Here is a 54,889-nt window from a genome sequence, read left to right as displayed (position 1 = left end):
GGTCCGGTCTCCGGTGGTCCGGTAAGTCAGGACTCGGCCGGCTGCCAGGTCCAAGGCGAAGATCGGGCCGCCGGTGAGGTGCCTGCCGCCCGCCCGGCGCCCGACGTACAGCTGGTGCACCGCTTCCCTGGGCTGATCCAGGACTGAATTGAGGTACTCGGCGCTGGCGCTTTCGTCGAACGGGTCCGGCGCCTCGTCCGATGTCACCGACACCGAGCGCACCGGCGCACCGGGGATCGGCGGAAGCGTGTCGAAAAGCGCGGTGGCCAGCCTGTTCGGGGCAGTCGGCCGGATCTCGGCCACGTCGTCCTGTACGGACACCAGCACTGCTTCCGCCGCGCGCCGTGCGACTAGTGCTCTGCGATCGACCCCGGTGCTGAATTGCGAGTGCGCGAAATATTCGCTCTCGGCGTAGGCGATCAGCTGCAAGGTCGCCCGGAAGGACGGTGTTGGCGCCTCGTTGCGCGCGAGCCCGAGTTCCGCGAGGTACTCGATGGTGTCGGCGTGCAGCCGACGGTCCGCGCCGTCTTTCACCCAAAGCCGCTTGCCCCCGAGCATCGGGTGCATTTCGCCGAGGTCGAGCATGCCCCACACCGTGGACAGCACCGCGGTCGGCAGCCGCACCGCCGGATCCAGTCCGGTCATGCGCCGAGAGTGGGCGGCGTCGACCGGAGGCCGGTGACGGGATCGATGGTCGCTTCCTCGTCGGCGAAGATGTCGTCGGTGTCCAGGACGTACTTGCGGTTGTGCTCGGCGTCGTCTTCTTTCTTGCCGCCACGACCGCCGCTCATCCCCGCCCCGGGCATGCCGCGCTCGCCGGCCGCGCCCCCGCGTGCGGCGCCCGTCCCGGCGCCGCTGCCTCGCGGACCGAATTCTCCGGCGCCGGCACGGGAACCCGCGCCCGGACTACCGCCCGGCCCGCGGAGTGTCGTCGCACCGCCTTGGCTCCCGCCGCCGGCCGGGCCGAAACCGATGCCCGGGGTGTAGCCGAGGCCGGACCCGCTGGAGCCGCCGGAATTCGGGCCGGACCCGCCGGGCTGGTACCCGGCGTACCCAGGCGGGACGAAGCCGGATTGACCGGGACCGCCCGGACCGGGGTAGCCGGAGGCGCTGGTCGCGTCGGACGGATTCGGCACCCGCGGGTGGCCGCCGCTGCCCGGGTTGCCACTGCCGGGGTTGCCGTCGCCGGGGTAAAGACCGCTGCCGCCCGCCCCGTTCACGCCGGGGCTCTGGCTGTCCGGACCAGTCACGCCAGGACCGGTGCTTCCCGTCCACCGCTCCCCGCCGCCGGGGCCCGGCTTGCCGACCTCGCCGACCTTCCCGCTTTTGCCGACCGCCGGACGGCCCGCGTCAGGGCCGCCCGGCTGCCGGTTGACCGTGACGCCGCCGCCGTCGTACGCGCCGATCTTGCCGTAGTCGTACTTGAGCTGCCCCGAATTCGCCTGGGTCTGGTGAGTGAATTCCTGGTACAGCTGGAGATTCTTGTCCGAGGCCGCGTTGTGGTTCCGCATCTCGGCCATGACGTCGGAGTCGAACAGGTTTTTCCCGCTCCGCAACGCGTTCGTGAGCGGTTCCGCCGACATGGGCGCCATCTGATTGCGCAGATTGTCGAGCATCGACGCCGCGGAGGTGTGCGTGCCGCTGTTGTCGTGGAACGTCTGCTGCGCATCGGTCATCGAGGAACGGACCGTCTGCAACCGCTGCGAGACTTTGTCCGCCGCGGTGCCGCTCCAGACGGATTCGAGACCGCCGAGAATCTGGGAGATGTCCTGGCTGACAGCTTCCTGATCACGCGCCAGCCCCTTGGCGATGTCGCTTCCCTCATGCCAGATGCCGGGCTGACCTGCCTGGACCTGCGGGACGATCTCCTCGATCGGCACCGTCATCTGCTGGTACTTGTCGAGCAGCGCCTTGGTGGACTCCACCCAGCCCATGTCACCGGCCTGCTTTCTTCTTGAGCGTGGTGACCGCGTGGTCGGTGATGACGGCGGCGATACGGCAGGAGTCGGTCTTGCCGCTGTTGGCCAAGCCGAGGTCGACCCCGACCTCGAATTCGAGAGTGTCGGAGAGCCCCACCGCGATCTGGCATCCGTTCGTCCTCGGGCCTGGCTTCAGATCGTAGGCCACGGCGGGGAAGCCTTGGATCGGCGGAAGCACGTCGAAGCGTTTCATCTGCGGCTTGACCTGCTTGTAGATGATGCTCAAGCCTTCTCGCTGCTTGGTCGTGTAGAAGATCGTCAGCAGCGAGCCGTCCTGGTGGTCAGACCAGGTGCACTTCGGGCCGAGAGGGCCGTCTTCGGGTTTGCCGGTGACGCCGTCCCCGACGTCCTGATGGATCTGCTGGGGGCTGAGCGCGTCGCACGCGCTTCCGGAGAGCACGGAGTCCGGCAGCGGGTTCTCGACCTTCGGAGCACCGCCGTATGGCGGCACTTCTCCGCTTGGCGACGACGCGCTGCTCGGCACCGGCATGGGGTTGCCGCCCGTGGTGCCGGAGCAGCCGGTGAGCAGCATTGCCAAGCTGAACAGGACGATTGGCGTGCGGAGTTTCATTCCGTCGTTTCCTGGGGGTCGAGGCTTTTCATGGTGGCGGCTTGCTGCTGATCGATTGATTTTGTCATGCCGAGCGCCTCCGCGATGCGCTGGATGAATTCATCGACGTAGGCGATCTGAAGGTCGATGTGACCTCCGCCGTATGAGTAGGCTCCCAGTTTGTCTTTGCCGTCCCCGACCATTGCCACATGTGCGGCGAGCGTTGACGGATCCTGCGCAGGTGCCTGCATTCCGCACAGGTTGATCGCCTTCCGGCGCATCTCCGCCAGCTTCTCTTTGACGCCAATTAGCTTGCTGAGCAGCTGTTTTGCCTCATTGGGCTCCAGGACGAAGCCGTCTGGCGCGGTCGTCTTGGCCTGTCCGCTCGCGACCGTGAACGCCGTGTCCTCCCACACCTGTGCCCCCTCAGCGCTGGTGTCGGCAATTGGTTACAGGTAGCACGGTAGCCGATCAATCACCCGCGGTGGATGCGATTCGGAAAGGCGCTCGAAGACTAGACATATGTGCTCTAGACACAACTGCTCTAGCTATTTGTGCTCTGGTTTTGGCGGCGCTAGACGTGTGTGATTACTTGACCATGGCCAAGCCTCCGATCTCCGCTGCCGCGCGCATTGTCGGCGAGCGCGTGCGCGAGTTTCGGAACACGGCCGGGCTCAATCAGGAGCAGTTGGCCGAGGCGGCCGGCGTGCACTGGACGTTCGTGAGCCAGGTCGAACGCGGCCTGCGCAACATCAACCTGCACAATTTGCTCAAGTTCGCCGCCGGGCTCGGCGTGAACCCGGCGAAGCTCGTGGACGGCTTGCGTCCACCGCCGGATTCGGACTAGCTCTCGCTCGATGGCAAGTCCACTGTGGACGGCCGCAGCACCTGGCGCAGCGTGCCCTCGCGAATCAGCAGAATCTGCGTGATCACCTGCAGTCCCACGAAGAACGCGATCGACAGCCCGGCGTCGAGTGCGGGAACGTCGTCGACCGGCAGGGTGTAGGCCATCCCGATGCTCAGTCCACTGTGGACCAAACTGCCGACGCCCCACACCACCGTCAGCGCTCGCCACACCCGGCGAAACGACGGCTGCTCTTCCCAGGCCGAGTCCAGTCGAGAGCCACGGCCGGGCAACAGGGCGCGGGCGGCTTGATACGTCGTCGGGTACTGGCCGACGACCATGCTCGCGAGGAGCCAAACACCGGCCAGCGTGCTGAACCAGGCTCCGCGCACGAGCATCAGCCGGGCGTCGCCGGTCATCAGGGTGGTGGCCAAACCGACGGCCAGGAACATCAGGACGAGCAGGCCGATCCCGTCCACGCGACGCCGGGTGACCAGCGTGTACAGCACGCGCAGCGCGGGTGGCAGGCCGCTGAGCAGCAGCGCCCACACCGGCGGGACGTCGAAGGCGCGAAGCAGGTAATAGCCGCCGACTGGCGCGCCGAGGTCGATCAGCAGCGCGGCCAGCGACGAGCGGAATTCGTTCCCCATGCCCCGAGTTTCGGCGCGCGGGCACCCTCAGGACATCGTCGAGCCGGTCAGCCCGGCATCCACCGATCGGTGGATGCCCGGCCGCGAAAACGTCAGACCGGGAGCTTGCGGAAGATCGGCCGCGGCACGTGCCGCAGGATCGACATCACCAGCCGGAACTCCGACGGCGACCAGACGAGCTCCTTGCCCTTGCGCGCCGCCTCGACCGCCACGTCGGCGACCTGTTCGGCGGTCCGGGTCAGCGGAGCGTCCTTCATCCCGGCGGTCATCTTGGTCTTGACCTGGCCCGACCGGACGACGGTCACCTGCACGCCGTGCGGCGCGAGCGCCTCGCCGAGACCGAGGTAGAAGCCGTCGAAACCGGCCTTGGTCGAGCCGTACACGAAGTTCGACCGGCGGACCCGCTCGCCCGCGACCGACGACAGCGCGATGACCTTGCCGTGGCCTTGGGTCTTCAGCTTCTCCGACAGCGCCACGCCGACCGACACCGCCGCGGTGTAGTTGACCGTCGCCAGCTCAACGGCCTTGCCGTGGTCCTGCCACAGCTCCTCGGCCTCGCCGAGCAGACCGAACGCGACCACCGCGACGTCGATGTCGCCGCCGGCGAACGCCTCGTCCAGCACCTTCGGGTGCGACGCCAGGTCCTTCGCGTCAAAGGCCACAGTGGACACTTCGGCGCCGAGATCCTTCAGGCGCTGCGCGGCTTCCTCCAGCCGCGGCGAAGGACGGGCGGCCAGCACGACCCGCAGCGGCTTCTCCGCGAGGTACTTCTCCGCGATCGCCAGCGCGATGTCGGACGTGCCGCCGAGCAGCAGCAGGGACTGGGGGTTACCGACCGCGTCGATCACAGTGCGAGCCTCCGGCTCATGTCAGAGGCGAAAACGCCTTCGGGGTCAACGGAAGCGCGCACCTTGCGCCACTCCTCCAGCCGCGGGTACATCTTCGCGAACGTCTCGGGCGAGGTGCGCGAGTCCTTCGCGGTGTACAGGCGGCCGTTCGCGTCCAGGACCATCTCGTCCATTTCCTCGCAGAACCGGCTGAGCCCGTTCTTGATCGGGAAATCGACGCTCAGCATCCAGCCCGGCGCGGGCCAGGACATCGGAGCCGGGTTCGAGTCGCCCATCCGCTTGAACACGTTCAGGAACGAGTAGTGCCCGGACCGCGAGATCGCCCGGCAGATGCCCTTGAGCTGGTCTTCCGCGCCGAACGGCACGGAGAACTGGTACTGCAGGAAGCCCTTGTTGCCGTACGCGCGGTTCCACTCGCTCAGCATGTCGAGGGGGTGGTAGAACTGCGTGAGGTTCTGGATCTTGCCGCGCGCGCCCTTCTTGGGCACCGTCTTCTGCCACAGCTCGTTGATCAAGCCGAAGGTGAGCTTGTTGCCGAGCCCGTTGGGGAACACGTCCGGCAGCGTCAGCAGCTGCGGCGCGTCGAACTTCAGCGGGTTGCTGCGGAGCTTCGGCGGCAGCTGGTCGAGCTTCGCGAGCGAGCCGCGGGAGAACGTCGCGCGGCCGAGGCGGCTGTCGGACGAGATCAGGTCCGGCACCGACATCGAGTAGTCGTAGTTGAGGTCTGAACCATCGGTGAAGAGCCCGAGGGTCTCGTCGAGGTTCGAGGTGCGGTCGGCGTCCACGTAGAAGTACGCCGTTTCCGTCTTCTTCATCCGCACGGTGGCGCGGACGATGATCCCGGTGAGCCCGATTCCCGCCACCGTCGCCCAGAACAGCTCCGAATCCGGGCCTTCCGGGGTGAGCGTGCGCACGGATCCGTCGGCGGTGAGCAGGTCCATCGACACCACGTGGTTGCCGAAGCTGCCCGCCGAGTGGTGGTTCTTGCCGTGGATGTCGTTGGCGATCGCGCCGCCGATCGTCACCTGGCGGGTGCCCGGCAGGACCGGGACCCACAGGCCGTACGGCAGCGCCTCGCGCATCAGCTTGTCGAGGCTGACGCCGGCGTCGAGGTCGACGAGGCCGGAGTCCGGGTCGATCGAGTGGATGCGGTCGAGCGCGGTCATGTCGACGACCAGGCCGCCCGCGTTCTGCGCCGGGTCGCCGTAGGACCGGCCGAGGCCGCGGGCGATGACCCCGCGCGGGCCTGCGGAGGCGACGGCTCGGGCGATAGCCTCGACGTCGCGCGTGCTCAGCACGTCGGCGACGGTCCCGGCGGTGCGGCCCCAGCCGGTGAGCGTGCGGCGCTGTGTCTCGGGTGCTTGGGTCACGCGGACCAGGGTAGCCACGCCGAACACCGCCCGGAACGTGACCCTGAAGTGCCCGCTTCTACACTTTGCGCATCAAGGCACAAGCGTCCGAGCGTCGAAGTGGGTAATACGGACACTGACGCAATAGGCCGAGAAGGTATTCCAAGTGGTGGCTACAGAACCGCAGAGTGACCAAGCGCAGCAGGCGCCCGGGGGCCCCGGACTGCTGGGCCAGCTGATCCGCTTCGCGGCGATCGGCGGCTTCTGCGCCCTGCTCGACCTGGGCACGTACTCGCTGCTGCGTGCGGTCGGCATGGACGCCACGCCGTGGGTGGACATCGCGCGCGCGATCAGTTTCATCGTGGGCACGACCACCGCGTTCTTCTTGAACCGCCGCTTCACCTTCGCCGCGGGCAAGCGCGACGGGAACGCCCAGATCGGCGGGTTCGTTCTGCTGTACGCGGTGACCTTCCTCGTGACGATCGGCGTGAATCGGCTCATGCTGAACGTGCTGCCGGAGATGGCGTGGAAGGCCACGCTCGCCTGGGTCGTGTCCCAGGGGACGGCCACCGTGATCAATTTCGTGATGCTCAAGTGGGTCGTGTTCCGTGTACGGCCGGTAAAGGAGAACTGAGTTCGATGCCCGGTAAAGCAGCCCCGGTCGCGGAGGCGGCCCCCGCAGGCCAGACGCGGTTCGCCGAACACGCCCCCGAAGGCAGGCTCACGGCCCAGCGCGGGCTGTACGCCGGGCCGGCTCCCATCGTCAGCAAGGACATGTACGCCGAGGTCCTGCAGGGCAACGCCCAGCGCGATCGCGGCAGCGTGACGCTGGAGCCGTCCGCGAAGGTCACCGGCAACACCTACTTCGGCCGCTTCCCGGCGAGCTACTGGCAGCGCTGGACCACCGCGACCGAGGTGAAGCTCGAAGCCGTCGTCACCGGCGAGGGGCTGCTGTCGCTCGGCGCTTCCGACATGCTCGGCGACCCGCGCGTGGTCGACGCGCAGCAGGTCTCCGGCGCGAAGAGCGCCAAGGTCGAGCTGACCGGCAAGCTGGACAAGTTCTACGACGGCGGCGCGCTGTGGCTCGACCTCGAGACCGAGGGCGGCCAGACGCTGCGGGTCGAGCAGGTCCGCTGGACCGTCGACGCGCCGGAGACGATCCGCCCGACCGCGGTCACCATCTGCACGATGAACCGCGCCGACGACTGCCTCAAGAACCTCCAGGCGCTCGCCGCGGACGTGTCCTCGCTGGACACCCTCGACGCCATCTACGTCGCCGACCAGGGCAGCGACCTGGTCGAGTCGCGCGAGGGCTTCGAGCAGGTCGCGAAGGACCTCGGCGAGAAGCTGCACTACATCAAGCAGCCGAACCTCGGCGGCGCGGGCGGCTTCACCCGCGGCCTGTACGAGGTGGCCGGGCACACCGCCACCGAGCACGCGAACGTGCTGTTCATGGACGACGACGTGCTGCTCGAGCCGGACCTCGTCGTGCGCATGACGGCGTTCTCCAACCGCTCGGCCAACCCGATCATCGTCGGCGGCCAGATGCTCAACCTGCTGCACCCGAACCAGCTGCACGTCGGCGCCGAGTACGCCCGGCTGAACACGCTGGAGCCGGGGCAGCCGGTGCAGCACTCGCTGTCCACCGCGGACCTGCTCGGCGTCGACGAGGAGGGCAACCCGAACCGCCAGGAACGCCGCCTCGACGCCGGGTACAACGGCTGGTGGTCGTGCCTGATCCCGTACGAGGTCGTCAAGGCCATCGGCTACCCGCTGCCGTTCTTCTTCCAGTGGGACGACGCGGAGTACTCCTACCGCGCCCGCGAGTACGGCTTCCCCACGGTGACCCTGCCGGGTGCCGGCGTGTGGCACGCGGACTTCCACTGGAAGGACTGGGACGAGTGGCACCGGTACTTCAACCTGCGCAACTCGATCATCACCGCCGCGCTGCACTCGCCGTTCAACCTGAACCTGCTCTCGCGCGTGCTGATGGCGCAGCTGGTGCGCTACCTGCTCGGCATGCAGTACGGCCTGTCCGCGACGCTGATCAAGGCGGTCGAGGACTTCCTGGAGGGCCCGGAGGTCCTGCGCGACGGCGGCGTCGAGGCGATGAAGGAGATCCGCCGGATCCGCGACGCCTACCCGGAGACCAAGCGGCACAAGGCCACTGACGTGCCGGGCATCGCGTCCAACGACATCGGCATCATCAACAGCGCGCCGCGGCCGAGCATGCAGCGGCTCGTGCTGATCAAGCGCATCCTCGACAAGGCGCTCGGCCGCAGCCGCTTCGGGCTCGGCGCGGTGCCGATCGACGAGGCGCACTGGTGGCACATCGCGCTGTTCGACACCGCCGTGGTCACCGACGCGTCGCAGGAAGGCGTGCGCGTGCGCACCTACGACAAGGTCAAGATGTTCGACCTGGCCAAGCGCGGCGCGAAGGTGATCAACCGGCTGCGCAAGGAAGGCGCGGGCGTGCAGGAGCAGTACAAGCGCGCCATGCCGGAACTGACCTCGCGCGACAACTGGAAGCGGCTCTACGAGCTGTGACGGGCTGAGCTGGTCTGAAAAGGGCGTCTCGCGTTCGGCGAGACGCCCTTTTTGTCTTTTTGGGTAGCTTGGTTTCATGGCCGACCTGGTTTCCCGTGCGCGCGCTCTCGCCGACGACCTGTTGTTTCCCGCGGCCGCCGAGGTGGACCGGCTGGGCGTGGTGCCGCGGTCGCATTTCGACGCGCTCGCCGAGGAAGGTTTCTACGGTCTCGCCGCACCTGATTCCGGGGTGGACCTCGACCAGTTGGTCGGGGTGCTCGAAGCGCTGGCCGGCGGGTGCCTGAGCACCGCGTTCACCTGGCTGCAGCACCACGGTCTCGTCGCCGGGCTGGCCGTAACGGACCGGGAGGACCTGCGCGAGCGGTATCTGCCGGACCTGATCAGCGGACGGCTGCGCGCGGGAGTCGCGCGCGCGGGCGTGATCCCGACGCCGCCGCGAGTCCGGGTACAGCGGGTCGACGGCGGCTATCGATTCGACGGTGAAGCGCCGTTCGTGAGCGGCTGGGACGCGATTGACCTGCTGCATTTGTCCGGGCGCGACGGCGACACGGTGGTCAATGCCTTGGTGTCGCCGATCGTCGGGCACAGCCTGGTCGCCGAACCGTTGACGCTCATGGCCGCGCAAGGCACCGCGACGGTACGGCTGAAGCTCGACAATCACTTCATTCCGGACGAATCGGTTTTCTCCCAGGTCAGCTACGACAAGTTCGTGGCGGACAGCATCTTCGCGTCCCGGCTCAACGGATGCGCGCCGCTTGGATTGGCCGAGCGTTGCGCCAGTCTGATCGAGGCCGCTGGCGAGGCGGAAACGGCGACGGCGTTGCGTTCCGAACAGGACGAAATCCGGCGTCGCCTCAACGCTGGCCTCGCCGACCCGGCCACGCTCCCGGCAGCCCGCGCGGCCGGTGCCGACCTGGCGTACCGGTCAGCGGGTGCGCTCGCGGCCGCGACGGGCAGTCGCGCGGTGCTGCCCGGGGCGCACGCCGGCCGTCTGGTGCGCGAGGCGACGTTCCTGCTCGTCGCCGCGAGCAGACCGGAGATCCGCGCCGGGCTGCTCGAACTCGCCCGTCGCTAAACGGACAGGCCGAATTTGCCCTTTCGGCTCAGATCGTCGACATAGGCGGCTGCCACGTGGACGAAATTCACCGAAACAGTGTTGCCGTCCCGGGTTTCGAGCGAGTGGACGCCGCCGTGTTTGAGTAGGTCGGGGAGCTTTTCCTGGACTGTCTCGGAACTGTCGGCGGTGAGCGGGAAGATCAGCGGCTCTCCGCCTGCCGAGAGGTGCAGGACCAGTGCTGGTTTGGGATCTGCCATGAGCCCATGGCAGCAGTGGGTGATCATCGGCGGCAAGAGCGGTTCGCCGACAGCGGATCCGCTCACAGCGGAAGCGCGCTAGCCGGTTTCGGCGAGGCGGTCCGCGACAGTGCGGGGCTCGCGCCCGAGAAGCTCGCCCAGAAGCGGGCCTGATTCGGCGAAATAGTCGGCCCGAGTGGCCTGGTACCAGGTGAGCATGAACCGGGCCGCCTGCTCCGGGACACCGTTCGCGATCTGTTCGGCAACCCATTGTTCGTCGGCCAGGACGACGCGATTGATAGTGCGACCGGTGAGGCCGGAAGCGATTTTGGCGAAATCGTCGAAAGTGACGGCGGTCGGAGCGGCCAGGGTGACGGGGCCGTCGACGGAGCGGTCACCGGCGAGGAGGGCCGCGGTCGCCTCGGCGATGTCCGCACGGTCGGTGTACGGGACGGGGCCGTCTGCCGGCTGAGCGATCTCGCCGGTCCGCTGCCACGGGCCGAGCACCTGGTCGAGCGGGCCGTAAGCACCGTTGCGCAGTGCGGTCCAGGCAATTCCGGAGTCGCCGAGGGTCGCCTCGGTGGCGAGGTGGAGGTCCGACGGCCCATACGGGTTGCCGGGGGCGGCACCGTGCTGGCTCGTGTAGAGAATCCGCCGGGCACCGGCCGCGACGGCCGCGTCGATGGCGCGTCGGTGCAGGCTGACCAGGTCGGCGGCGGGGTCGTTGCCGGAGATCAGCAGAACCTGCCCGGCATCGGCGAAAGAGTCGCCCGGATCCTCGTAGGAGCCCTGCCGCACGCGGACGCCGCGGTCGGCGAAGTGCCGCGCCTTGGCCGGATCGCGGACGCTGACGCCGATCTGGTCGGCCGGTACGCGCTTGAGGAGGTGCTTGACGGTGGCACTGCCCAGCCCGCCGGTAGCACCGGTGACAACGATCATTTTTCCTGGTCTCTTCCTCGGGAGCATAAGTTGACCACGTGGGTCAACTTCTTCCGTCGTCGACTTTAGGTAAGCTGACCGGGCTAGTCAACTTACGCTGAGAGACGAGGAACGCGGTGCCTGCGGAATCCCGGCTGCGCGCCGACGCCAAGCGCAATTCCGAGCAGATCCGAACCGCTGCGATCGGCGCCTTCCAGGGACGGGGCCTGACGGTCCCGCTGGAGGAGGTCGCCAAGGCGGCTGGGGTCAGCAAAGCCACGATCTTCAACCGGTTCGGCGGCCGGATCGGACTCATCGAGGCGGTCATCGAAGAGGTCGTCGCGACGGAGCTGTTCGCGGTCATCGACCGCATGCGGACCGCCGACGACATCGGCGAGCGGGTCGACTGCTACGTCACCTCGCTGCGCGATCTCCAGTATCGCCAGCCCTCCGTCAACGACGTCCTGCTGCAGACCTATCCGAACTCGCCGCAGCTCATGGAGATCTGCCGGGTCGGGAGCGAGGCCAACGAAGAACTCGTCGCGGCGGCGCGGGCCGCCGGTGCGGTGCGGCCGGAGTTCACGGCGGGTGACCTCCACGCCTTCGTCGTCGAGACCGCCCTCGCCCTCAAACACGGCGAACGACCTCCGCGTGACTCCTACGACCGTCGCACCGCTTACTTCCTGAACGGAATCCGAACACCGCGCTCCGGATGACGCGCTCTTGGCGCCGATGGCCGCGACGGTGCGGAGTGGACTACGGTTTCGCCGGGGAGAGACCGGATTTAGGGGTGGGTCGTGCCGTACACGTTGACGCTGTCACCGGCAGCGGTGGATCTCCTGCTGGCGGAACTCGGCCTCGGCCGCGCGCCGGCGCCGTTCGTGGTGCCGCACATCGGCATCACCGGCGAGGAACGCGCCGCAGTGCGCGACGCCGTCTTCCGCGACCTCGACAGCCGCGGCCTGCTGCGGCGCGGGACCGTCGACGACGACGTCCAGATCGCGCTCGCCACGTTCGCCCGGCCCGGCCTCGCGGTGTCCGCGGCGGCCAAGATCGGCGACGAGCAGCTGTTTGCGCGGGTCGCGTCCAACGGCCAGTTCGCGGTGCTCGTCTGCCAGCGGGACGGGATGTTCGCCTTCGAGGAGGTCCGCCCGACCGGCATCGTCCCGGCGATCGTCGACCTGCTGCCGCTCACGCCCGCCGCGGCGGGGCAGTCGGTGACCGTCGCGCGGCCGGCGAAGCAGCCGGTGCGGGGCGACGCGTACGACCCGTTCGCCGGGGTCAGCGGCCCGCGCACGCACAATCCGCAGCTCAGGGCCGTCCAGCGGATCTTCGAGAAGCCGCGGCTGGCGGTCGGCCAGTTCACGCCGTACGTGAGCGACGGCAACGGCCACGAGCGGGCGCTGCCGTCGCTCGCGTGGTTCGACACCGAACTCGGCCGCTACCTGCTCAGCACGCGCGATTCCAGCGACGGCAACCGCTGGCTCACCTACGCGCCGGCAGACAATGCCCGTCTGGCCCAACAACTGTTCACCCAGCTTGAAGGCTATTCGGCAAACGCCTGACCGGAGCGGCTCGCGTCGGTAAACTCCGGCGCATGAGCACTGATCCGCTGGCGGCAGGCGGGCTGAACGCCAAGGGCATCGCCGAAGCCGCGGCCGAAACGCACAAGCTGGCCGGGACCGCGAAAGCCGGCGGGTTCAGCATCGACGGCGACGCACTCGGTGACCTGCGCAAAGCGCTCACCGACATGGTCACGCGCCTCGAACGGCTCAAGCCGCAGACCCAGGCGCTGACGACCGCGCCGAAGCTCGGCAGCCACCCGTACGGGCACACCGTGGCCGAGCACGACCGCAAGAGCGGCTCCGACGCGCCCGGGGCGGCCCTCGACGTGCTGGACCAGTTCGGCCGGATCCTGAAGGAGGCCGACGAGGCCCTCGCGCGGGCCGGCGGGGTCTACACCGAGAACGAGAGCCAGGCCATCGACTCCCACCGCACCGTGAAGGGCAGCACCGAATGAGCACGCCGCAGCCGGGGCTCGCGCCGTCGGACGCCGACTACCTCGGGCACCCGCACCAGCAGCTGAAGTCGTACGTCGAGACGAATCTCGACGTGGAGCAGGTTTCGTCGGTGTCGCACGCGTACACCGAGGTGCAGAAAGCGTTCGAGGACTTCACGACGCAGCTGGGCGAGGCCGTGAAGAAGGCCGCGCACGCCTGGAGCGGCGAGGCCGCGGCCGGTGCGCAGGCGTATTTCGTGAGCCTCGCCGAATGGGCCGAGGCGAATGGCCAGAATGCGAAACTGGCCGCGCGGATCGTCGAAGAGCAGGCGTCCGCCGCGCAGGCGGCGAAGCACTCGATGCCGGACGCGGTCCCGTTCGACTGGTCCGAGGAATTCGACAAATGGTCGCACGCGAGTCCGCTCGAAATGAGCAATGAGATCGACGCGACGCTGAAGAAGCAGCAGGACAGCCGTTCCGCGCACGAACAGGCAGCGGAAACGATGTCGAAGTACGACGCTTCGCTGCACGAGACAGGGTCGAAGCAGCCGGCTTTCGCGCACCCGCCGAAGTTCGGCGTCGCTTCTGGCGGCGGTGCCGCGGTGGCTATGCCGACTGGTCCGGAGCACCACGACGCGGCTTCTGCTCCCGCTCCCGCTGCTCCGGCCAGCCCTGCTCCTGCTGCGGCTGATGCTGGCTCGGCCTCGGCAGGTGCCGCGGCTGGCGGCGGCGGTGCCGTGGCTGGGCACGCGAGCGCCCCGACCGTCAGCGGCCCGAGCCAGTTCACCGGCGCGGTGCACCAGGCGATGCCGGACAGCGCGACCACCGCGGCCGGCTACGCCCCGCCCGCCGCGCAGTCGGCCCCGGGCGGCGGCAACGCCGGAGCGGCCGGAATGGGCATGGGCGCGATGCCCATGGGCGGCATGATGGGCGGTGGCGGCGGAGGTTTCGGCGCCGACGAGGAACACCAGAGCAAGGTCGGCCGAGGCGGCGGCTCATTCGGCCCCGGCGACGGCGCGATGGAACCAGGAGCGGCCGATGTCGCGGCCGGCGGCATGGGCGGCGCCCCGGCCCGCCCGGGCATGGGCTTCGGAGCCCGCCCGTACGACGACAGCCTCAACCAGCCCGCGTTCGTGATGGAGATCGAGGACGACGACGAGGTGTTCGGCAGCGGGCATCGCTCCGCGCCGCCGGTTATCGGGGAGTAGCTTGAATGTCCGTTGTGGACGGTGGGGTTAGCGCACTGTCCACAACGGACTGGCTGGGTCAGTCCACGATGGTGCCCCAGCCCCGCATCATCCGGAGTGCGCTGCTCACTGCTTTGGTACCGTCCCGGAACCCTCGGATCGAGTTGCGCAGCGGTGCGCTCATGGCTTCCAACGGCTTCATTTGAAGCAGAAACGTGCTCAAGATTGTTTCGGCGTCGGCTAGCGGTGCGGTGACTTCCTCCACCGGCCCGATCGCCTGACGTTCTTTTTCGAGCTGTTCCTGCATATCGTTCTCTTTGAGATACGTAACGTAAGACCGCATGACCTGATCGGTTTCGAGGACCGTCGTCTCGAACTTTCGTGCCCGGTTCTGGAAGTCGATGCCGAGCGGCTGCAGTTCGGCGGCTATTTCCAGGAGCAGCCGCCGAGCCTCCGGAGGCGACGCTTCTGTGACCGGTTGGGTGGAGCTGGACAAGATGGCCGAGAACCGTTCGATGGTGTCCTTCATGTCCGGCATGGCCTGGTCGAGTTCTTGCTGGAAAAGTTCAAGAGCCTCGCTGACTTCCGCGACTCCTGGCGCGTCGTCGCCGGTACGCTCGCCGGGAGCCGGCGAGCCGGCGGGGGCGGTTGAAAGCGCCTGCTCGGCGCTTGTGACGGCTTCGACCAGTTGCGCGGCGAGGCTGACCATCGTTCGGCGCCAGATCGCGGACTGAGGACCTTCGGTCCACGTCTCTTTGAGATCTTTGTACTGCCGTTCCGCGATAATCCTGGACGCGATGTCAGTGCTCTCGGTAGAAATGTACGAATGGCCCAGCAGGACGACCGGAAGCACGAGTCCGGTGGCGCGAAGCCGGTCCGCCGCGCTGTAGAACGCCAGCAGCTCGTCTCGGCACCAAGGGCGCTCGAAGTATTGCCGAGTCACGATAGGCATGAAGATCGCTGCGCTTTCGATCCCTTGCCGGATTCCTTCGCGCCAGTCCTCGCCCCAGCCGATCGTTTCCCGGTCAACGAATATCTCGAGCGTTCGTCCCTGGTCGGTAAACGCCATGTGTTTCAGCGACTGCGTAAACGGCTCGATGAAATCGAGCACGACGTCATCCGCCTGCGCGTAGCTGAGAAAGATTCGGATAGGAGGTTCATTCGTGTCGGTCACCAGGGGAACGTATTCCGGGGTGCGATGACAGACAATGACGCGCGGTTACTGTCCAGGTTCTGTCAATTGGACAGCAACCGCGCAAGGCCGCCGGGGCCTCAGTACCGGTAAAACTTCTCCGCCCGCCCCTGCCGGACCAGCTTCAGCCACTGCAGGAAGGCCTTCGGGTCCCGCTTCACGCCCACGAAATACAGGCCGAAGCGCAAAACCTCCAGCGCCCCGATCTTCCGCATTCCCGGCTGCGACAGCAAATACCCGCGGTTGCGGTACGTGTAATACCGCTTGACCTCGTTCTCCGGGTCCTGCGCGTGGAATTTCCCGCCCAGCATCGGCTTGAACTCGTCCGAGCCGTCGGGGTGCAGGTAGGTCGTGCGCAGCGACGTGCCGAACGGCAGGCCGGACCGGACGAGGCGGCGGTGCAGTTCGACCTCGTCGCCGCGGAAGAACAGGCGCAGGTCGGGCACGCCGGTGACGTCCAAAGTGGACGAACGGAACAGTGCGCCGTTCATCAAAGACGCGATGCCGGGCAGGAAGTCCGTGCCCAGTTCGGCCGACGAGCGCTTCCAGGTGAGGCCGCGGCGCAGCGGGAACGCCAGCTTCGCCGGGGCGTCGATGTTGGCGACCACCGGGGAGATCTCGGCGAGACCGCGCTTTTCGGCTTCCTCGAGCAGGATCTCGAGCACGTGCTCGTCCGCGGGGCGGCCGTCGTCGTCGGCGAGCCACACCCAGTCCGCGCCGAGCGACAGGGCGTGCAGCATGCCGAGCGCGAAACCGCCCGCGCCGCCGAGGTTCCGGTGCGACGGCAGGTACGTGTACGGCAGCGGGTAGGCCTCGACCACGTCCCGCGCGGACTTGTCCGGTCCGTTGTCCACCACCACGAGGTGGTCGACCGGCCGGGTCTGGGCGGCGATGATTTTCAGCGAGTCCGCGAGCAGCTCGCGCCGGTGTCGCGTGACCACCACGCCGACGACGGCGCCCTCGGGCAGCTCTCGCGTCTCGCCGGTCATCATTCCCCGCCGTTCGTGGTGGTCGCGGGCTCGATGCCGAGGCGCTCGAGACCTTCCTGGCTCATGTTCTCGAACGGGTCGCGGCCCTTGTACTCGGTGAGCACCTCGCGCAGCGAACCCTGCTTCTTGACGTGCCCCTCGTCCATCCAGATCGCGGTGTCGCACAGCTCCATCAGGAACTCGTCGGAGTGGTTCGCGAACACCAGGATGCCGGAGCGCTTGACCAGGTCCTTGAGCCGGTCGCGGGCCTTGTTGAGGAACGCCGCGTCGACCGCGCCGATGCCCTCGTCGAGGATCAGGATCTCCGGGTCGATCGAGGTCACCACGCCGAGCGCGAGCCGCACCCGCATGCCGGTGGAGTACGTCCGCAGCGGCATCTGCAGGTAGTCGCCGAGTTCGGTGAACTCCGCGATGTCGTCGACCCGCTTCTCCATTTCCTTGGCGCTCATGCCGAGGAAAAGGCCGCGGATCAGGATGTTCTCGACGCCGGAGATCTCCGGGTCCATGCCGATGCCGAGGTCGAACACCGGCGCGATCCGGCCGACGATCCGCGACGAGCCGCGGGTCGGCTCGTAGATCCCGGCGAGCAGCCGCAGCAGCGTGGACTTGCCCGCGCCGTTGTGCCCGACGAGACCGACCCGGTCGCCCTCGCGGAGGCTGATCGACACGTCGTGCAGCGCCTCGATGATCGGCACCTTCTGGTCGGAGCTGATCTTGCCGCCGACCTTGCCGAGCACGCGCTTTTTCATCGAACGCGTCTTCGCGTCGAAAATCGGGAAGTCCACGTACGCGTTGTGGACGTCAATGCTGACCATCTGTCACACCCAATACGAGACGCGAGACCGGTAATTGCGCATGGCGACGAGGGCGAGCGCCCACCCGACCACGGTGAGCCCGCCGACCACGACCCAGCTGGTCCAGCTCACCGCCTGTCCGATGAGCGGCGACCGCACCACCTGCATGTAGTGGTAAAGCGGGTTCAGTTTGATGATCGGCAGCGCCCACGACGCACCGTCCCGCGCGCCGCCGGACAGCAGCTGGTCGACCGGCCAGACGATCGGGGTGCCGTAGAACATCAGCTGGATCAGCGAGTTGATCAGCTGCGGAATGTCGCGGAACCGCGTCGAGATGATGCCGAGCAGCAGCGCGGCCCAGCCCGCGGTGAGCGCGAGCAGCACGAACCCGGGAATGGCGAGGAAAATGTTCCAGCTCAGGCCGGGGTGACAGAACTTGTCCGGTACGCACACGCCGTCTTTCGACCCGAGCGAATACGGGGAATCGAGCGCCGAGAAGAAAATGATCAGCAGCACGACGTAGACGATCATGTTGTGCGCCAGCAGCAGCGTCTGCCGCCAGATCGTGCGCAGCACGTACACGCTGATCGGCGCGGGGACCTGTTTGATCAGCCCCTCGTTCGCGATGAACGTTTCCATGCCTTCGGTGAGGCAGCCCTGGATGAAGCCCCAGATGATGAAGCCGGTGGAGAGGTAGGGCAGGAACACCTCGATCGGCGTGCGGAACAGCTGCGAGTACAGCAGGCCGAGGCCGAGCGCGATGACGCCCTGGCTGATGGTGATCCAGAACGGCCCGATGATGGACCGCCGGTACCGCTGCTTGATGTCCTGCCAGCCGAGATGGGTCCAGAGCTCGCGGGCGGCGAAACCGGTCTTGATGTCGTCGATCGCACGCGCGAACGTCTTGCTGTCCGACGACGGTGGAACCGGAGTCGAGACATCGGGTTCGGCTGCGTGAACCGTGCTGGTGGCATGCACGTGGACGAGGGTACCGATGGGACGCACCGGCCTCGGCTCGCCCCGGCCCGACCGCACGGCGGCCCCGGTGCGGATACCGGCGACACGAGCGGGTGTCTCCTGGTGTCCTGGTAGTTTCTTCCCTTATGACTGCTGCTCTCGGTGCGGCGAGCCTCATGGTCGACCTCCTCTCGGCGTACGCGGACCGGCCGGACCCGCGTTCGGTCGCCGTGGTCGGCAACCAGCCGCTGGAGCCGGACCCGGCCCGCGCGAAGGCTGTTGACGACTGTGACCTGGTCATTCGGGTCAACGGGTTCGTCACCGACGAACCGGACGGACCGGACATCACCGGCCGCAAGGTGCACACGGTCGTCTTCAACCGCGCCGTGCGCGCCACCCGGCACGTGTTCCGCGACTACCGCTCCCGGCTGTATCTGCTGGTCGAGCCCGGTCGCCTGCACTGGGAGCCGGAGGCGCTGCCCGGCTGGTGGCCCTCCGACCTCGGGTTCGTCCCGGTGTCGAACCGCGACGTCGTGCTGCCCCTGTCGGACGCGCTCGGCCTGCCGACGCGCACCGAACCCACCTGGTCGACCACGGGTACGCTCGCGGCCTGGATCGCCCGCACCGCGTTCCCCGAGGCGCAACTGGTGCTGACCGGGTTCTCGTTCATCGACAACCCGGAACAGACCTCGTGGGAGCACGCTGCCGGGGATTCGTGCATCGTGGGACCGGAGCACCAGATCGCCGCCGAGGGCAGGCTGCTGGAGTCGTGGACCCGCACCGGCACCACCACCTTGCTCCGCTGAAGCCCGCTGGCACTCGTCGAAGGAACTCCCGTCATGCCCTTCCAGATGTTCAGAAACCTGTTCGGCTCCCGGATCGCCCGCATCGTCGATTACCGCCTCGATGAGCGGACGCGCGGCGTGCTCCAGGACTTCGAGACTCGCATCGACGAGCTCGAGCACTGCACGGTCGACCACCGCCGCCGGCTCGCCGAGACCGACGAGAAGCTGGACACCGCGCTCGGCGACCTCCGCTGGATCCGCGGCGAGCTGGACCGGATGATCCCGCACGTCGCCGCGCAGGAGGAGCAGCTGGAGACGCTCCGGGAGAAGCTCGCGATGACGCCGCGCACGGACGACGCCGGGGCTCTCGAAGCGCGTTCGCTGGTCGAGGAGATCCAGCGGCAGCACGCGCAGATCCGCGTCCGGCTGGCCGGGATGGCCCGGTACGAGGAGCGGTTGAGCCGTCTCGAGGACGCGAAACTCACGCCTGCGCAGTGACGTCCGTCATCGCCCGCGACGCGACCGAGGCCGACGCTGAGCTGTTGCTGGCCTGGCGCAACGACGCGGCGACGCGGCAGGCGTCGCGGTCGACCGGAGTGATCGATCTGGACAGCCACCTGCGCTGGTTGCGCGGTGTGCTCGCGGCGTCCGGCCGGATCCTGCTCGTGCTGGAGGAGGCCGGGAAACCGGTGGGCACGGTGCGGTTCGACGACGAGGGCGGCCGCGAGTGGGAGGTAAGCATCACGCTCGCGCCGGAAAGCCGCGGCCGCGGGTTGGCGCGGCCGGTGCTCGAAGCGGGGGAGCGGGCGTTGGCGGGCCGGACGGACGCGGTGGCCGTGCTGGCTGCGGTGCACGAGGAGAACGCGGCGTCGGCGGCGTTGTTCGCGCGGGCTGGTTACCTGGAGGTCGCGCCCCCTGCCGACGGCTTCCGCCGGCTGCGCAAGACTCTGCACTGACCCCCACCGGAAGGACGCCACCCATGTCCGAAGTCCGCATCGGCAAGCACCTGCTCGGCCCGGCGCGGCCGCCGTTCGTGATCGCGGAGATGTCCGGCAACCACAACGGCGACCTGGACCGCGCGCTGGCCATCGTGGACGCGATCGCCGACTCCGGCGCGCACGCGGTGAAACTGCAGACCTACCGTCCGGACACGATCACCGTCGACGTCGACGGCCCGGCGTTCCGGATCGGCGACGGGCATTCCCTGTGGGGCGGGGAAAATCTGTACAAACTGTACGAAAAGGCGCACACCCCTTGGGAATGGCACGAGCCGATCTTCGCCCGCGCCCGCGAACGCGGCCTGGAAGTGTTCTCCAGCCCGTTCGACCCGACTGCGGTGGAACTGCTGGAATCGCTGGACGCGCCCGCGTACAAGATCGCCTCGTCGGAGATCGTCGACCTGCCGCTGATCGAACTGTGCGCGCGCACCGGCAAACCGCTGGTGATTTCGACCGGAATGGCGAACGTCGCGGAGATCGACGCGGCCGTGCGCACCGCTCGTTCGGCTGGCAATGACCAGCTGATCGTGCTCGGCTGCACGGCGAGCTACCCCGCGTCGCCGACGGAAAGCAATCTGCGCGGGTTGCCGTTGCTGGCTGGGCTCACCGGGACGCTGGTCGGATTGTCGGACCACACGCCGGGGCTCGGCGCACCGGTCGCCGCGGTCGCGTTGGGCGCGGTGGCGATCGAGAAGCACGTGACGCTCGCGCGCAGCGACGGCGGGGTCGACTCGGAGTTTTCGCTGGAGCCAGCGGAATTGGCCGCGTTGGTGACGGAGACCCACCGGGCGTGGGAAGCGCTCGGTTCGCCGGTGCTCGGCCCGCGCGAGAGCGAGAAGGAAGGGCTGCGGCTGCGACGTTCGCTGTACGTGGTGGAGGACGTTCGGGCCGGGGATCCGGTGACGGCGCAGAATGTTCGCTCGATCCGTCCTGCTGGCGGGCTCGCTCCGGAGGAGATCGTGAACGTGCTGGGGCGGACGTTCCGGGTGGACGCGGTCAAGGGCACCGCATTGACTTGGGATTTAATCTAGGCTCGTTCGTATGGCAGGCGAGAAGTCCCGCAAGGCGTTGCTGGCCACGCTCGGAGTGCTCGGCGCGATCCCGGTAGCTTCCGGGCTGACCGGCATCCTCGGCGGCCCGGAACGCGCTCCGGGCGGTGCCGCGACGACGCCCAGCGTGGACAGCGAGTACCGGTTCGTGAACACGTTCTGGACGGCAGCCGGGTTCGCGTTGTGGTGGTCGATCCGCCGCCCGGAGAAACGCGCGGCGACTACGCGGCTTGTACTGGGGACGGCTGCCGCGGGAGGTTTGCCGCGGCTTCTGTCGGCGCGGAGGGCTGGGGCGCCGCATCCGGTGTTCCAGGCTGCGACGGTGTTGGAGCTGGCTGTGTTGCCGGGGGTGTTGTTGTGGCACGCGAAGGTGATTCGGGACGGTCGGCGCGCGGAAAGCTCGAACGCTGAGCTGGCGGCCGCGCCGGACCGGAGCTAGGCCGCTTCGGCGGTGGACTGAACGTCACCTGCCTAAAACCGGGTACTGACCCCGAATCGGAGTCAGGCGGCGGGGGCCATCGCGAGCTAGCGTGAACCTTGCTGACCTGCGCTTACTGTCTCCGCAGGGCAAATTTTTCGGCCTCTGGCCTTCTGATCCGTAGTCAGCTGCCGAAAAACCCGCGCACCCCGTCGATGACCCGGTCCACATCGGCGTCACTCAGCGACGGGAACAACGGCAGCGAAAGCTCCTGCTCGTAATACGCCTCAGCATTCGGGCACAACCCCCGCCGGTAGCCGAGATCCTCGAACACCGGATGCCAGTAAGCCGGGATGTAGTTCACCTGCACCCCGATTCCCAGCCCCCGCAAGTGGTCGAACAGCGCGCGCCGACGGCCGTCCAATACCCGCAGCGGGTACAGATGCCACACCGGATCCGCGCCCTCGCGGCGAGGCGGCGTCAGAACCCCCTCGACATCCGCGAGCGCCGCGTTGTACCGCGCGTGGATCTCAGCGCGCCGCAGCTTGAACTCCGCAAGCCGCGTGAGTTGGCTGCTTCCCAAGGCGCACAGGACATCCGGCAGCCGGTAGTTCAGGCCGAACTCGTGCACTTCCTGGTGCCACGCGCCTTCGTCGGGATACCGCTGGCGCGATTTGTCCCGGACCAAGCCGTGGTTGCGGAACGCTTGCGCGCGCTGCAGCAACTCTTCGGACCCGGTGACGAACGCGCCACCCTCAGCGGTGGTCAGGTTTTTGGTGGGGAAGAAGGAAAACGTGGTCAGGTCGGCAAGAGAGCCGACCGGTCGACCCTGCCAGGAACCGCCGACGGAGTGTGCGGCGTCTTCCAGCAACAGGGCGTCGGCGTCGTGCGCGACCTTCGCCAGGGCGTCCAGTTCGGCAGGGTGTCCGGCGTAGTCGACGGCGGCCACCACCTTGGTGCGGCTGGTGATCGCGGCCGCGGCGGCGTCGACGGACAGGTTGCCGGTGTCCGGCTCGACGTCCGCGAACACGACTTTCGCGCCGTGCAAAGCCGCAGTCGCCGCGGTGGCGACGAAGGTCATCGGCGAAGCCACGACCTCGTCACCCGCACCGATTCCGGCTGCGGCGTATGCGACGTGCAAGGCCGCGGTACCGGACGTGACGGCCACGGCGGGCGTGCCGCCAGTGTGTTCCGCGAGGTCAGCTTCGAACTTCGCGACTGCGGGACCCGTCGTGAGCCAGTCGCCGCGCAGGACCGAGACGACAGCCTCGATGTCTTCTTCGCTGACGGACTGGCGCCCGTACGGGAGAAACTCAGGCATATTGCTCGACCAGTTCGCGGAGTTCGTCGGCCTCGAGCCAGAGGTCGTTGGTGTCCGAGCGGTACGCGAAGCCTTCGGGCACCTGCTCCCCGGCGGTGGGCGATTCGTAGCCCCAGCCGGCGAGGTGCGGCTGCACGACGTAGCGGTCGGTCAGCCGGAGAGTCCGCCGCGCGTCGTCGGGGGCGATCATCTCCTCGTGCAGCTTCTCGCCCGGCCGCACGCCGACCTCGTGCATCGGCGAACCCGGCGCGATCGCCTGCGCGAGGTCGACCAGCCGCATGCTCGGGATCCGCGGCACGTACAGCTCGCCGCCGGACATCTGGTCGAACGAGTCGACCACGAACTGCACGGCCTGCGGGAGCGTGATCCAGAACCGGGTCATCTCCTTGTGCGTGATGGGCAGCGACTCGCCCTGCTCGGCGAGCTTGCGGAAGAACGGGATGACGCTGCCGCGCGAGCCCATGACGTTGCCGTAGCGCACCACGGAGAACCGCGTCGGGTGCGCGGCCGCGTAGTGGTTGCCGCTGATGAACATCCGGTCCGCGCACAGCTTCGTCGCGCCGTAGAGGTTGATCGGGCTGGACGCCTTGTCGGTCGACAGCGCGACGACCTTCTTCACGCCGGTGTCGATCGCCGCTTCGATCACGTTCTGCGAGCCCGTGACGTTCGTCTGGACGAACTCGAACGGGTTGTACTCGCCGGTGTCGACCTGCTTGAGCGCCGCGGCGTGCACCACGTAGTCGACGCCGTGCATGGCGCGTTCGAGGCGGCGGCGGTCGCGCACGTCGCCGATGAACCAGCGCAGCCGCGGGTCGTCGTTGAACAGTTGCCGGGCCTCGTACTGCTTCAGCTCGTCGCGGGAAAGCACCACGAGCCGGCTGGGGTTGAGCTCGGCCAGCGCATAGGCGATGAACGCCTTGCCGAAGGAGCCGGTCCCGCCGGTGAGCAGGATGCTGGAGCCATCCAGCTCGGACATCGATGACCTCCGCGATTGGGGTTCGTGGATCGGCGCGGGGCGCCGCAGGCCATCATGTCACCCATGCGTGCAGGCCCCGGCGTCAACGCCGTGATACAGGCCCGGTCGTCGTCCACCCGGCTGCCGGGGAAGGTGCTGCGGCCGCTCGCCGGGCGGAGTGTGCTGGGCTGGGTCGTCCGTGCCGCGACGGCCGCTCCTGGCGTTGCCCAGGTAGTGGTCGCGACCTCGGACGATGTGTCCGACGACGCGGTCGCCGCCGAAGCGGAGCGGTGCGGCGCGCACGTCGTCCGGGGGCCGCTGGACGACGTCGTGGCCCGGTTCGGGCTCGCGTTGACGCAGCATCCGGCGGACGCAGTGATCCGTCTCACGGCGGACTGCCCGCTGCTCGATCCGGCCCTGATCGGCCGGCTGGTCGCGGTGTGGCGGGCCGAACCGTCGCTGGACTACGTCTCGACCACGCTCGTCCGCACCCTGCCGCGCGGCTTCGACGCGGAGCTGGTGCGCGCCTCGGTGCTGGCCGAGCAGGTGGCGACCGCGACCGGGGCAGACCGCGAGCACGTGACGTCGGCGATCTACCGGCAGCCCGACCGGTACTCCTGCACCGGTGTCGTGGTCAGCCCGGCGGCCGACGACCTCCGCGTCACTTTGGACACGGCGGAGGACTGGGAGCTGATCTCGGCTCTCGTGGCCGAGCTGGGCGACGCGCCGGGCTCGTGGCGTTCAGTGGTGTCGCTGCTGAGGTCGCGCCCGGACCTGGTGGCGTTGAACGCGCACGTCGAGCAGAAGAAGGTCGGCCGGTGAAGCTGCTGCTCCGGGCGGACGCTTCGCCGACCATCGGGGCCGGGCACATCTCCCGGGTGGTCGCCTACGCCGAGCGCGCGGTCGCGCGGGGCTGGGACGTGCACTTCGCCGGCTCCACGGCCAACGCGGAGTGGCTGGCCGCCCGCTTCGACGAGCTGTCGGTACCGCGGTTGCCGGTTTCTCCCTTGGCTGACCTGGTTTCCGGCTTCGACGCGGTGCTCGTGGACCACTACGGGATCGGCGACGTCCGCGCCGAGGTCAACGCCGCTGGAGCTCGTCTGGTGTCCATTGAGGACGATGTGTTCGGCCGCCGCCCGGCGGATGTGGTGGTGGATTCGGGCTTCGCGCCGGGTCCACGGCCCGAGGACGGTTCGGGCTTGCTGCTGCGGGGAGTGGAGTACACGCCGCTTCGAGACGTCGTGCTGCGCGCGCGTTCTCGGCGGAGCACTTCGTCGCCGTTGCGGGTGACGGTGGTTTTGGGCGGCGGCGCCGAGTGGGCTTCGACGGTTTCGCTGCTGCTCCAGGCGCTTGCCGACACGGGATTGCCGTTCGTGGCAGACGCTTTGGTCCGCGGCACGCCGACCTTGCCGTCCACTGTGGATGGCCAGGCAATTCGGGTCGCCGCGCCGCACGCCGGGTTGCTGGATCTGCTCGCCGGGACGGATGTCGCGATCAGCGCTTCTGGAGTGACGTTCCTGGAGCTGTGCTGCCTCGGGGTGCCGACGGCCGCGGTGCGACTGGTGGACAACCAGGCAGCCGGGTACCAGGCGGCGCTGGAGCGAGGCCTGGCGCGCGGCTTGGGTTCGGCGGATACCTTGGGCGAGCGGCTGTCGGAGGCGACGGAGACGCTGCGACAGCTGTTGTCGGACGCTTCGCTGCGGTCACGGCTCGCGGCGGCTGGCCGGTCTGCTGTGGACGGTCGGGGAGTGGACCGGGTGCTGGACGTTCTGGCCGGGTTCTGACCGAGGACCGGATCTGTCCTCAATTCCCCATAGCTTTCTCCCCATGACCGAGACCCCGTTCCGGATCCACATCCCGCAGTCCGACCTCGACGACCTCGCCCGTCGCCTCGCCGACACCCGCTGGCCCGACCCCTTCGCCGACCCGGCCTGGGACCTCGGCATCCCCGTCGACGCCGTCCAGGACCTCGTCGAGTACTGGCGGCTCGGGTTCGACTGGCGGGCGCAGGAAGAACGCATCAACGGCTTCCCCCAGTTCACCACCACCATCGACGGCGCCAACGTCCACTTCCTGCACCTCAAATCCCCAGAACCGGACGCCGTCCCGCTCCTTCTCACGCACGGCTGGCCAGGCTCGATCGTCGAATTCCTCGACCTCATCGGCCCCCTCGCCGACCCCCGCTCGTACGGCGGCGACCCGGCCGTCGCGTTTCACGTCGTCGTTCCGTCCGTACCCGGGTTCGCCTTCTCCGGGCCGACACCCGACCGCGGCTGGGGACCGGCGCGGACGGCGCGTGCTTGGGCGGAGTTGATGACCCGCCTCGGGTACGAAAGGTTCGGCACACACGGCGGCGACTGGGGCGCGTTGATCTCCCGCGAACTCGGCCTCCAGTTCCCCGACCGGATCATCGGCGCGCACGTGACGATGCTGCCGTCCGCGGTGGCGCGCGACGAGTCCGACCTCGACGGGCTCAGCGGGGCGGAGCTGGCGAAAGGGCAGCGGTCGCTGGAGAAAGCGCGGGCCTTCCAGCAGACGGGCATCGGCTACGCGATGATCCAGTCCACCAAGCCGCAAACGCTTGCGTACGGCCTCACCGACTCCCCGGCCGGGCAATTGGCCTGGATCGCCGAGAAGTTCCGTGCCTTTTCGAACACCGACCACGACCTGATCGACCGCGACGATCTGCTCGCCAACGTCTCGATCTACTGGTTCACCCGCACCGCCGCGTCGTCCTCGCGGATCTACGCCGACCAGGACGTCCAGTGGGGCGCGGCGCTGCCGTCGTCGACCGTGCCGACCGCGGTCGCGGTGTTCCCGGACGACATCGGGCTTCCGCTGCGGTCCCTGGCCGAGCGCACCGACCGGATCGCGCGGTGGACGGAATTCCCGCGCGGCGGGCACTTCCCGGCGCTCGAAGAACCCGACCTGCTGATCGGAGATCTTCGAGCGTTCTTCTCCGCGGAGAACCAGGGATGAGGTAGAAGTGGCTCCGTCGTAGGACGTGCGGAGTGGGGAGGGGTGGTCAGCGTGCAAGCTGCTGGTCGGCTGGCTGAATTTCTGAACTGGACGGGAAGCGTGGCCGGCGAACTGTCCTGGGCCGAAGCCGAGGAGGCGATGGGGTTTGCCTTTCCCGAAGACTTCAAAGCCGTGGCCGCCACGTTCCCGACCGGTGAATTCGGTGAGTGCATCTACTTCATCTCGCCGATCCAGAGCGCTGAGTCCCTGGGGATGTTCAAGGATCGGCTGGAGATTACGATTTCGTCCTTCCACGAAGGCAGAGAGGTGCTCCCGGACTACTTTCCACACCGGTTCCACCCGGAGTACCCCGGTCTTATTCCGTGGGCGGTGGACGACGAGCACGCGTACTTCTGGAATGCCGTCAGCCCGGCTGAACCCGACGGGAAGATCTTCTTCTTGGAGAACACGGGTCCAGACTGGGGTGCGTACGAAGGAAGCATCGAAGATTTCTTCATCGATATTCTCTCCGGCACCTTCACTCACCAGGGGCTTTACTCGGACCTCGGTGAATGCCCGCGAAGGTACGACGAGTACTGATGAGAAGAGACGGTCCGTCACCATCGCGAAGGCGATGGTGACGGACCGCAGTCGCCCTAGAGGTACTGCCCAGTCCCAGTAATGCCGTGCCCGTGCCCCTCACCCGGCTGCCCAACGGACCCGGACGAGCCAGCAGGCAGCCCACGCCGCATCTGCTCCAGTTGCACCCGCGCGGCCATCTGCTGCGCGAACAGCGCCGTCTGGATGCCGTGGAACAGCCCCTCCAGCCAGCCGACCAGCTGGGCCTGCGCGATCCGCAGTTCGGCGTCCGAGGGGGTCTCGTCCTCGGTGAACGGCCGCACGAGCCGTTCCAGTTCCTCGCGCAGTTCGGGCGCCAGGGCCTGCTCCAGTTCGCGCACCGACGTCTGGTGGATCTCGCGGACGCGGTTGCGGCTGGCGTCGTCCAGCGGCGCGGCGCGGACCTCTTCCAGCAGCTGTTTGATCATGGTGCCGATGCGCATCACCTTGGCCGGTTCCTCGACCAGGTCCCCGACGGTCTCGTTGTCCTCGCCGTCGGGGGCGATCTGCGCGGTGCCGACCGGGACCCCGTCCGGTCCGACGACCACCACGTGCGGCGCGTCCGTTCCGTCCCCGGTCGCGCCCGTTCCCCCGAAGTTCGGCTCGCTCATGTGCTCCATCCCCGTCGCTGTTGGCGGTCCTGACCCGAGCCTAGCGGCCGTTCGGGCAGTTCTGCCCAACCCCGCGGCAACCGCGAAACCGCACGTCCGTACGGTGTCCCCATGGCGTTCGACGTCGCTCGTATCCGTGGGCTGTTCCCCGCGCTTGGCGACGGCTGGATTCACTTCGACGGCGCCGCCGGAATGCTCGTGCCCGAACAGGTCGCTTCGGCCGTTTCGACGGCGATGCGGGCGCCGGTGTCCGGGCCGGGCGGAGCCTTTCCGGCCTCCCAGCGGGCGGAAAGCATCGTCACCGCGGCCCGCCGGGCCGTGGCCGATCTGGTCGGGGCGGACCCGGCTACCGTCGTGCTCGGACCGAGCGCGCCGGTACTGCTGCGCAGGCTCGTGGACGCGCTCGCCGAACGCTGGACGATCGGCGACGAGGTCGTCGTGTCCCGGCTCGACGAAGAGGCCAACATCGCGCCCTGGCGGCGTGCCGCGAAACGCGTCGGCGCGGTCGTGCGCTGGAGCGAGATCGACATCGAGACCTGCGAACTGCCCGCGTGGCAGTACGAGAACCTCGTGTCCGCGCGGACAAAAGCGGTGTCGGTGACGCTGGCGTCCGGGTCCGTCGGGACTCGGCCGGACGTGCCGACGGTGATCGAATTCGCCAAGCGCGTCGGCGCGCTCGTGGTGGTCGACGCGACCTACGCCGCCCCGTTCGTGCCCCTTGACCTGCAAGAACTCGGTGCCGACGTCATGGTCGTCTCCGCTCCCTCGTGGGGCGGACCGGCGGTCGGCGCGCTCGTGTTCCGCGATCCGGAGCTGCTGGAGCGCATCTCGTCGGTGTCGCTCGACCCGGCCGCCACCGGTCCCGCGCGGCTCGAACTCGGCCCGCACGCGTACCCGTTGCTGGCCGGTCTCATCGCCTCGATCGACTACCTCGCCGGCCTGGACGACGCCGCGACCGGCTCCCGTCGCGAACGCCTGGTGACGTCGCTCGGCTCGGCCAAGTCGTATCACGCGGGCCTGCTCGCGCAGCTGTCCACGGAACTGCGCTCGCTGCGGCACATCATGGTGATCGGCGACGCGATGCGCCGGATCCCCGCGCTCGCCTTCGCCGTGGCCGGGGCGAAATCGTCCCAGGTCGCCGAATACCTGGCGTCGCAAGGCCTGTGCGCCTTCGCCGACGACGGCACCAGCGGCGTTTTCGCGTCGCTGGGCGTCGGCGAGGTCGGCGGAGCGGTGCGGATCGGGCTCGCGCACTACTCCAACGTGTTCGAGATCAACCAGCTGGTGCGGGTGCTCGAAGAACTCCGCTGACCCTCGTGCGCGTTAATCCCGGTGAGAACCGCGATAAACGCGCACGAGACCCACCTCAGGACTTCGCGGCCAGCAGGACCTTCCCGAAGATGGCACCTTCCTCGAGCAGCCGGTGCGCGGACGCGGCCTCGGCCATCGGCACCACGTCGCCGACGATCGGCTGCACCGAACCCTGTTCCACCAAGGGCCACAACCGATTCCGGACATCCGCGACGATCGCCGCTTTCTGGTCCAGCGGACGCGACCGCAGCCCGGCCGCGTAGACGCTCGCGCGTTTTCCGAGCAGCTTGCCGATGTTCAGCTCGCCCTTGATCCCGCCCTGCATGCCGATGACGACCAGGCGGCCGTCGGCGGCGAGCGCGTCGACGTTGCGGTCCAGGTACTTCGCGCCCATGTTGTCGAGGATGACGTCGGCGCCCTTCGTCTCGGCGCGCAGCACCTCGACGAAATCCTGTTCCTTGTAGTTGATCGTGAGGTCGGCGCCGAGCTGGCGGCAGCGTTCGAGCCGTTCGGGCGAACCCGCGGTGACCGCGACGGTCGCGCCGAGTGCCTTGCCCACCTGGATCGCGTGCGTGCCGATGCCGCCCGCGCCGCCGTGCACCAGCAGCACCTGGCCCTCGCCGAGACCGGCGTGCATCACGACGTTCGCCCACACCGTGCAGGCCACCTCGGGCAGCCCGGCCGCGGAGACCGTCTCGACCTCGGCGGGCACCGGCAGCAGTTGCCCGGCCGGGACCGCGACGCGCTCGGCGTACCCGCCGCCGGCGAGCAGCGCGCACACCTCATCGCCGACCTGCCAGCCCTCGACACCTTCGCCGAGTTCGGCGATCGTGCCGGAGCATTCCAGGCCGAGGATGTCGCTCGCCCCGGGCGGCGGCGGATAGTTGCCTTGCCGCTGCAGCAGGTCGGCTCGGTTGACCGCGCTGGCCGTGACGTCCAGCAGGACCTCTCCGGGGCCGGGTTCCGGATCGGGGACCTCGGTCCATTCGAGCACGTCAGGGGCACCGGGTTCGCGGATAGTGATCGCGTGCATGCGCCCGACTGTATCCCGGGTCAGCCGAGATCGTTGGTGCTGAAGGTGTTGCAGCGCGCGGGCTGGCCGGTCTGGTAGCCGGTGGTGAACCACTTCTCGCGCTGCGCCGACGTGCCGTGCGAGAAGCTCGACTTGTCGACGTGGCCGTTGCCGAGGTTCTTCTGGATGTAGTCGTCGCCGATCCGGGACGCGGTGTCCAGCGCGCGCGAGATGTCGTCCTTCGTGACGTCCTGGACGAGCGGTTTCCCGGAGCTGGTCGGGGTCGTGCTGGCGTGGTTGGCCCAGACGCCGGCGTAGCAGTCGGCCTGCAGTTCCAGCCGGACCGAGCCGGACGTCGGCCCGGTGCCGGTGCCGCGTTTGGACGTGCCGGTGAGGTTCTGCACGTGGTGGCCGTATTCGTGCGCCAGCACGTACGCCTCGGTGAACAGCCCGCCCTGCGCGCCGAAGCGGGTCTTCAGCTCGTTGAAGAACGACAGGTCGATGTACACGTAGGAGTCGGCCGGGCAGTAGAACGGACCGGTGTCCGACGTCGCGCCGCCGCAGCCGGTGCGCACGCCGCCGGTGAAGAAGCGCGTGGTCGCCTTGCGGTAGGTCTGGCCGGAACGGGAGAACTCCTGCGTCCAGTAGTCCTGGATGGAGTTGACGATCGCGACGATCGAGCAGTCGTGGTCCCGGTTCGCGTCGGCGCCGGTTTTGCACTTCTTCGCGAGCGTGCCGGAGTCCAGCTGCTGCCCGGACTGGACGTCGCCGAGCCCGACCCCGCCCACCGCGGGCGACGTGCCGGTGCTGGGACCGCCGCCGAACTGGGAGAACAGGAAGTAGATGACCAGGCCGACGATGCCGAGCCCGCCGCCGCCGATGGCCACCCGGCCGCCGATGCCGCCACCGCCGCCTCCGCCGCTGCCGCGCATGTCCTGGATCTCGGAGGAGTCCAGATCCGCGTTGTCGTCGAATCGCACGCGGAAAGGGTAGCCGCAAAGCCGGGAACGAGGCTGGGTGCGGCCCCTGCGCTGGGGGCCGCACCCAGGTACTACCGAGGTTTCGTTGACAGCGGTTGGCCACCGGCGGGCAGGCGTCCGGCGCTGCCTTCGCGGTGCCGAGGCCGCGAAGTGAAGCAGCGGCATACCGACGCCGGGTGCGCGTGGCCGATGCCGGAGCGCACGGGGTGCTCGTGCTGTTCGCAATCGCGACCGAACCGGAACGGGGCCGTGCCGATCGCGGGGTCACAGCGGGCGGTCAACCGCGGGAACTACCTGCCATGCCACCACCTGGCCTTTCCCGGTGGGAAACGGGGCCCGGCGTGCCCTTCGGCGCGCTCCGCGGATCCTCGTCGTCCCTCCGCTGCCCCCGAGGATGCGCTTCTTCGCGCCGAGTCTCAACCTTTTCGTAACCCTCCATTGGGGGAAGTTCGCCCGGAAATTTCACGCCGGGCCGAAACGGCGGGGGCAAAACCGGCCTTCTACGCTTCCGGACATGAGCGATGACCAGGACGTGCGCTGGCTCGACCCGGCCGAACAGCACGCCTGGCGGGCCTACATCGTCGCGTCGCTGCGGCTGCGCCAGCGGCTGCACCGCGAACTGACCGAAAGCCACGGCATCTCGCTGGCCGACTACGAGGTCCTGGTCTGCCTCAACCTGGCTCCGGACCGGTGCACGCGGATGACGGAGCTGGCCGCGCAGCTGGGCTCGACGAAGAGCAGGCTGTCGCACCAGATCGGCAAACTGGAGGTGGCCGGGCTGGTCGCGCGCCGCCCGGACCCGGAAGACAAACGAGGCGTGCTGACCGAACTGACCGACGTCGGCCAGCGCGTACTGAACGAAGCCGCGCCGACGCACGTGCGCGGCGCCCGCGAGCACCTGATCGACCTGCTGACGCCCGCCGAGCAGACCGCGGTGGGCATGGCGTTCACCCGGGTCCTCGAACACCTGGACGACGTCGAAGGACGGCGCGATACCCTGACCTAGAAGGAAGCGTGGCAGAGCGGCCGAATGCAGACGCCTTGAAAGCGTCCGTAGGGAAACCTACCGGGGGTTCAAATCCCTCCGCTTCCGCTTGACGCCTCGAGTGTCTGGCCCCGGGTTCCGCGTTCGTGCAGGAGACCGGGGCTGTTTTCTTTGGTGGGGCGGGTCTGCCGAAGGTCAGCGAGCCGGGCCTGATCCGCGGTGTCGGTTCCGTCGTGATTCGGCTACCGGTATCCGGCGGTCGCGCGGGTACCCTGGCCGTGCTGTGCGCCGGGTTCCCGTGGAGTCCTCCGTCATTCGCGACGTCGGCTACGACGCCGCGAAGTCGGTGCTGGAAATCGGGTTCCGCAACGGCGGCGTCTACCGCTACCATCTCGTGCCCGCGCGGGTGCATCGCGCGCTGATGGCCGCCGACAGCCCGGGGCGCTACCTCAACCGGGAGATCAAGCCGAAGTTCCCTGGGCAAGCCGTGGAGTGATTGCGGCGTCAGGCTTTCTTGGCCTCGCGCAGGGCGATCCTCGCCTGGACCTCCGGGCGGCGCAGCGGCGGCACGGTCGCCGGCGGCTGGCGGCGTTGCGGGAGTTCTTCCAGCAGCCGCGCGGTGATTTCGGTGATTTCGGCGACCGCCGCTTCGAACGGTTCGCGCGTCGCGTCCGAAAGGGACTGCACCCCGGTCACTTTGCGCACGTACTGGCGTGCCGCGGCTTCGATCTCGTCCGTGGTGGCGGCGGGCTGCAGGCCGCGGAGCGTCGTGATGTTTCGGCACATGTGCCTCAGGGTACGTCTCTGCGGCTCACCGCATCACACTCTAGGGCCAACCTCGTTGACGGGGTCCGAGATCGCCCGGCAACCTTGATGAAGTGCCCCTCAGACCGCGTGCCCCCCGGCTCAGCCGCCCCGTCCCGGAAGTTCCCGCCGACACCCCGATTCCCGAGCAGGCCTGGCAGCGCGTCCCCGCCGACGAACTGGTCACGCTCGTTTCCGTTGTCCTGATGGCACAAGGCTTTCCCGAGGAACGCGCGCGTCCGGCGGCGGAGGCGTTGTGCCACGGCGATCTCACTGGCGCGCCGGAGACTGGCGTCGGGGAGTTGACCCGGGTGCATCTGCCCGCGATCGAAAGCGGATTCGTCAGTCCTGGTGCACAGCCGTTGCTGATCGCGGATCGCGGGGCCGCGGCGCTTGTCGACTACCGGCGCGCGTCCGGGCTGTGGGCGGTTGGTGACGCGATGGATCGGGCCGTGCAGCGGGCTGGGCGGTTCGGGGTCGGGTTGCTGTCGTTGCGTGGGGTCGGGCCGTTTGGGCGGGTTGGGCATCATGCCGCGCGGGCGTTGCCGCACGGGATGATCGGGATTGTCATGGCTGCTGGGGGGTATGCCGATCAGCCGGTTCATCCGTTGGGGATGGCTGCTCCCGCTGGGGCTTATCCGGAGTTCGTTTTCGACGTCGACCTTGCTGATACTGCTCGTAATCCGCAGTTTGCCGGGTTTGCGTTGATGGTCGATGTGCTGGCCGGGGTGTTGTCCGGGGTTGCTGATCACGAGCATGACACCGGGTTGCTGGTGCTCGCGATCGCGCCTACGACGTTGCGCAGTGCTGATGGGTTTTATCGGGCGGCCAGTGCGGTGTTCGGGAGCATGCTCGGGTGGGAGGGCGGGACTCCGGTTCGGTATCCCGGGTGGCGGGAGGCTCAGTATTTGGAGCAGTGCCGGGCGTTGGGGGTGCCGTTGTCTGGGGCGGTGCGGAGGCAGTTGGATTCTTTGGCGTTGAAGGTGGGGTTGCCGCCGTTGACCACTGTGGGGTGAGTTGCTCGTCGCCTGGCGGCGACATCGGTGGTGGTTGCGTGGGGCACCCCGAAGGTTGATTGTGCTGACGGTCTGGGGGTGCTTGTCAAGGCGGGAAAGATGCCTTGACAAGCACCTCCGCGCCGTGTTTTTGGCTTCGTATCGGGGTGCGGGGGGTGTGGGTGCCTTGATTGGGTGCATCGGCTGCGGTTCGCGGTGGGGCGGGGCTTGCGCCCCAATGTGGCGTTGGGTGCATGTGACGCACCGAATGTGGCGTTGGGTGCGTTGCGGCGGTGGGTGGTCCGTGAGGGGAACCCTGAGGGACTCTGAGTCCCTCAGGGTTCCCCTCACGTACTTTTCTGGCAGTCCACAGTGGACGCGTTGGGCTGTTCGGGGGTGCGTCGATGGCCCCGCCGTGCGTGCGGCTCTAGGCTTTGCGGCTATGGGAACTCGCCAGGTTTCGCGCAGTGCGGTGGTCGCTGCCGCGCCGGAACGGATTTTCGCGTTGCTTGCTGATCCGGCTCAGCATCCGCTCATCGACGGGTCCGGCACGGTGCGCGCCAGTCGTGGGGCGGCGCCGGATCGGTTGTCGTTGGGGGCCGAGTTCGGCATGGAGATGCGGATGGGGGCGCCGTACCGGATTCAGAACACCGTGGTCGAGTTCGAGGAGAATCGGCTGATTGCCTGGCGGCACTTCTCCGGGCATCGGTGGCGCTGGCTGCTCGAGCCGACGGGGGACGGGCGCACCGAGGTCACCGAGACCTTCGACTGGTCTACTGCCCGGTCGCCGCTCGCGATTCGGTTGCTGGGGTTTCCCAAGCGCAACGCCGAGGCCATCGAGAAGACTCTCGCCCGGTTGGGCGGGATGTTTCCCGGGTGACCCCGGCGTGCCTTGAGATCAGCGGAAGCTGATTTGCAGTACTGGTTCGCTGGTTTCGGAGAAGAAGTCGTTGCCCTTGTCGTCGATGACGATGAACGCGGGGAACTCTTCGACCTCGATTTTCCAGACTGCTTCCATTCCGAGTTCGGCGTACTCGAGGACGTCGACCTTCTTGATGCAGTCCTTCGCCAGCCGTGCGGCCGGGCCGCCGATCGAGCCAAGGTAGAAGCCGCCGTGTTCCTTGCACGCGGCGGTGACCTGCTTCGAGCGGTTGCCCTTCGCCAGCATCACCAGCGAGCCGCCCGCGGCCTGGAACTGGGCGACGTACGAGTCCATCCGGCCGGCGGTCGTCGGGCCGAACGAGCCGGACGCGTAGCCGTCGGGGGTCTTCGCCGGGCCTGCGTAGTAGACCGGGTGGTCGCGGAGGTACTGCGGCATCTCCTCGCCGGCGTCCAGGCGCTCGGCGATCTTGGCGTGCGCGATGTCGCGCGCCACGACCAGCGGGCCGGTCAGCGACAGGCGCGTCTTCACCGGCAGTTGCGCCAGCTGCGCGCGGATCTGGTCCATCGGCTGGTTCAGATCGACCGACACGACCTCGTCGGACAGGTCGTCCTCGGTGACGTCCGGGAGGAAGCGGGCCGGGTCGCGTTCGAGTTGTTCGATGAACACGCCCTCTTCGGTGATCTTCGCCTTCGCCTGGCGGTCGGCCGAGCAGGACACCGCGACGCCGACCGGGCAGCTCGCGCCGTGGCGGGGCAGGCGGATCACCCGGACGTCGTGGCAGAAGTACTTGCCGCCGAACTGGGCGCCGATGCCGAACTGACGCGTCATCTCCAGCACCTGCTGCTCGAGGTCGCGGTCGCGGAACGCGTGGCCCAATTCGGAACCCTCGGCGGGCAGGTTGTCCAGGTAGCGCGCGGAGGCGAGCTTCGCGACCTTGAGGTTGAACTCGGCCGACATGCCGCCGACGACGATCGCCAGGTGGTACGGCGGACACGCGGCGGTGCCCAGGCTGCGCAGCTTCTCGTCCAGGAACCGGGCAAGGCGCTTCGGGTTCAGGACCGCCTTGGTTTCCTGGTACAGGAAGGTTTTGTTGGCGCTGCCGCCGCCCTTGGCCATGAACAGGAACTCGTACGACGGGTCCGTCGCGTCGCTGTCCTTGTGGTAGAGCTCGACCTGCGCGGGCAGGTTCGTGCCGGTGTTGCGCTCTTCCCAGAAGTTGATCGGGGCCATCTGCGAGTACCGCAGGTTGAGCTGCTGGTAGGCGTCGAAAATGCCCTGCGAGAGCGCGCGCTCGTCGCCGCCGCCGGACAGCACGCCCTCGGTGCGCTTGCCGATGACGATCGCGGTGCCGGTGTCCTGGCACATCGGCAGCACGCCGCCTGCCGAAATGGCCGCGTTGCGGAGCAGGTCCATCGCGACGAACCGGTCGTTGCCGCTGGCTTCGGGGTCGTCGACGATCGCGCGCAGCTGCTGCAGGTGTGACGTACGCAACAGGTGCTGGATGTCGGTGATCGCCGTGCGCGCGAGCGTCGTCAGCGCTTCCGGATCGACCTTCAGAAACTTCCGCCCGGCGGCTTCGACGGTCTCGACGCCGTCGGCGGTGACCAGCCGGTATTCGGTGGTGGTGTCCTTGCCGAGCGGCAGGACTTCGGTGTGCTGGAACGTGGTGGGCGGCACAGCGAGGCTCCTTTGCCCTGATCGGGATTGGCTCACGGTACTCAGCGGGTTCCGCCCGGTCGCACGGGCGCGGGGACGCTGTGGGATAGCGCACGCCAGCGGCGCTCCCCGCGGGTTTCGGGCAGGCATGGTCGGGAGGCCGGGCCCACCCCGACGGACCCGACCTCCCGGGGAAAGCGGACCGGATGCGCACACACCCGCCCCGCGTGACTAACGGGACCCCCGCCGGCGCGTTGACCGGACGCCGCACAGCGGGGGTCGCGAACGCTTGCTACCCAGCGCCCGGAACCGCCAAACGCGAACGAGACGCGAATTCCACCATCGGGTGCACAGAGTGGTGACGGGATTGCGGTGGGTATCAGCGGAAACGGGATCAACGGGAGAAATCGGGGGACGGAAGGAGGACGGTGCGCGTTAGTGGGGCTAAAGGGGCTGGTGGGGCTCAAGTGGCTTATGTGGCTGGTGGTGTTGGTGAGGCGATTTGTCGGCAAATGCTCGGCGATCGCCGAGACGGCTAATGAAGCGGATGCCGAGACGGCCGAGACGGGCGAAATCCGGGCCTGGGCATGACAAAACCCCCGGTCCGGGGATCGAACCGAGGGTTCTCTGCAACCGGCGGCACCGTCGGCTGCTGACTGAGATCGCTACCGGCGGCGCCGTCCGCTGCTCGCCGAAATCGCAACTGCGGGCACCACCTGCTGTCCGCCGGGATGGCGGCTAGCGGCACCATTCGCTGCCGACTGAGGTCGCTACTGGCAGCACTGCCCGCTGCCTGCCGAGATCGCAACCAGCGGCTCCACCCGCTGCCCACTGACATCGCTGCCAGCGGCATCACCGCTGCCCACCGAAAAGATGGATCTGGCCAGAGGATTCCGCCCCGCCCGACCAGGCCCCACCCGGTCCCCAGCGGAAACCCCGGCCTGCCTGCCCGCGTGCTTGCCGCGAACCGCGCTCACCGGACCCCACGCCCGGTCAGCCCGCCGCGGCAGCCCGAATCAGCTCGCCGGTCGGCTTCTCCGCCCTCTCCGGGACCCGGGCCCCGAACCCTGGCCCCGGAGAGGGAAGAAACTCAGCTGGCGTACGCCCGCAGCCGGTCGGCGCGCTCGCCCTGGCGCAGCTTCGCCATGACCTCGCGCTCGATCTGCCGCACGCGCTCGCGGGACAGGCCGAAGTGCTTGCCGATCTGGTCGAGCGTGCGCGGCTGGCCGTCGTCGAGGCCGTAGCGCAGCCGGATGACGTGCTGTTCGCGGTCGTCCAGCGTCGCCAGGACACGACGAAGGTCGTCCTGCAGCAGACCGGAGATCACGGCGCTCTCGGCGTCGGTCGCCTCCGAGTCCTCGATGAAGTCGCCCAGCGGGGCGTCTTCCTCGGTGCCCACCGGCATGTCGAGGCTCACCGGGTCGCGCGACTGGTCGAGCAGGTCGGAGATCTTGTGCACCGGAATGCCCGATTCGGAGCTCAGTTCCTCGTGCGTCGCGTCGCGGCCCAGCTGCTGGTGCAGGTCGCGGCGGATCCGGGCCAGCTTGTTCACCTGCTCGACCAGGTGGACCGGCAGCCGGATCGTGCGGCCCTGGTCCGCCATGCCGCGGGTGATGGCCTGGCGGATCCACCACGTGGCGTACGTGGAGAACTTGAATCCCTTGGAGTAGTCGAACTTCTCCACCGCGCGGATCAGGCCCAGGTTCCCCTCCTGGATCAGGTCGAGCAGCGGCATGCCCCGGCCGGTGTAGCGCTTCGCGAGCGACACCACGAGCCGGAGGTTCGCCTCCAGCAGGTGGTTCTTCGCGGTGTGGCCGTCGCGGATCAGCGCGCGCAGCTCCTTGCGGCGCTGGGCCGTGAGGTCCTCGACGGTGTCGAGCATGTGCTGGGCGAAGACCCCGGCTTCGATCCGCTTCGCCAGCTCGACCTCGTCGGCCGCGGTGAGCAGCGCGGTCTTGCCGATGCCGTTCAGGTACACGCGCACCAGGTCGGCGGCGGGGCTCTGGGCGTCGAGGTCGGCGTCGGTGAGCGCCCCCACGCTCGGACGCTCCTCGGTCTGCTGTGCTGGAATCCGGCGCTCGCGAATCCCGCGCGCTTCGCGTTCGAGAGTCTGGACTGACATTCTGCCTCCCCGGTCACGGGCTGAACGTGTCTCGCCGGCGCCTGCGGGACGGGGCCTGTGGAATCCCGTGTCCGCGGGCCCAGCCGGCTTGGCTGGACACTGGTCTCAACGCCCCGGGAAGCTGAAACGTTCCCGGCTCGCTGAAATGAGGACGGGCGTACCCGCCTCGCGGTTGCTCCACCAAAACTGAGGTTTTGCTGAGAACCGCACCGCCCCGGGAAATGCGTGCGAATCGCGCGCTGTGCCTTCGATGTTACGCGCCCCGTTCCAATGTGGTCTAGACCTCAACGAGAACGGTGAACGGGCCGTCGTTCACGCTTTCCACCGCCATCTCCGCGCCGAACCGTCCGGTCGAGACGGTCGCGCCGCGGCCGCGCAGTTCCGCGACCACGGCGTCCACCAGGGGTTCGGCGATTTCCGGCCGGGCGGCGGCGGTCCACGACGGGCGACGGCCCTTGCGGGTGTCGCCGTAGAGCGTGAACTGCGACACCACAAGCAGCGGCGCACCGGTCGTCGCGCAGGATTCTTCGTCGCGCAGCAACCGGAGTTCGTGAAGTTTGCGGGCCATCGTTTCGGCTTTTCCGAGATCGTCGTCACGGTGCACGCCCAGCAGCACGAGCAGCCCCGGTTCCTTGATCTCTCCAGTGATCTCCCCCGCGACGGTCACGCTCGCGCGGGTGACCCGCGCCGCCACCGCCCTCACTGCGGCGAACCGGGCACGAGCATCCCGTGCCGCACGAGTTCGCGGACAATCGGCAACGCCGAGGCGGTCAGTTCGGCCGAATCGAGGCCCTGCGCGGCGGACAGCAGGTCCAGCAGATCCGACAGCGGCAACGCGCCGCGGCAACCCGCGAGAAGCCGCGTCGTGAGTTCGTCGACCTCGTGCTGCCAACCCGGTCCGTCAGTGCGGTGCAGCCGGCGCACGGTCGTTTCCCAGCCTTCGTCGCCGGGTGAATCGACGCGTTCGAGCAGCACTGTTTCGGGTACCCGAAACGCTACGTCCAACACATTGTCGCCGTGCGTACGCAGCCACTCGACGCGGTCGAGCCAGTTCGCTGCTTCGGGGCCCAGCGGGTCGTCGTAAGCCTGTCGCAGGTCTTCGCAGACAACAGTCGGCGTCTGACCGTTCGCGCGCCGCAGCGTCACGAAGCCGAAACCGATGCCCTGTACGTCGTTTTCGGTGAACCAGTCGAGCCACGCTGCGGCTTTCGCGCGTCCTTCGGGCGAGCGCGGGTCGATGCCTTCGTCGCGCAGCCAGGTGCCGACGTACAGGCCTGGGTCGGCGACGTCGCGCTGTACGAACCAGGCGTCGGTCTCAGGCGGCAGCCAGCGCGCGACGCGGTCGCCCCAGTCTTCGCCGCGTCGGTGCAGCCACGACGCGAGCAGCTGACCGGTGCCGCCGTCGTTGAGGAAGCTCGGCAGCTGACGGACGACCAGCGCACTCGCGTCGTCGCCGGCCAGACCGGAGTCGCGGTAGGTGTAGTCGACGCGCGGCGGGCCGACCACGAATGGCGGATTGCACACCACCTGGTCGAACCGGCGGCGCGCGACCGGCGCGAACCACTCGCCGCGCAGCAGTTCGACGTCCAGCTCGTTCAGCCGGAACGTGCCCGCGGCGAGGGCGAGCGCGCGGGCCGACACGTCGGTCGCGGTCACCCGCTGCGCGTGCCGGGTCGCGTGCAGCGCCTGGACGCCGTTGCCGGTGCCCAGGTCGAGCAGGGTGCCGACGGGGCGGCGGCTGGTCGCGCGGATCAGGCTCAGCGACGCGTGCCCGACGCCGAGCACGTGGTCCTCGGGCACGACGTGGCCGAGCATGTCGGCGTCGAGGTCGGAGACGACCCACCACGAGCCGTCCTCGTCGCCGTGCGGGCGGATGTCGAGCGCGGCGCGGAACTCGTCCCCGACGGTCCGGAGGATGCCCGCGGCCACCGCGTCGTCCGCGCTGAGCGGCGCGAACGCCGACGAGACAGTCTTCTCCGGCTCGGCGAGACCGAGCAGGAACAGCCGGATGAAGACGCCGAGGTCCCCAGCGTCGAGGCTCGCGCGACGGGCGGGTTCGGGCTCGCCGCGGCCGAGCGCCGTGTGCGCCGCGCCGCCGAGCGCGTCGACGACGCCGTCAGCGTCGTAGCCGGTGCGTCGGAACGCTTCGCGCAGACGCGCGCAGACGTCGTCGGAAAGGTCAGGAAGAGGCGTGTTCGTGCTCACGGTGGGTAAGCCTGCCACGATGAGCATCGTGACCACCGAGACCACCGAGCGTGTCCTGGCTCCGCTTGAAGCGGCACTGCCGGAGCTTGAAGCGCTGTACGTCGATCTGCACCGTCATCCCGAGCTGGCGTTCACCGAAACCCGGACGGCGGCGGAGCTGGCCCGACGGCTGACTGAAGACGGCTTCGAGGTGCACACCGGCATCGGTCGCACCGGCGTCGTAGGCGTCCTGCGCAACGGCGAAGGACCGACTGTGCTGCTTCGCGCGGACATCGACGCGTTGCCGGTCGAGGAGCAGACGGGGCTGTCGTACGCGAGCACTGCGCGCGGCGTCGACTCCGAGGGTCGCGAGGTGCCGCTGATGCATGCCTGCGGGCACGACATGCACGCGACGTGGCTCTCGGGCGCCGCGCATGTCCTCTCGGCTTCGCGGGACGAGTGGTCCGGCACGTTGCTCGCGGTGTTCCAGCCTGGTGAGGAGGTCGGGGACGGTGCGGCCGGGATGGTCCAGGATGGTCTTTTCGAGCGGGTCGGCCGTCCTGACGTGGTCTTCGGGCAGCACATCGTGCCTGGTCCGGCCGGGTGGGTGCTGACTCGTCCCGGGGTGATCATGGCTGCGACGGAGAACCTGCGAATCACCCTGCACGGTCGCGGCGGGCATGGGTCGCGGCCGGAAACCACGGTTGACCCGGCGGTGCTGGCGGCGTCTGTGGTGCTGAAGCTGCAGACGATCGTGTCGCGGGAGATCGCGGCGACTGAGCCCGCGGTGGTGACCGTTGGCTCGATGCATGTCGGGACTGCAGCGAATGTGATCGCTGACCATGCCGTGCTGGAGGTCAATACTCGCGCCTTCGACGACGCTGTGTTGCTGCGGCTGCGAAAGGCGATCGAGCGGATTGTGAACGGGGAGGCCGCGGCCGCGGGGGCGCCTCAGCCGCCGACCGTGGAGGTCGTTGCGTCTTATCCGGTCACGGCGAACGACGCTGCCGCGTCGGATGAGCTGACTGAGGTGTTTCGCGGGCACTTCGGTGCGGAGGCGACGATGCCCGCGCCGTTGGTCACCGGCAGTGAGGACTTCAGCGAGTTCGGCCGGGCGGCTGGGGTGCCGTCGGTGTTTTGGCTGGTCGGCGGGTTTGACGCGCAACAGGTGATCACCGCGATGACGGAAGGGCGGTTTGAGACTGACGTGCCCTCGAATCACTCGTCCAAATTCGCGCCGGTGCTGCATCCGACGTTGCGGACCGGGGTCGAGACGCTGGTCGTCGCTGCTTTGTCCCGGTTCGCTCGCCCGGGTGTCGCGGAAGGGCGGTGAGTGAGACGATGGAACACGGAGGTGGTGCTGTGAACGCACCCCACGGACCGGATCCCCGCCCCGAGCCTGTGCTGATCACCGAGGCCGAGCCGTCGCTGGACGATCAGCTGGCGGCGCGGAAGCGGAAGTACGTCATTATGATGGTGTGTCGTATTCCTTGCCTTGTGCTGGCCGGGTTGACTTATCACACGTGGTGGCTGGCTATTCTGTTTTTGGTGATTTCTATTCCGTTGCCTTGGATTGCCGTGTTGATCGCTAATGACCGGCCGCCTCGGAAGTCCGAGAAGGTTAATCGGTATGCGGCGGATGCTCGGCAGATCGAGGGGCGGAAGCATCGGGTGATTGACGGGTAGCTCGTCGCCTGGCGGCGACATTGCGCCCATCGTTGCGTGGGGCACCCCGAAGCTTGATTGTGCTGACGGACGGCGGGTGCTTGTCAAGGCGGGAAAGATGCCTTGACGAGCACCCGCCGTCCGCGTTTTTGGCTTCGTATCGGGGTGCGGGGGTGGTGTGGGTGCCTCGCTCGTTGGGTGCGTCGGCTGCGGTTTGGGTGGTGGCGGGGGCTAGCGCCCCAATGTGGCGTTGGGTGCATGTGACGCACCGAATGCCACATTGGGTGCGCGGGATGCACCCAACGCCACATTGGGGCGTTGCGGTGCGAGGGGTGGGTCGTGAGGGGGACCCTGAGGGAATCAGGGTCCGTGAGGGTTCCCCTCACGGAATGCGCGTCAGGGTTGGGGGCCGATTCGGCTTACTGCCAGTGCGCCTAGTCGGGTGCCTGCGCGTAATACGTCCACTGTGGACTTTCCGGCCAGCCAGGTGGTGAGGACGCCTGCGTCGAAGGCGTCGCCCGCGCCGGTCGAATCCACGCAGGTTGTTTCTACTGCGGGGACTGAGGCGACGCCGGTTGCGTCGATCCAGCTCGCGCCGTCCAGGCCTGCGGTGACTACTACTGCGCCGACCGCGGCTAGCAGTTCGGTGGCGGAGGACGGGTCTGCGGAGCCGGTCAGGGCGACTAGTTCCTCGGTGTTCGGCATGAGGAGGTCGGTGCCGCGTACGTCGTCCAGGAAGGCTGCGGGGTCGTGGATGTGGGCGGCTGCTTGGGGGTCCACGGAGGTGGTTAGGCCCGCTTCCTTCGCGGCGGCCAGTGCGGCTAGGCCTGCGGGGCGGGACGACGGGTCCAGCAGGACGTAGCCGGACAGGTGCAGGTGGGTGGAGCCGGTCAGCGACTCGGGCGTGACGTCTTCGGGGGCGAAGCGTTTGTTCGCGCCTCGGTCGGCGAGCATGCTGCGTTGGCCTTCGCCGTCTACCAGCACGACTACGCAGCAGGTCGGGGCTTCGGGGTCCGTGGCGAAGGCGCAGCGGACTCCGGCGGCTTCCAGCTCCGCCTTGATCAGGCGGCCGCCGGAATCGTTGCCGATTCGGGCTACCAGGGTGGTTTCCGCGCCCAGGGAACGCAGCCACAGGGCGGTGTTCGCTCCCGCACCGCCGCCGGTGAAGCGGATTGCCGCTCTTGCGTCGCCGCCGTGGGGGAGGGGCTGGTCGTGTCGGGCTACTACGTCCAGGCCTGCGTCGCCTACTACTACGATTCCGGTCACGACAGGGCCACCGCTACTTCGGTCGCCAGTTTGGCGTTGGAGAGCACCAGCGCTTCGTTCGCGTCGATGCTGACGCCTTCGCTGGCGGTGTGGAAGTGCTCCAGCAGCACGGGAGTCACGTCTGCGCCGTGCACGTCGGCGTCGGCCAGTTTTGCCAAACCCTCCCGCAAGAGGCGGTCGTGCTGGGCACGGTCCATTTCGGACTCCGCGGGGATCGGGTTTGTCAGCAGTACGCCGGAATTCGAGTAGCGCCGGTGGGCGGAGATTACCGCGGCGGCTTGTTCCGCGTCCTCGACGCGCCAGCCGACGGGGTGGCCGGAGGAGCGGAGGTAGAAGGCGGGGAAGTCGTCGGTGCGGTAGCCGAGGACTGGCACCGAGTTCGTTTCCAGGACCTCAAGGGTGGCGGGGATGTCCAGGACTGACTTCACGCCGGAGCACACGACCACGGTGGGCACCTTGGCGAGGACGCCGAGGTCTGCGGAGACGTCCCAGCTCTGTGCCGCGCCCAGGTGCACACCGCCCAGGCCGCCGGTCGCGAAGACGCCGATTCCGGCTGCTGCGGCGAGGGCGGAGGTGCCGGCGACCGTCGTCGCGCCGGAGCGGCCCAGGCCGACCGCTGGGCCAAGGTCGCGCAGGGACAGCTTGTCCAGGTCGGCGTCCGGGGCGCAGACGCGCTCCAGTTCGGCGGCGGAGAGGCCGATGACCGGCCGTCCGTCCAGCACGGCGATGGTGGCCGGAATGGCGCCGCCGTCGCGCACGGTTTGCTCGATTCGGCGGCCGACGTCGAGGTTCCGTCCGTACGGGAGGCCGTGCGAGAGGATCGTGCTCTCAAGGGCGACGACGGGGTGACCGTCGCGCAACGCCGAGGCGACTTCCTCGTGGACGAACAGGGGAGTGGTCTGGGTGGTCACGACCGGACATCATCTGTGATCGCCGCGTGCGCTGCGGAATCGGGTCAGCTCTGCCCGCAGATTTCGCCGCGCGGCGGATTCCCAGCGTGAGCGGGCGGCTTCGGTGAGGTACAGCGCGGGCCGGTCGAGGAGGCTTTCGAGGACCGCGGCGCGGCCGGTCGCCCAGGCGTCGTCGGGGTAGCGCGCGTACTCCTGGCGCACGTTGTCGACGTACACGGCGTACGCGGTAGGCGGTGCGCCGAGGATGGCTAGGTCGGCGTCGAGGAGGGCTGCTGCGGCGAAGTCGCCTTCGGGTGCTTCGTGGGCGGCTGTGGCCAGTACGAGCGCTTCGGCCTGGTCGATGTGCGCGTCGGCAACCCCTGCGCGAGTAAGCCAGTGGCGCAGCCATTCCGCGCTGCGTTGTTCGTCTTGGTTGGGTACGGCGTCATAGACCACGTCGTGCGCCCACGCGGCGAGGACGACGACGGCGCGTTCATGGAAGGGCAGGTCGGCCGCTAGCTGCTCGGCGTCGTGTGCGACGGCGGTGGCGTGGGCGAGGTCGTGGTAGCGGCGGTGGGACTCGGTGTAGCGCGTTTCGAGGTCGGCCCAGGCGTCGTGGCCGACGTGGTGGTCGCCGCCGAGGCGGGCGAGCGCGCTGTGCCACCGGGGTGCGGGCTCGTGCGGCATCCGGGCTCCTGAGGGGTCCCTTGGCAGGTCAGACGAGCCTAGCCGGGCATGACCGCGGGCGCGGCGCTGAGGCATGATGGTGGGGTGAGCACCGAAACGCTGACCAAGCCGGAGACCGACAGCACCGAGTCGACCGACGACGACACCCCGAAGATGTTCCACTACGTGCGCAAGAACAAGATCGCCGAGAGCGCGGTCATGGGCACGCACGTCGTGGCGCTCTGCGGCGAGGTCTTCCCGGTCACGAAGTCGCCCAAGCCGGGGTCCCCGGTCTGCCCCAAGTGCAAGAAGATCTACGAGGGCCTCCGTCCCGGCGGCGACGACTGATCGTTTCCCGCGCGTCCCGGTGCGCGGGAACAAAGGTGAAAATCCTTCACTCGGTGGCTGTGCACCCGGGGAGGAACTGGTAGACCTGCTGTCCGGCCAGTCGCCTCCCCGCAGGAGTGTCCCCGTATGCGCGCAACCGGGATCGTGCTTTCCCTCGTCGTCCTGCTGTCCGCCTTCAGCGCCGTCGCGGCGGGTGCCGCGAACGCGGTGACCGGGTGGACCACCGTCGGCTCAGACCGTGCCCGTCCGCTTGACGAAAGCCAGGGCCTCGCCACTGTCGAGCGCCCTTCGGGCACGAGCATCCGCTACACCGGCATCGGCACGGTCGACCCGGGTCTGGCCGCGAAGGGCTGGAACCACATCGGCGACCCGGGGTCCGCGAAGGGCTGGTACGTCGAGCCCTATCAGCGTGATGACCGCGGCGCGAAGCTCTTCCGCGTCGAGGCCCCGGACGGCTCCCGCGCCGATTACCAGCACGCGCTGGAATCGTGGGAGGCCAACAACAATTCGTTCGCCGCGGTGTCGCCCGACGCGCGCTGGCTGGTGTCCGGCGAGTGGGGCACGATGGACCGCCTGCTCGTCTACCCGATGCCCGGCGTCGCGGCCACCGATCCCGGCCAGAACCTGCCGTACGCCTCGGCGGTCCGGCTCGACCACCCGGTGCGCGACGTCCAGGGCTGCGACTTCGTGTCCGCGACCCGGATGATGTGCTCCTCCGACGACCCGGACGGCAGCCTCTTCGGCACTACCAAGCCCTTGCTGCAGGTCGATCTCTCCGGCTCGGTCTCCGGCTCCGACGTCACCGGGCACGTCACCTCGCTCGGCCAGCTTCCGCTGGAAAGCGGCTGCAGCGGCAACTTCGAGGTCGAGGGCATCGACTACGACGAGCGCGACGGAACTCTGCGCGTGGTCGTGATGTCGCCGAGCGTCTGCATCGCGTTCGACAGCAAGACGTGGCGGTTCCGCCAGGGCTGAATCAGCCCTGCTGTGGGCGCCGCTGGCGCGGTTCCGGGCCGGGAGACGGCTCGGAACCGGCTCGCTCGTCGGCCCGCTCGGGCCTCGCGAGCTGCACGGTCTCCGATTCGGCGTGCTTCACCTCGGCGCCGTTCGGCGCCTCGGACTCGGCGTCGGCTGCTTCGTCTTCAGGGTGCCGTTTCGGCCGCCGCAACGGCATCGTCGTGCGGTCCCACAGCTTGCGGCCCTCCTCGGCCCGCATCCGCTCGGTCGCGCGCTCCATCTCCAGCCGCCGCCACTTGCGCCGCTGCCGCCGGGTCGCCTTCGCGGGCCACAGCTCCTGGATCGCGCTGTTGAAGTACGCGCCGCCGACCACGGCGAGGCCGATGAAGAACATCAGCAGCAGGAACGCGATCGGCGCGGCCAGCGCGCCGTAGGTGTAGCCGGTTTTGGTGATCCAGTTCAGGTAGATCCGCAGCCCGATGCTCGACACCAGGAAGACCACGCCGGCCAGCATCGCGCCCGGCAGCCCTCGGTGCCAGGGCAGCCGGCGAGGCAGCGCGAGCTTGTACAGCGTCGTAAGCGCGAGCGCGATCATCACGCCCAGCACCGGGTAGTAGAGCGTGCCGACCCAGGAGGAGACCGTCGGACGCCAGTCGACCGGGAAGAACTCCGGCAGCAGGTCCGGCCCGATCGCCAGCAGCGGCAGCCCGACCACGAGCCCGATCAGCGCGCACAGGTACAGCAGCAGCGCGAAAATCCGCTGCCACACCTCGTTGCGGACGCCGTACTGGTCGTGCGCGACGGTGATCGCGTCCACGAACGACGACATCGCCGACGAGCCCGCCCACAGCGAGATGACGAAGCCCACGGACACGATCTCGCCCTTGCCGACGGTGAGGATGCTGTTCACCGTCGGTTCGATGATCTCCTGCACCGCGTTCGCGCTGAAGATGGTGTGGCTGAAGGTGATGATCCGGTCGTGCACCGCGGTGACCACGTTCTGGCCGAACCACTCGCCGATGAACCCGACGCTGCCGAGCAGCCCGAGCAGCAGCGGCGGGAGCGACAGCGTCTGCCAGAAGGCCGCCTCGGCGGCCTCGGAGAAGATGTTGCCCTCCCACGCTTTCGCGAGCGTGCGGGTGAGCAGCCGCCACGGCCCCCTGCGCACGGTCTTCTCCGGCACGCTCTTCTTCGGCTCTGCCTCGCCGGCGTCCGGTGTCACCTCGCCCATGGTGTGTCCCAGCATGGTCCATGCGCGCGGTTTTGGCTCGTCACCCCCGCCGAGAGGGGGCGTGTCGGAGGACACCACCCGTGGCGGTGCCCGGCGCCCGCGGGCGCGGAAGGTAAGCTGGCCGACGTGCCCTCATCGCGGCGCCCGGCGGCGAAGCCGGTGCCACAGTGGGGGTTTTCGCACGTCACGGCCGCGCCGAGCGGCCCGAGGAGGGGGTGAACCGAGTTTTGTCCGAGACGACCCAGCCGGTCCTCGGGGCGCCGCCCGCAGAGAAGGACTCCACCGCGCGCCCGCTGCGCGCCTGGCAGCGCCGAGCGCTCACGAAGTACCTGTCGAGCCGGCCGAAGGACTTCCTCGCGGTCGCGACGCCGGGCGCGGGCAAGACCGTCTTCGGCCTCCGGATCGCCGCCGAACTGCTCTCGGACCGCACCGTCGAGGCCGTCACGATCGTCACCCCCACCGAGCACCTGAAGCACCAGTGGGCGTCCGCGGCCGCGGCGGCGGGCATCCCGATCGACTCGAACTTCCGCAACACCACCGGCGTCACGTCGTCGGACTACCGCGGCGTCGCGGTCACCTACGCGCAGGTCGCCGCGCACCCCACGCTGCACCGGGTGCGCACCGAGAACCGCAAGACCCTGGTGATCCTCGACGAGATCCACCACGCGGGCGACGCGAAATCCTGGGGCGACGCGACCAGCGAGGCGTTCACGCCCGCGGTCCGCCGCCTCGCGCTCACCGGGACCCCGTTCCGCAGCGACGACTCGCCGATCCCGTTCGTCGCCTACGAACCGGACGGCGGCGGGTTCCAGCGCAGCAAGGCCGACCATTCCTACGGCTACTCCGACGCGCTCGCCGACGGCGTGGTCCGGCCGGTCGTCTTCCTCGCCTACTCGGGTGAGGCGTCGTGGCGCACGAGCGCGGGCGAGGAGTTCACCGCGCGGCTGGGCGAGCCGCTCACCGCGGAGCAGAACGCGCGCGCCTGGCGCACGGCGCTCGACCCGTCGGGCGAGTGGATCCCGGCGGTCCTGCAGGCCGCCGACACGCGGCTCAGCCAGGTGCGCCAAGGCATCCCGGACGCGGGCGGCCTGGTGATCGCCACCGACCAGGAAACCGCGCGCGCCTACGCCAAGATCCTGGAACGGATCTGCGGCGAGACGCCGACGCTGGTGCTGTCCGACGACCCGAAGGCGTCCGGGCGGATCAGGGAGTTCTCCGAAACCAGGGAACGCTGGATCGTCGCGGTCCGGATGGTGTCCGAGGGCGTCGACGTCCCGCGGCTGGCCGTCGGCGTGTACGCGACCAGTGCGTCCACCCCGCTGTTCTTCGCACAGGCCATCGGCCGTTACGTGCGGGCCCGGAAAAAGGGCGAGACGGCGAGCATCTTCCTGCCGAGCGTCCCGGTGCTGCTGGAGCTGGCCAGCGAGCTGGAAGCGCAGCGCGACCACGTGCTCGGCAAGCCGCACCGGGAGAAGGAAGGCTGGGACGACGAACTGCTCGCCCAGGCCAACCGCACCGAGGACGAACCGGGCGAGGAGGAGAAGGCGTTCACCTCGCTGCACGCCTCGGCCGAGCTCGACCAGGTCATCTACGACGGCAACTCGTTCGGCACCGCGGTCTTCTCCGGCTCCGACGAGGAGCAGGAGTATCTCGGCCTTCCCGGCCTGCTGGAGCCGGACCAGGTCCGCGCGCTGCTGCGCAAGCGGCAGGAAGAGCAGGTCTCCGACGAGAAGCGGCGCAAGCCGAAGACCGAGGAACCGGCCGCGCCGCCGGTCCGGTCGCAGTCGGTGAGCGAACGGCTCGGCGCGCTGCGCAAGGAACTCAACGCGCTCGTCGGCGTCTACCACCACCGCACGAAGAAGCCGCACGGCGCGATCCACAACGAACTGCGCCGCCAGTGCGGCGGCCCGCCCACCGCGATGGCGACGGTGGAGCAGCTCGAAGAGCGGATCGTCACGCTGCGCTCCTGGTAGTCCGGCGGGATTCCCGCGCGCGTTCCCGTCCCTGGGGGCACGCTCCTTGACCTGGTAGAACCGGGTGTCCGGTTCGGCCCGGGCGCCCGATCGGGCACTCCTGCCCTCTCGACCGGACAACACCGGACAAGTTCTCGTTACGCTCGGTACGTGGCCGGGGTCACTCCGTCAGACGAGCCGCCAGATGAGGGCCGTGTTGCCGAACTGTGTCCATTTGGTGTCGGTTACTCGATCCCGGCATCTTCCCCAGAGCCGCTCGGCGGCATATGTTGTCGGCCACAACATATCTGCGACGGTGCACCGGGGGACCCTCTCCGATCACCCCGCGAGCATGATCGGAGAAGGAACGAGGATGCGCAGCAGAACCCTTACCCTCATCGCCGCGACGGTGAGCGCCGGCCTGGCGCTTTCGGCGTGCGGCGCGAACAGCGCGGGCTCCGGCAACTCGGGGGACAGCAAGAGCTCCGCCTCCGCCCCGGCGGGCGGCGGCGCCAGCGGCAAGGTCGGCGTGATCCTGCCGGAGACCGCCACCTCGGCCCGCTGGGAAGCCTTCGACAAGCCGATGCTGCAGGCCGCGCTCTCCGCGCAGGGCTTCAGCGCCGACATCCAGAACGCCCAGGGCGACAACCAGAAGTTCTCCACCCTCGCCGACGGCTTCATCAGCTCGGGCGTCAAGGTGCTGATCATCGCCCCGTCCGACCCCTCGGTCGGCGCGGCGATCGAGGCCAAGGCCAAGAACGCGGGCATCCCGGTCATCGACTACGACCGCCCGAGCCTCGGCGGTTCGGCCGGCTACTACGTCTCGTTCGACAACGAGAAGGTCGGCGAGATCCAGGCGCAGGGACTGGCCGACGCGCTGAAGAGCAAGCCGGGAGCCAACGTCGTCCAGATCGAGGGCGCGCCGACGGACAACAACGCGACCCTGTTCGGCAACGGCCACGACAAGGTCCTCAAGCCGCTGTACGACTCCAAGGCGCTGAACCTCGTGCAGAAGCAGGCCATCGACAACTGGGACGCCCAGGTCGGCGGCACGACCTTCGAGCAGATCTTCACCCGCGTCAACGGCAAGGTCGACGGCGTCGTCGCGGCGAACGACGAGCTGGCCGGCGCGATCATCACCGTGCTGAAGAAGAACGGGCTCAACGGGAAGGTCCCGGTCACCGGCCAGGACTCGACCCCGGCCGGCCTGCAGGCGATCCTGCGCGGCGACCAGACGCTGACGATCTTCAAGCCGATCAAGGAAGAGGCCGAGAACACCGCGAAGCTCGCGGCCGCGCTGGCCAAGGGCGACACGGCCGCGGCGGACGCGATCGCCACCGGCAAGCTGCACGACCCGAAGAACAACCGCGACCTGAAGTCGGTGCTGCTGCAGCCGCAGCTGATCACGATCAAGGACATCAAGACCGTCGTCCAGCAGGGCTACGTCAAGGCGTCCGACATCTGCACCGGCGACCTCGCCGCCAAGTGCACCGAAAACGGCATCTCCTGACGCCGCAGTAACTCCCCGCCAAGAGCAGCCGGGCCGGGACGCGTTCCCCCGACACGCGTTCCGGCCCGGCATCCACGCGAGAGACAAGCGAATCCCATGAGCGAGCCCATTCTCGACATCACCGGCCTGAACAAGAGCTTCGGCCCGGTTCACGTCCTGCACGACGTGGACTTCGCCGTGCGGGCGGGCGAAGTGACCGCGCTCGTCGGCGACAACGGGGCCGGCAAGTCCACTTTGGTCAAATGCATCGCGGGCATCCACCCGTACGACACCGGATCGGTGCGGTTCAACGGCGCGGACGCGCACATCCGCGGCCCGAAGGACGCCGCCGGACTCGGCATCGAGGTCGTGTACCAGGACCTCGCGCTGGCCGACAACCTCGACATCGTGCAGAACATGTTCCTCGGCCGCGAGCGCGGCAGCAGCTGGCTGCTCGACGAGGCCAGCATGGAGAAGGCCGCGCGCGAGACGCTGGCGTCGCTGGGCGTGCGCACGGTGAAATCGGTCCGCACCTCGGTTTCGTCGCTGTCCGGAGGCCAGCGCCAGACGGTCGCGATCGCGAAATCCGTGCTGTGGAACAGCAAAGTGGTCATCCTCGACGAGCCGACCGCCGCGCTCGGCGTCGCGCAGACCAAGCAGGTGCTCGACCTGGTCCGCAGGCTGGCCGAACAGGGCCTCGGCGTGGTGCTGATCAGCCACAACATGGCCGACGTGTTCGAGGTCGCGGACCGGATCGCGGTGCTCTACCTCGGCAGGCTCGTCGCGGACGTCCAGACGAAGGACGTGACGCACAGCCAGGTCGTCGAACTCATCACCGCGGGCCGATCGGGCGACCTCGGCCTGGCCCGTCCCGAAGCTGTCGCGCTGTGAGCGAGAAAGAACCTGCCATGACCGAAACTTCCGAGAAGCCGCAGACGCCGGACGCACCCGCCGGGGCGATCGCCGACTTCGGCATCGACACCACCTCGATGTCCACCGGCGAGGCGATCAAGGACTACTTCGCGCGGATGAAGGACGGGCAGCTCGGCTCGATTCCCGCCGTGCTCGGCGTGATCGTGCTCGCCGTCCTGTTCAGCGCGCTGTCCGGCGACTTCTTCACCCTGCAGAACATCGCCAACCTGCTGGAGCAGGGCGCGGGCCAGACCATCATCGCGATGGGCATCGTGTTCGTGCTGCTGCTGGGCGAGATCGACCTGTCCGCGGGCACCGCTTCCGGCGTCTGCGCGTCGCTGATGGCGCTGCACTATGTCCGCAACGGAAACTTGCTGGGTTCCATGGGAACCGGCGTCTTCATCACGTTCATCGCGGTGCTCGTGCTCGCGGTGGTGCTCGCGCTGCTGCAGAAGATCTGGGCCGGGGCGGCGGTTTCGCTGGTCGGCATCGTGGTGATCCTGGTCGGCGCGCCGGTCAACGCGTGGGTCGAAATGCTCATCGCGGTCTGCACCGGCACCGCGATCGGCTGCATCACCGGTTTCCTGGTGTCGAAGATCGGGATGCCGTCCTTCGTCGTCACGCTGGCGCTGTTCATCGTGTGGCAGGGCGTGATCCTGCAGTTCGTCGGCGAGGGCGGCACGCTGCCGATCGGCACCAGCGACACGCTCAACGCGGTGGCCAACGGCAATCTCTCGGTGGTCGGCAGTTGGGTGCTGTGCGTCGTTGCGGCGGGCGGTTACGCCGCGCTCGCGCTCGGCCAGCACTTCTCGCGGCTCAAGCGGGGGCTTGTCGTGCAGCCGACGCCGATCGTGCTGGCGAAGGTCGGCGCGCTCGCGGTGGTCGCGGTGGTCGCGACCGCCCTGCTCAGCATCAACCGGTCGCCGAACAGCCTCGTGGTGATCGAAGGCGTGCCGTACGTGGTGCCGATCGTCCTGGTCCTGCTGGTGGCGGGCACCTACGTGCTCAACCGCACCAAGTACGGCCGGCACCTGTACGCGGTGGGCGGCAACAAGGAAGCCGCGCGCCGGGCCGGCATCAACGTGCCGAAGCTGCGCACCAGCGTGTTCGTGATCAGCTCGTCGTTCGCGGCGATCGGCGCGATCGTGTACTCGTCGAAGGTCGGGTCGGTCAGCGGCCAGTCCGGCGGCTTGAACACGCTGCTGTTCGCCGTCGGAGCCGCGGTCATCGGCGGCACGTCGCTGTTCGGCGGCAAGGGCCGGATCATGGACGCGGTCATCGGCGGCGCGGTGCTGGCGATCGTGAACAACGGGCTCGGCCTGCTCCAGCAGAAGGCCGCGGTGGTCGACATCATCACCGGTCTGGTGCTTTTGCTGGCCGCGACCGTCGACGCGCTCTCGCGACGGCGGGCTGACGCATCGGCTCGCTGAGGGCTGATGGGAAGATGACTCGGTGAGCAGCCCGCCCGTCGCCCGCCCGGACGAGGTGCGCCGGCACAACCGCACGACCCTGTTGCGCCTGCTGCACGTCGGCGGGCCCAGTACGCGGGCTGCCCTGGCCACCGAACTGGGGCTCAACCGGAGCACCATCAAGACCCTCGTCGACGGCCTCGCCGAGGCGGGAGTGGTCGAGGAGAAGGTGCCGAGGCCGGGACGAGGGGCGGGCCGCCCCTCGCTCCTGGTCCTGCCGCAGCCGCACGCCGCGGTGGTGCTCGCGGTCGACCTGCAGGTCGAGCACGTGGCGATCGCGCTGGTCGGGCTCGGCGGGCAGATTCTCGGGCGCAACAGCTGGAATCTGCATGCCCGGACGCGGACCGCGGACGAGGTCATCACGCACGTGATCGAGTCGACCCGGGTGCTGGCCGGGGATCTCGGCGTGGAACCGGTGGCGGTCGGGGTCTCGGTGCCCGGGGTGGTCCGGCGGGCGGACGGGCTGGTGCATGAGGCGCCCAACCTGCGGTGGACCGATGTGGCGCTCGGGGAGCGGCTGTCCGCGGTGCTGCGGATTCCGGTGCTGGTGGCCAACGACGCCGAACTGGGTGCTGTTGCCGAGCATCTGCGCGGCGCGGCCCGGGGGTCTTCGGATTCGGTTTACGTGTCCGCGGATGTCGGCGTGGGCGGCGGAGTGATTTCGCAGGGGTCTTCGCTGCGCGGGGGCGCGGGGTACGTCGGCGAGATCGGGCACATGGCGATCCGGCCTGGCGGGCGGGCTTGCTATTGCGGGAGCCGCGGGTGCTGGGAGACCGAGATCGGCGAGGCGGCGTTGTGCCGGGCGTTGGGGTTGCCCGAGGACACGCCTCGTGGCGCGATTCTCGTTGAGCTGCGCGAGCTGGGGCTGGATGCTGACTCGGCTGCTGCTCGGCTCGAGGAGTACGCGGAGTGGCTCACGTTGGGGTTGGTCAACGTGGTCAATCTGCTGGGGCCTGAGCTGGTGGTGCTGGGGGATTTGCTGACTGTGCTGCCGGAGTCGGTGATTCGGGCTATCGCCGAGGACGTTCGGCGGAGGAGTTTGGTCTCCCGGGCTGTCGGGGGGACTCGGATTGTGAGTTCGGCTTTGGGGGCGGATGTGAAGCTGCTGGGGGCGGCTGAGGTGGCTTTCGAGGTGGTTCTGGATACGGTTTGAGGCTTGTCCTCGTGGCGTCGGTGCGTTCCGCATCGCGGGTGCGGGTGGGCACCCCGAAGCCAATTGTGATGACGGGCGGCGGGTGCTTGTCAAGGCGGGAAAGATGCACCGAATGCCACATTGGGTGCGTGGGATGCACCGAATGCCACA

58 protein-coding genes and 1 tRNA gene (1 of these 59 cut by a window edge) are annotated in these 54,889 nt (G+C 68.6%); 32 read left to right on the top strand and 27 right to left on the bottom strand.

The window, feature by feature from the left end; translation table 11 throughout:
* The 4 genes in view from ABZX37_RS25555 to ABZX37_RS25540 are tightly spaced (at most 1 nt apart) and all read right to left on the bottom strand, a layout consistent with a single transcriptional unit that may run on beyond the window.
* On the bottom strand, positions 1-645 hold the 5' portion of the coding sequence (locus ABZX37_RS25555; protein ID WP_354743535.1) for an ESX secretion-associated protein EspG. It extends 66 nt beyond the left edge of the window; the window shows 645 of its 711 coding nt (coding positions 1-645); its start codon is at positions 643-645; its stop codon lies off the left edge, out of view.
* A complete protein-coding gene (locus ABZX37_RS25550) occupies positions 642-1,934 on the bottom strand; it encodes a hypothetical protein (protein WP_354743533.1) in 1,293 nt (430 codons plus the stop codon). Before ABZX37_RS25550 ends, ABZX37_RS25555 begins: the two co-directional genes overlap by 4 nt.
* Position 1,935: 1 nt before the next feature.
* Positions 1,936-2,550 carry a DUF3558 domain-containing protein gene (locus tag ABZX37_RS25545; protein WP_354743531.1) on the bottom strand — a complete coding sequence of 205 codons (615 nt, stop codon included), beginning with the start codon at positions 2,548-2,550 and terminating at the stop codon, positions 1,936-1,938.
* Positions 2,547-2,945, bottom strand: a complete 399-nt coding sequence (locus tag ABZX37_RS25540) for a hypothetical protein (protein WP_354743529.1) — start codon at positions 2,943-2,945, stop codon at positions 2,547-2,549. Before ABZX37_RS25540 ends, ABZX37_RS25545 begins: the two co-directional genes overlap by 4 nt.
* Before the next feature lie 182 nt (positions 2,946-3,127).
* Here ABZX37_RS25540 and ABZX37_RS25535 point away from each other — a divergent pair, with 182 nt between their 5' ends.
* Entirely contained in the window at positions 3,128-3,376 is a 249-nt protein-coding gene (locus tag ABZX37_RS25535; protein WP_354743528.1) for a helix-turn-helix transcriptional regulator, read from the top strand.
* Here the strand turns inward: ABZX37_RS25535 and ABZX37_RS25530 are convergent.
* The 3 genes from ABZX37_RS25530 to ABZX37_RS25520 form a co-directional block, all read right to left on the bottom strand.
* The gene (locus ABZX37_RS25530) at positions 3,373-4,023 is read right to left on the bottom strand and encodes a VC0807 family protein (RefSeq protein ID WP_354743526.1); all 651 of its coding nucleotides are present in this window, start codon (positions 4,021-4,023) and stop codon (positions 3,373-3,375) included. The genes ABZX37_RS25535 and ABZX37_RS25530 overlap by 4 nt on opposite strands.
* A gap of 92 nt (positions 4,024-4,115) precedes the next feature.
* Positions 4,116-4,871, bottom strand: a complete 756-nt coding sequence (locus tag ABZX37_RS25525) for a decaprenylphospho-beta-D-erythro-pentofuranosid-2-ulose 2-reductase (RefSeq protein WP_354743524.1) — start codon at positions 4,869-4,871, stop codon at positions 4,116-4,118.
* Positions 4,868-6,241: an FAD-binding oxidoreductase gene (locus tag ABZX37_RS25520; RefSeq protein ID WP_354743523.1), complete on the bottom strand. Its 1,374-nt coding sequence runs from the start codon at positions 6,239-6,241 to the stop codon at positions 4,868-4,870. The genes ABZX37_RS25525 and ABZX37_RS25520 overlap by 4 nt, the downstream gene beginning before the upstream one ends.
* Before the next feature lie 145 nt (positions 6,242-6,386).
* On the opposite strand from ABZX37_RS25520, the gene ABZX37_RS25515 reads away from it, so the two are divergent.
* The 3 genes from ABZX37_RS25515 to ABZX37_RS25505 all read left to right on the top strand — a co-directional run bounded on the left by ABZX37_RS25515 (position 6,387) and on the right by ABZX37_RS25505 (position 9,842).
* Positions 6,387-6,854 carry a GtrA family protein gene (locus tag ABZX37_RS25515; RefSeq protein ID WP_354743522.1) on the top strand — a complete coding sequence of 156 codons (468 nt, stop codon included), beginning with the start codon at positions 6,387-6,389 and terminating at the stop codon, positions 6,852-6,854.
* A 5-nt stretch (positions 6,855-6,859) separates the two neighbouring features.
* Positions 6,860-8,767 (top strand): glycosyltransferase, encoded by a 1,908-nt coding sequence (locus tag ABZX37_RS25510; RefSeq protein ID WP_354743521.1) that lies wholly within the window; start codon positions 6,860-6,862, stop codon positions 8,765-8,767.
* 76 nt (positions 8,768-8,843) lie between these two features.
* Positions 8,844-9,842 carry an acyl-CoA dehydrogenase family protein gene (locus ABZX37_RS25505; RefSeq protein WP_354743519.1) on the top strand — a complete coding sequence of 333 codons (999 nt, stop codon included), beginning with the start codon at positions 8,844-8,846 and terminating at the stop codon, positions 9,840-9,842.
* Here ABZX37_RS25505 and ABZX37_RS25500 read toward each other — a convergent pair.
* Together ABZX37_RS25500 and ABZX37_RS25495 are read right to left on the bottom strand one after the other, a co-directional pair.
* Positions 9,839-10,081 (bottom strand): hypothetical protein, encoded by a 243-nt coding sequence (locus tag ABZX37_RS25500; protein ID WP_344282872.1) that lies wholly within the window; start codon positions 10,079-10,081, stop codon positions 9,839-9,841. The two genes, ABZX37_RS25505 and ABZX37_RS25500, sit on opposite strands and share 4 nt — an antisense overlap.
* 78 nt (positions 10,082-10,159) lie before the next feature.
* Positions 10,160-10,999: an NAD(P)H-binding protein gene (locus ABZX37_RS25495; protein ID WP_354743517.1), complete on the bottom strand. Its 840-nt coding sequence runs from the start codon at positions 10,997-10,999 to the stop codon at positions 10,160-10,162.
* A gap of 116 nt (positions 11,000-11,115) precedes the next feature.
* On the opposite strand from ABZX37_RS25495, the gene ABZX37_RS25490 reads away from it, so the two are divergent.
* From ABZX37_RS25490 to ABZX37_RS25475, 4 genes are all read left to right on the top strand, one after another.
* Entirely contained in the window at positions 11,116-11,694 is a 579-nt protein-coding gene (locus ABZX37_RS25490) for a TetR/AcrR family transcriptional regulator (RefSeq protein WP_354743515.1), read from the top strand.
* An 81-nt stretch (positions 11,695-11,775) separates the two neighbouring features.
* Positions 11,776-12,543, top strand: a complete 768-nt coding sequence (locus ABZX37_RS25485) for an ESX secretion-associated protein EspG (protein WP_354743513.1) — start codon at positions 11,776-11,778, stop codon at positions 12,541-12,543.
* Positions 12,544-12,575: 32 nt separating this feature from the next.
* Complete coding sequence (locus ABZX37_RS25480) at positions 12,576-12,998, top strand: hypothetical protein (RefSeq protein ID WP_344281697.1); 423 nt, start codon at positions 12,576-12,578, stop codon at positions 12,996-12,998.
* Positions 12,995-14,185, top strand: coding sequence for a hypothetical protein (locus ABZX37_RS25475; protein ID WP_354743511.1), 1,191 nt, complete (start codon positions 12,995-12,997; stop codon positions 14,183-14,185). The genes ABZX37_RS25480 and ABZX37_RS25475 overlap by 4 nt, the downstream gene beginning before the upstream one ends.
* A gap of 58 nt (positions 14,186-14,243) precedes the next feature.
* Here ABZX37_RS25475 and ABZX37_RS25470 read toward each other — a convergent pair whose 3' ends face one another.
* From ABZX37_RS25470 to ABZX37_RS25455, 4 genes are all read right to left on the bottom strand, one after another.
* Positions 14,244-15,338, bottom strand: coding sequence for a toll/interleukin-1 receptor domain-containing protein (locus ABZX37_RS25470; protein ID WP_354743509.1), 1,095 nt, complete (start codon positions 15,336-15,338; stop codon positions 14,244-14,246).
* 98 nt (positions 15,339-15,436) lie between these two features.
* Positions 15,437-16,345 (bottom strand): glycosyltransferase family 2 protein, encoded by a 909-nt coding sequence (locus ABZX37_RS25465; RefSeq protein ID WP_344281691.1) that lies wholly within the window; start codon positions 16,343-16,345, stop codon positions 15,437-15,439.
* Entirely contained in the window at positions 16,345-17,160 is an 816-nt protein-coding gene (locus ABZX37_RS25460; RefSeq protein ID WP_344281688.1) for an ABC transporter ATP-binding protein, read from the bottom strand. The genes ABZX37_RS25465 and ABZX37_RS25460 overlap by 1 nt, the downstream gene beginning before the upstream one ends.
* A gap of 3 nt (positions 17,161-17,163) precedes the next feature.
* Positions 17,164-18,117, bottom strand: coding sequence for an ABC transporter permease (locus tag ABZX37_RS25455; RefSeq protein WP_354743506.1), 954 nt, complete (start codon positions 18,115-18,117; stop codon positions 17,164-17,166).
* 155 nt (positions 18,118-18,272) lie between these two features.
* On the opposite strand from ABZX37_RS25455, the gene ABZX37_RS25450 reads away from it, so the two are divergent.
* From ABZX37_RS25450 to ABZX37_RS25430, 5 genes are read left to right on the top strand one after another with little or no spacing between them, the layout of a single operon-like run.
* Complete coding sequence (locus ABZX37_RS25450) at positions 18,273-18,902, top strand: hypothetical protein (RefSeq protein ID WP_354743628.1); 630 nt, start codon at positions 18,273-18,275, stop codon at positions 18,900-18,902.
* 33 nt (positions 18,903-18,935) lie between these two features.
* Positions 18,936-19,379 (top strand): hypothetical protein, encoded by a 444-nt coding sequence (locus ABZX37_RS25445; protein ID WP_344281683.1) that lies wholly within the window; start codon positions 18,936-18,938, stop codon positions 19,377-19,379.
* The gene (locus tag ABZX37_RS25440) at positions 19,376-19,837 is read left to right on the top strand and encodes a GNAT family N-acetyltransferase (protein WP_354743504.1); all 462 of its coding nucleotides are present in this window, start codon (positions 19,376-19,378) and stop codon (positions 19,835-19,837) included. The genes ABZX37_RS25445 and ABZX37_RS25440 overlap by 4 nt, the downstream gene beginning before the upstream one ends.
* A 23-nt stretch (positions 19,838-19,860) precedes the next feature.
* Complete coding sequence (pseI, locus tag ABZX37_RS25435; RefSeq protein WP_354743502.1) at positions 19,861-20,910, top strand: pseudaminic acid synthase; 1,050 nt, start codon at positions 19,861-19,863, stop codon at positions 20,908-20,910.
* Positions 20,911-20,920: 10 nt separating this feature from the next.
* Entirely contained in the window at positions 20,921-21,367 is a 447-nt protein-coding gene (locus tag ABZX37_RS25430) for a DUF4345 domain-containing protein (protein ID WP_354743500.1), read from the top strand.
* Positions 21,368-21,530: 163 nt separating this feature from the next.
* Here the strand turns inward: ABZX37_RS25430 and ABZX37_RS25425 are convergent, their stop codons facing one another.
* Together ABZX37_RS25425 and pseB are read right to left on the bottom strand one after the other, a co-directional pair.
* The gene (locus ABZX37_RS25425) at positions 21,531-22,667 is read right to left on the bottom strand and encodes an aminotransferase class I/II-fold pyridoxal phosphate-dependent enzyme (RefSeq protein ID WP_354743498.1); all 1,137 of its coding nucleotides are present in this window, start codon (positions 22,665-22,667) and stop codon (positions 21,531-21,533) included.
* A complete protein-coding gene (gene pseB / locus ABZX37_RS25420; protein WP_182893700.1) occupies positions 22,660-23,643 on the bottom strand; it encodes a UDP-N-acetylglucosamine 4,6-dehydratase (inverting) in 984 nt (327 codons plus the stop codon). The genes ABZX37_RS25425 and pseB overlap by 8 nt, the downstream gene beginning before the upstream one ends.
* A gap of 63 nt (positions 23,644-23,706) precedes the next feature.
* On the opposite strand from pseB, the gene ABZX37_RS25415 reads away from it, so the two are divergent.
* From ABZX37_RS25415 to ABZX37_RS25400, 4 genes are all read left to right on the top strand, one after another.
* Positions 23,707-24,444: a glycosyltransferase family protein gene (locus ABZX37_RS25415; RefSeq protein ID WP_354743496.1), complete on the top strand. Its 738-nt coding sequence runs from the start codon at positions 23,707-23,709 to the stop codon at positions 24,442-24,444.
* Positions 24,441-25,406, top strand: a complete 966-nt coding sequence (locus ABZX37_RS25410; RefSeq protein ID WP_354743494.1) for a spore coat protein — start codon at positions 24,441-24,443, stop codon at positions 25,404-25,406. The genes ABZX37_RS25415 and ABZX37_RS25410 overlap by 4 nt, the downstream gene beginning before the upstream one ends.
* A 43-nt stretch (positions 25,407-25,449) precedes the next feature.
* Complete coding sequence (locus tag ABZX37_RS25405) at positions 25,450-26,601, top strand: epoxide hydrolase family protein (protein WP_354743492.1); 1,152 nt, start codon at positions 25,450-25,452, stop codon at positions 26,599-26,601.
* A gap of 99 nt (positions 26,602-26,700) precedes the next feature.
* Positions 26,701-27,180, top strand: a complete 480-nt coding sequence (locus tag ABZX37_RS25400) for an SMI1/KNR4 family protein (protein ID WP_354743490.1) — start codon at positions 26,701-26,703, stop codon at positions 27,178-27,180.
* 56 nt (positions 27,181-27,236) lie between these two features.
* On the opposite strand, the gene ABZX37_RS25395 is transcribed toward ABZX37_RS25400, so the two are convergent.
* A complete protein-coding gene (locus tag ABZX37_RS25395) occupies positions 27,237-27,818 on the bottom strand; it encodes a bacterial proteasome activator family protein (RefSeq protein ID WP_354743488.1) in 582 nt (193 codons plus the stop codon).
* A 102-nt stretch (positions 27,819-27,920) separates the two neighbouring features.
* Here ABZX37_RS25395 and ABZX37_RS25390 point away from each other — a divergent pair, with 102 nt between their 5' ends.
* On the top strand, positions 27,921-29,120 hold the full coding sequence (locus ABZX37_RS25390) for a cysteine desulfurase-like protein (RefSeq protein WP_354743486.1): 1,200 nt from the start codon (positions 27,921-27,923) through the stop codon (positions 29,118-29,120).
* A gap of 55 nt (positions 29,121-29,175) precedes the next feature.
* Here ABZX37_RS25390 and ABZX37_RS25385 read toward each other — a convergent pair whose 3' ends face one another.
* Positions 29,176-30,153 (bottom strand): NAD(P)H-quinone oxidoreductase, encoded by a 978-nt coding sequence (locus ABZX37_RS25385; RefSeq protein ID WP_354743484.1) that lies wholly within the window; start codon positions 30,151-30,153, stop codon positions 29,176-29,178.
* 20 nt (positions 30,154-30,173) lie between these two features.
* The gene (locus ABZX37_RS25380; RefSeq protein ID WP_344281643.1) at positions 30,174-31,112 is read right to left on the bottom strand and encodes a neutral zinc metallopeptidase; all 939 of its coding nucleotides are present in this window, start codon (positions 31,110-31,112) and stop codon (positions 30,174-30,176) included.
* A 514-nt stretch (positions 31,113-31,626) separates the two neighbouring features.
* On the opposite strand from ABZX37_RS25380, the gene ABZX37_RS25375 reads away from it, so the two are divergent.
* The 3 genes from ABZX37_RS25375 (at position 31,627) to ABZX37_RS25365 (ending at position 32,593) form a co-directional block, all read left to right on the top strand.
* Entirely contained in the window at positions 31,627-32,118 is a 492-nt protein-coding gene (locus tag ABZX37_RS25375; RefSeq protein WP_354743482.1) for a MarR family transcriptional regulator, read from the top strand.
* A gap of 2 nt (positions 32,119-32,120) precedes the next feature.
* Positions 32,121-32,205, top strand: a tRNA-Ser gene (locus ABZX37_RS25370).
* Between the two features lie 175 nt (positions 32,206-32,380).
* A complete protein-coding gene (locus ABZX37_RS25365) occupies positions 32,381-32,593 on the top strand; it encodes a KTSC domain-containing protein (protein WP_354743480.1) in 213 nt (70 codons plus the stop codon).
* A gap of 8 nt (positions 32,594-32,601) precedes the next feature.
* Here the strand turns inward: ABZX37_RS25365 and ABZX37_RS25360 are convergent, their stop codons facing one another.
* Entirely contained in the window at positions 32,602-32,883 is a 282-nt protein-coding gene (locus ABZX37_RS25360) for a DUF2277 domain-containing protein (protein WP_354743478.1), read from the bottom strand.
* Between the two features lie 92 nt (positions 32,884-32,975).
* On the opposite strand from ABZX37_RS25360, the gene ABZX37_RS25355 reads away from it, so the two are divergent.
* Complete coding sequence (locus tag ABZX37_RS25355) at positions 32,976-33,917, top strand: Ldh family oxidoreductase (protein ID WP_354743476.1); 942 nt, start codon at positions 32,976-32,978, stop codon at positions 33,915-33,917.
* A gap of 421 nt (positions 33,918-34,338) precedes the next feature.
* The gene (locus ABZX37_RS25350) at positions 34,339-34,776 is read left to right on the top strand and encodes an SRPBCC family protein (protein WP_354743474.1); all 438 of its coding nucleotides are present in this window, start codon (positions 34,339-34,341) and stop codon (positions 34,774-34,776) included.
* Positions 34,777-34,794: 18 nt separating this feature from the next.
* Here ABZX37_RS25350 and ABZX37_RS25345 read toward each other — a convergent pair whose 3' ends face one another.
* From ABZX37_RS25345 to ABZX37_RS25330, 4 genes are all read right to left on the bottom strand, one after another.
* Complete coding sequence (locus ABZX37_RS25345; protein WP_354743472.1) at positions 34,795-36,456, bottom strand: fumarate hydratase; 1,662 nt, start codon at positions 36,454-36,456, stop codon at positions 34,795-34,797.
* Positions 36,457-37,525: 1,069 nt separating this feature from the next.
* Positions 37,526-38,557, bottom strand: coding sequence for a sigma-70 family RNA polymerase sigma factor (locus tag ABZX37_RS25340; protein ID WP_354743470.1), 1,032 nt, complete (start codon positions 38,555-38,557; stop codon positions 37,526-37,528).
* Between the two features lie 277 nt (positions 38,558-38,834).
* The gene (gene dtd, locus ABZX37_RS25335) at positions 38,835-39,260 is read right to left on the bottom strand and encodes a D-aminoacyl-tRNA deacylase (RefSeq protein ID WP_354743468.1); all 426 of its coding nucleotides are present in this window, start codon (positions 39,258-39,260) and stop codon (positions 38,835-38,837) included.
* Positions 39,257-40,789 carry a methyltransferase gene (locus ABZX37_RS25330; protein ID WP_354743626.1) on the bottom strand — a complete coding sequence of 511 codons (1,533 nt, stop codon included), beginning with the start codon at positions 40,787-40,789 and terminating at the stop codon, positions 39,257-39,259. The genes dtd and ABZX37_RS25330 overlap by 4 nt, the downstream gene beginning before the upstream one ends.
* Between ABZX37_RS25330 and ABZX37_RS25325 the strand changes: the two genes are divergently transcribed.
* Both ABZX37_RS25325 and ABZX37_RS25320 read left to right on the top strand, forming a co-directional pair.
* Positions 40,782-42,074, top strand: a complete 1,293-nt coding sequence (locus ABZX37_RS25325) for an amidohydrolase (protein ID WP_354743466.1) — start codon at positions 40,782-40,784, stop codon at positions 42,072-42,074. The genes ABZX37_RS25330 and ABZX37_RS25325 overlap by 8 nt on opposite strands.
* 8 nt (positions 42,075-42,082) lie before the next feature.
* Positions 42,083-42,427: a DUF3099 domain-containing protein gene (locus ABZX37_RS25320; RefSeq protein WP_354743624.1), complete on the top strand. Its 345-nt coding sequence runs from the start codon at positions 42,083-42,085 to the stop codon at positions 42,425-42,427.
* 375 nt (positions 42,428-42,802) lie between these two features.
* Here ABZX37_RS25320 and ABZX37_RS25315 read toward each other — a convergent pair whose 3' ends face one another.
* From ABZX37_RS25315 to ABZX37_RS25305, 3 genes are read right to left on the bottom strand one after another with little or no spacing between them, the layout of a single operon-like run.
* A complete protein-coding gene (locus ABZX37_RS25315; RefSeq protein ID WP_354743464.1) occupies positions 42,803-43,672 on the bottom strand; it encodes a carbohydrate kinase family protein in 870 nt (289 codons plus the stop codon).
* On the bottom strand, positions 43,669-44,583 hold the full coding sequence (locus ABZX37_RS25310; protein ID WP_354743462.1) for a pseudouridine-5'-phosphate glycosidase: 915 nt from the start codon (positions 44,581-44,583) through the stop codon (positions 43,669-43,671). Before ABZX37_RS25310 ends, ABZX37_RS25315 begins: the two co-directional genes overlap by 4 nt.
* Before the next feature lie 9 nt (positions 44,584-44,592).
* A complete protein-coding gene (locus ABZX37_RS25305; protein ID WP_354743460.1) occupies positions 44,593-45,249 on the bottom strand; it encodes a hypothetical protein in 657 nt (218 codons plus the stop codon).
* Positions 45,250-45,333: 84 nt separating this feature from the next.
* Between ABZX37_RS25305 and ABZX37_RS25300 the strand changes: the two genes are divergently transcribed.
* Both ABZX37_RS25300 and ABZX37_RS25295 read left to right on the top strand, forming a co-directional pair.
* Complete coding sequence (locus tag ABZX37_RS25300; protein ID WP_162834726.1) at positions 45,334-45,576, top strand: DUF3039 domain-containing protein; 243 nt, start codon at positions 45,334-45,336, stop codon at positions 45,574-45,576.
* A 126-nt stretch (positions 45,577-45,702) separates the two neighbouring features.
* On the top strand, positions 45,703-46,551 hold the full coding sequence (locus ABZX37_RS25295; RefSeq protein WP_354743458.1) for a hypothetical protein: 849 nt from the start codon (positions 45,703-45,705) through the stop codon (positions 46,549-46,551).
* 1 nt (position 46,552) lies between these two features.
* Here the strand turns inward: ABZX37_RS25295 and ABZX37_RS25290 are convergent, their stop codons facing one another.
* Positions 46,553-47,764, bottom strand: coding sequence for a YihY/virulence factor BrkB family protein (locus tag ABZX37_RS25290; RefSeq protein ID WP_354743456.1), 1,212 nt, complete (start codon positions 47,762-47,764; stop codon positions 46,553-46,555).
* A gap of 227 nt (positions 47,765-47,991) precedes the next feature.
* Here ABZX37_RS25290 and ABZX37_RS25285 point away from each other — a divergent pair, with 227 nt between their 5' ends.
* The 5 genes from ABZX37_RS25285 (at position 47,992) to ABZX37_RS25265 (ending at position 54,739) form a co-directional block, all read left to right on the top strand.
* On the top strand, positions 47,992-49,737 hold the full coding sequence (locus ABZX37_RS25285) for a DEAD/DEAH box helicase (RefSeq protein WP_354743622.1): 1,746 nt from the start codon (positions 47,992-47,994) through the stop codon (positions 49,735-49,737).
* Positions 49,738-50,089: 352 nt separating this feature from the next.
* Positions 50,090-51,226: a substrate-binding domain-containing protein gene (locus tag ABZX37_RS25280; RefSeq protein WP_354743454.1), complete on the top strand. Its 1,137-nt coding sequence runs from the start codon at positions 50,090-50,092 to the stop codon at positions 51,224-51,226.
* A gap of 96 nt (positions 51,227-51,322) precedes the next feature.
* Positions 51,323-52,096 (top strand): ATP-binding cassette domain-containing protein, encoded by a 774-nt coding sequence (locus tag ABZX37_RS25275; protein ID WP_354743452.1) that lies wholly within the window; start codon positions 51,323-51,325, stop codon positions 52,094-52,096.
* A 17-nt stretch (positions 52,097-52,113) separates the two neighbouring features.
* Positions 52,114-53,547, top strand: a complete 1,434-nt coding sequence (locus ABZX37_RS25270) for an ABC transporter permease (protein WP_354743450.1) — start codon at positions 52,114-52,116, stop codon at positions 53,545-53,547.
* A 22-nt stretch (positions 53,548-53,569) separates the two neighbouring features.
* The gene (locus ABZX37_RS25265) at positions 53,570-54,739 is read left to right on the top strand and encodes an ROK family protein (protein ID WP_354743448.1); all 1,170 of its coding nucleotides are present in this window, start codon (positions 53,570-53,572) and stop codon (positions 54,737-54,739) included.
* Positions 54,740-54,889: the final 150 nt, after the last annotated feature.

The organism is Amycolatopsis sp. NPDC004079 (genome assembly GCF_040610415.1).
GTDB lineage: Bacteria > Actinomycetota > Actinomycetes > Mycobacteriales > Pseudonocardiaceae > Amycolatopsis > Amycolatopsis halotolerans.
The sequence above is the reverse complement of the archived record's forward strand: the minus strand, read 5'-3'. Positions and strand labels throughout refer to the sequence as shown.

Excerpts from the sequence above, each read along its gene's own strand:
- ABZX37_RS25550 (WP_354743533.1), bottom strand. The coding sequence starts at position 1,934 with ATGGGCTGGGTGGAGTCCACCAAGGCGCTGCTCGACAAGTACCAGCAG.
- ABZX37_RS25340 (WP_354743470.1), bottom strand. The coding sequence starts at position 38,557 with ATGTCAGTCCAGACTCTCGAACGCGAAGCGCGCGGGATTCGCGAGCGC.
- ABZX37_RS25270 (WP_354743450.1), top strand. The coding sequence starts at position 52,114 with ATGACCGAAACTTCCGAGAAGCCGCAGACGCCGGACGCACCCGCCGGG.
- ABZX37_RS25290 (WP_354743456.1), bottom strand. The coding sequence starts at position 47,764 with ATGGGCGAGGTGACACCGGACGCCGGCGAGGCAGAGCCGAAGAAGAGC.
- ABZX37_RS25510 (WP_354743521.1), top strand. The coding sequence starts at position 6,860 with ATGCCCGGTAAAGCAGCCCCGGTCGCGGAGGCGGCCCCCGCAGGCCAG.
- ABZX37_RS25545 (WP_354743531.1), bottom strand. The coding sequence starts at position 2,550 with ATGAAACTCCGCACGCCAATCGTCCTGTTCAGCTTGGCAATGCTGCTC.
- ABZX37_RS25275 (WP_354743452.1), top strand. The coding sequence starts at position 51,323 with ATGAGCGAGCCCATTCTCGACATCACCGGCCTGAACAAGAGCTTCGGC.
- ABZX37_RS25505 (WP_354743519.1), top strand. The coding sequence starts at position 8,844 with ATGGCCGACCTGGTTTCCCGTGCGCGCGCTCTCGCCGACGACCTGTTG.
- ABZX37_RS25430 (WP_354743500.1), top strand. The coding sequence starts at position 20,921 with ATGGCAGGCGAGAAGTCCCGCAAGGCGTTGCTGGCCACGCTCGGAGTG.
- ABZX37_RS25475 (WP_354743511.1), top strand. The coding sequence starts at position 12,995 with ATGAGCACGCCGCAGCCGGGGCTCGCGCCGTCGGACGCCGACTACCTC.
- pseB (WP_182893700.1), bottom strand. The coding sequence starts at position 23,643 with ATGTCCGAGCTGGATGGCTCCAGCATCCTGCTCACCGGCGGGACCGGC.
- ABZX37_RS25480 (WP_344281697.1), top strand. The coding sequence starts at position 12,576 with ATGAGCACTGATCCGCTGGCGGCAGGCGGGCTGAACGCCAAGGGCATC.
- ABZX37_RS25305 (WP_354743460.1), bottom strand. The coding sequence starts at position 45,249 with ATGCCGCACGAGCCCGCACCCCGGTGGCACAGCGCGCTCGCCCGCCTC.
- ABZX37_RS25280 (WP_354743454.1), top strand. The coding sequence starts at position 50,090 with ATGCGCAGCAGAACCCTTACCCTCATCGCCGCGACGGTGAGCGCCGGC.
- ABZX37_RS25325 (WP_354743466.1), top strand. The coding sequence starts at position 40,782 with ATGAGCATCGTGACCACCGAGACCACCGAGCGTGTCCTGGCTCCGCTT.
- ABZX37_RS25390 (WP_354743486.1), top strand. The coding sequence starts at position 27,921 with ATGGCGTTCGACGTCGCTCGTATCCGTGGGCTGTTCCCCGCGCTTGGC.
- ABZX37_RS25500 (WP_344282872.1), bottom strand. The coding sequence starts at position 10,081 with ATGGCAGATCCCAAACCAGCACTGGTCCTGCACCTCTCGGCAGGCGGA.
- ABZX37_RS25450 (WP_354743628.1), top strand. The coding sequence starts at position 18,273 with ATGGTCGACCTCCTCTCGGCGTACGCGGACCGGCCGGACCCGCGTTCG.
- ABZX37_RS25320 (WP_354743624.1), top strand. The coding sequence starts at position 42,083 with ATGGAACACGGAGGTGGTGCTGTGAACGCACCCCACGGACCGGATCCC.
- ABZX37_RS25375 (WP_354743482.1), top strand. The coding sequence starts at position 31,627 with ATGAGCGATGACCAGGACGTGCGCTGGCTCGACCCGGCCGAACAGCAC.
- ABZX37_RS25535 (WP_354743528.1), top strand. The coding sequence starts at position 3,128 with ATGGCCAAGCCTCCGATCTCCGCTGCCGCGCGCATTGTCGGCGAGCGC.
- ABZX37_RS25360 (WP_354743478.1), bottom strand. The coding sequence starts at position 32,883 with ATGTGCCGAAACATCACGACGCTCCGCGGCCTGCAGCCCGCCGCCACC.
- ABZX37_RS25460 (WP_344281688.1), bottom strand. The coding sequence starts at position 17,160 with ATGGTCAGCATTGACGTCCACAACGCGTACGTGGACTTCCCGATTTTC.
- ABZX37_RS25395 (WP_354743488.1), bottom strand. The coding sequence starts at position 27,818 with ATGGAGCACATGAGCGAGCCGAACTTCGGGGGAACGGGCGCGACCGGG.
- ABZX37_RS25495 (WP_354743517.1), bottom strand. The coding sequence starts at position 10,999 with ATGATCGTTGTCACCGGTGCTACCGGCGGGCTGGGCAGTGCCACCGTC.
- ABZX37_RS25350 (WP_354743474.1), top strand. The coding sequence starts at position 34,339 with ATGGGAACTCGCCAGGTTTCGCGCAGTGCGGTGGTCGCTGCCGCGCCG.
- ABZX37_RS25445 (WP_344281683.1), top strand. The coding sequence starts at position 18,936 with ATGCCCTTCCAGATGTTCAGAAACCTGTTCGGCTCCCGGATCGCCCGC.
- pseI (WP_354743502.1), top strand. The coding sequence starts at position 19,861 with ATGTCCGAAGTCCGCATCGGCAAGCACCTGCTCGGCCCGGCGCGGCCG.
- ABZX37_RS25415 (WP_354743496.1), top strand. The coding sequence starts at position 23,707 with ATGCGTGCAGGCCCCGGCGTCAACGCCGTGATACAGGCCCGGTCGTCG.
- ABZX37_RS25385 (WP_354743484.1), bottom strand. The coding sequence starts at position 30,153 with ATGCACGCGATCACTATCCGCGAACCCGGTGCCCCTGACGTGCTCGAA.
- ABZX37_RS25295 (WP_354743458.1), top strand. The coding sequence starts at position 45,703 with ATGCGCGCAACCGGGATCGTGCTTTCCCTCGTCGTCCTGCTGTCCGCC.
- ABZX37_RS25530 (WP_354743526.1), bottom strand. The coding sequence starts at position 4,023 with ATGGGGAACGAATTCCGCTCGTCGCTGGCCGCGCTGCTGATCGACCTC.
- ABZX37_RS25405 (WP_354743492.1), top strand. The coding sequence starts at position 25,450 with ATGACCGAGACCCCGTTCCGGATCCACATCCCGCAGTCCGACCTCGAC.
- ABZX37_RS25425 (WP_354743498.1), bottom strand. The coding sequence starts at position 22,667 with ATGCCTGAGTTTCTCCCGTACGGGCGCCAGTCCGTCAGCGAAGAAGAC.
- ABZX37_RS25330 (WP_354743626.1), bottom strand. The coding sequence starts at position 40,789 with ATGCTCATCGTGGCAGGCTTACCCACCGTGAGCACGAACACGCCTCTT.
- ABZX37_RS25465 (WP_344281691.1), bottom strand. The coding sequence starts at position 16,345 with ATGACCGGCGAGACGCGAGAGCTGCCCGAGGGCGCCGTCGTCGGCGTG.